The sequence below is a fragment of the Escherichia sp. MOD1-EC6300 genome, from assembly GCF_002965045.1.
Lineage (GTDB): Bacteria > Pseudomonadota > Gammaproteobacteria > Enterobacterales > Enterobacteriaceae > Escherichia > Escherichia coli_F.
In genome coordinates this window covers 1-41,532 of record NZ_PTRH01000025.1, presented here as the reverse complement: position 1 = coordinate 41,532, position 41,532 = coordinate 1, and the positions used below count along the sequence as shown (strand labels likewise).

34 protein-coding genes and 1 pseudogene are annotated in these 41,532 nt (G+C 49.0%); 28 read left to right on the top strand and 7 right to left on the bottom strand.

The annotated features are described in order from the left end of the window. The 11 genes from BGE37_RS23345 to BGE37_RS23295 all read left to right on the top strand — a co-directional run. On the top strand, window positions 1-405 hold a 405-nt coding region (locus BGE37_RS23345; RefSeq protein ID WP_001773767.1), incomplete at its 5' end, for a pyridoxal-dependent decarboxylase. Window positions 406-560: 155 nt separating this feature from the next. Further along, on the top strand, window positions 561-2,096 hold the full coding sequence (gene gadC / locus BGE37_RS23340) for an acid resistance gamma-aminobutyrate antiporter GadC (RefSeq protein ID WP_000246007.1): 1,536 nt from the start codon (window positions 561-563) through the stop codon (window positions 2,094-2,096). A 130-nt stretch (window positions 2,097-2,226) separates the two neighbouring features. Further along, window positions 2,227-3,546, top strand: coding sequence for a family 10 glycosylhydrolase (locus BGE37_RS23335; RefSeq protein WP_105277748.1), 1,320 nt, complete (start codon window positions 2,227-2,229; stop codon window positions 3,544-3,546). 363 nt (window positions 3,547-3,909) lie between these two features. Continuing rightward, window positions 3,910-5,292 (top strand): diguanylate cyclase DosC, encoded by a 1,383-nt coding sequence (dosC, locus tag BGE37_RS23330; RefSeq protein WP_105272217.1) that lies wholly within the window; start codon window positions 3,910-3,912, stop codon window positions 5,290-5,292. Between the two features lie 24 nt (window positions 5,293-5,316). Beyond that, window positions 5,317-7,716, top strand: coding sequence for an oxygen-sensing cyclic-di-GMP phosphodiesterase DosP (gene dosP / locus BGE37_RS23325; protein WP_123057352.1), 2,400 nt, complete (start codon window positions 5,317-5,319; stop codon window positions 7,714-7,716). 257 nt (window positions 7,717-7,973) lie between these two features. Continuing rightward, on the top strand, window positions 7,974-8,537 hold the full coding sequence (ddpX, locus tag BGE37_RS23320) for a D-alanyl-D-alanine dipeptidase (protein ID WP_105288503.1): 564 nt from the start codon (window positions 7,974-7,976) through the stop codon (window positions 8,535-8,537). Between the two features lie 13 nt (window positions 8,538-8,550). Further along, the gene (locus BGE37_RS23315) at window positions 8,551-10,101 is read left to right on the top strand and encodes an ABC transporter substrate-binding protein (RefSeq protein ID WP_105288502.1); all 1,551 of its coding nucleotides are present in this window, start codon (window positions 8,551-8,553) and stop codon (window positions 10,099-10,101) included. Between the two features lies 1 nt (window position 10,102). Next, window positions 10,103-11,125: an ABC transporter permease gene (locus BGE37_RS23310; protein WP_105288501.1), complete on the top strand. Its 1,023-nt coding sequence runs from the start codon at window positions 10,103-10,105 to the stop codon at window positions 11,123-11,125. After that, window positions 11,122-12,018 carry a D,D-dipeptide ABC transporter permease gene (gene ddpC, locus BGE37_RS23305; RefSeq protein ID WP_032184225.1) on the top strand — a complete coding sequence of 299 codons (897 nt, stop codon included), beginning with the start codon at window positions 11,122-11,124 and terminating at the stop codon, window positions 12,016-12,018. The genes BGE37_RS23310 and ddpC overlap by 4 nt, the downstream gene beginning before the upstream one ends. Further along, window positions 12,015-13,001 (top strand): ABC transporter ATP-binding protein, encoded by a 987-nt coding sequence (locus BGE37_RS23300; protein WP_032184224.1) that lies wholly within the window; start codon window positions 12,015-12,017, stop codon window positions 12,999-13,001. The genes ddpC and BGE37_RS23300 overlap by 4 nt, the downstream gene beginning before the upstream one ends. Beyond that, complete coding sequence (locus BGE37_RS23295; protein WP_105288500.1) at window positions 12,994-13,920, top strand: oligopeptide/dipeptide ABC transporter ATP-binding protein; 927 nt, start codon at window positions 12,994-12,996, stop codon at window positions 13,918-13,920. Before BGE37_RS23300 ends, BGE37_RS23295 begins: the two co-directional genes overlap by 8 nt. A 55-nt stretch (window positions 13,921-13,975) precedes the next feature. On the opposite strand, the gene osmC is transcribed toward BGE37_RS23295, so the two are convergent. Beyond that, complete coding sequence (osmC, locus tag BGE37_RS23290; RefSeq protein ID WP_000152305.1) at window positions 13,976-14,407, bottom strand: peroxiredoxin OsmC; 432 nt, start codon at window positions 14,405-14,407, stop codon at window positions 13,976-13,978. Window positions 14,408-14,750: 343 nt separating this feature from the next. On the opposite strand from osmC, the gene bdm reads away from it, so the two are divergent. The 6 genes from bdm (at window position 14,751) to BGE37_RS23255 (ending at window position 18,951) form a co-directional block, all read left to right on the top strand. After that, complete coding sequence (gene bdm, locus BGE37_RS23280; RefSeq protein ID WP_105279170.1) at window positions 14,751-14,966, top strand: biofilm-dependent modulation protein; 216 nt, start codon at window positions 14,751-14,753, stop codon at window positions 14,964-14,966. Window positions 14,967-15,067: 101 nt separating this feature from the next. After that, window positions 15,068-15,205 carry a stationary-phase-induced ribosome-associated protein gene (gene sra / locus BGE37_RS23275; protein ID WP_000841554.1) on the top strand — a complete coding sequence of 46 codons (138 nt, stop codon included), beginning with the start codon at window positions 15,068-15,070 and terminating at the stop codon, window positions 15,203-15,205. Window positions 15,206-15,361: 156 nt separating this feature from the next. Next, window positions 15,362-17,059 (top strand): malate dehydrogenase, encoded by a 1,698-nt coding sequence (gene maeA / locus BGE37_RS23270; RefSeq protein ID WP_000433471.1) that lies wholly within the window; start codon window positions 15,362-15,364, stop codon window positions 17,057-17,059. A gap of 133 nt (window positions 17,060-17,192) precedes the next feature. Then, the gene (adhP, locus tag BGE37_RS23265) at window positions 17,193-18,203 is read left to right on the top strand and encodes an alcohol dehydrogenase AdhP (RefSeq protein ID WP_000642407.1); all 1,011 of its coding nucleotides are present in this window, start codon (window positions 17,193-17,195) and stop codon (window positions 18,201-18,203) included. Window positions 18,204-18,388: 185 nt separating this feature from the next. Beyond that, a complete protein-coding gene (locus tag BGE37_RS23260) occupies window positions 18,389-18,667 on the top strand; it encodes a type II toxin-antitoxin system RelE/ParE family toxin (protein ID WP_032303016.1) in 279 nt (92 codons plus the stop codon). Beyond that, window positions 18,667-18,951 (top strand): HigA family addiction module antitoxin, encoded by a 285-nt coding sequence (locus tag BGE37_RS23255; RefSeq protein WP_000781370.1) that lies wholly within the window; start codon window positions 18,667-18,669, stop codon window positions 18,949-18,951. The genes BGE37_RS23260 and BGE37_RS23255 overlap by 1 nt, the downstream gene beginning before the upstream one ends. 228 nt (window positions 18,952-19,179) lie before the next feature. Here BGE37_RS23255 and fdnI read toward each other — a convergent pair whose 3' ends face one another. From fdnI to fdnG, 3 genes are read right to left on the bottom strand one after another with little or no spacing between them, the layout of a single operon-like run. Continuing rightward, window positions 19,180-19,833: a formate dehydrogenase-N subunit gamma gene (gene fdnI / locus BGE37_RS23250; protein WP_000045645.1), complete on the bottom strand. Its 654-nt coding sequence runs from the start codon at window positions 19,831-19,833 to the stop codon at window positions 19,180-19,182. Then, the gene (gene fdnH / locus BGE37_RS23245) at window positions 19,826-20,710 is read right to left on the bottom strand and encodes a formate dehydrogenase N subunit beta (RefSeq protein WP_001240580.1); all 885 of its coding nucleotides are present in this window, start codon (window positions 20,708-20,710) and stop codon (window positions 19,826-19,828) included. Before fdnH ends, fdnI begins: the two co-directional genes overlap by 8 nt. Window positions 20,711-20,722: 12 nt before the next feature. Beyond that, on the bottom strand, window positions 20,723-23,770 hold the full coding sequence (gene fdnG, locus BGE37_RS23240) for a formate dehydrogenase-N subunit alpha (RefSeq protein WP_157944756.1): 3,048 nt from the start codon (window positions 23,768-23,770) through the stop codon (window positions 20,723-20,725). Window positions 23,771-24,001: 231 nt separating this feature from the next. Between fdnG and yddG the strand changes: the two genes are divergently transcribed. The 10 genes from yddG (at window position 24,002) to BGE37_RS23180 (ending at window position 38,412) form a co-directional block, all read left to right on the top strand. Continuing rightward, entirely contained in the window at window positions 24,002-24,883 is an 882-nt protein-coding gene (yddG, locus tag BGE37_RS23230) for an aromatic amino acid efflux DMT transporter YddG (protein ID WP_072000955.1), read from the top strand. A 259-nt stretch (window positions 24,884-25,142) separates the two neighbouring features. Next, window positions 25,143-26,243 carry a porin OmpC gene (ompC, locus tag BGE37_RS23225; protein ID WP_105288498.1) on the top strand — a complete coding sequence of 367 codons (1,101 nt, stop codon included), beginning with the start codon at window positions 25,143-25,145 and terminating at the stop codon, window positions 26,241-26,243. A gap of 169 nt (window positions 26,244-26,412) precedes the next feature. Beyond that, window positions 26,413-27,666 (top strand): leucine-rich repeat domain-containing protein, encoded by a 1,254-nt coding sequence (locus BGE37_RS25270; RefSeq protein ID WP_123057351.1) that lies wholly within the window; start codon window positions 26,413-26,415, stop codon window positions 27,664-27,666. 61 nt (window positions 27,667-27,727) lie between these two features. Then, complete coding sequence (locus BGE37_RS23210) at window positions 27,728-28,978, top strand: leucine-rich repeat domain-containing protein (RefSeq protein ID WP_105288497.1); 1,251 nt, start codon at window positions 27,728-27,730, stop codon at window positions 28,976-28,978. 324 nt (window positions 28,979-29,302) lie between these two features. Next, window positions 29,303-30,691, top strand: a complete 1,389-nt coding sequence (gene narU, locus BGE37_RS23205) for a nitrate/nitrite transporter NarU (RefSeq protein WP_001207897.1) — start codon at window positions 29,303-29,305, stop codon at window positions 30,689-30,691. Window positions 30,692-30,785: 94 nt separating this feature from the next. After that, window positions 30,786-34,526, top strand: a complete 3,741-nt coding sequence (gene narZ, locus BGE37_RS23200; protein ID WP_088542337.1) for a nitrate reductase Z subunit alpha — start codon at window positions 30,786-30,788, stop codon at window positions 34,524-34,526. Continuing rightward, the gene (gene narH, locus BGE37_RS23195) at window positions 34,523-36,067 is read left to right on the top strand and encodes a nitrate reductase subunit beta (protein WP_000702558.1); all 1,545 of its coding nucleotides are present in this window, start codon (window positions 34,523-34,525) and stop codon (window positions 36,065-36,067) included. The genes narZ and narH overlap by 4 nt, the downstream gene beginning before the upstream one ends. Next, window positions 36,067-36,762, top strand: coding sequence for a nitrate reductase molybdenum cofactor assembly chaperone (gene narW, locus BGE37_RS23190; protein ID WP_001166338.1), 696 nt, complete (start codon window positions 36,067-36,069; stop codon window positions 36,760-36,762). Before narH ends, narW begins: the two co-directional genes overlap by 1 nt. Next, window positions 36,759-37,439: a respiratory nitrate reductase subunit gamma gene (gene narI, locus BGE37_RS23185; protein ID WP_088542339.1), complete on the top strand. Its 681-nt coding sequence runs from the start codon at window positions 36,759-36,761 to the stop codon at window positions 37,437-37,439. Before narW ends, narI begins: the two co-directional genes overlap by 4 nt. Before the next feature lie 79 nt (window positions 37,440-37,518). Further along, on the top strand, window positions 37,519-38,412 hold the full coding sequence (locus BGE37_RS23180; RefSeq protein ID WP_105288496.1) for a PhzF family isomerase: 894 nt from the start codon (window positions 37,519-37,521) through the stop codon (window positions 38,410-38,412). Window positions 38,413-38,507: 95 nt separating this feature from the next. Here the strand turns inward: BGE37_RS23180 and nhoA are convergent, their stop codons facing one another. Continuing rightward, window positions 38,508-39,353, bottom strand: coding sequence for an N-hydroxyarylamine O-acetyltransferase (gene nhoA, locus BGE37_RS23175; RefSeq protein WP_000187938.1), 846 nt, complete (start codon window positions 39,351-39,353; stop codon window positions 38,508-38,510). 174 nt (window positions 39,354-39,527) lie between these two features. On the opposite strand from nhoA, the gene BGE37_RS23170 reads away from it, so the two are divergent. Next, a complete protein-coding gene (locus BGE37_RS23170; RefSeq protein WP_088542341.1) occupies window positions 39,528-40,097 on the top strand; it encodes a flavin reductase family protein in 570 nt (189 codons plus the stop codon). A gap of 391 nt (window positions 40,098-40,488) precedes the next feature. Here the strand turns inward: BGE37_RS23170 and BGE37_RS23160 are convergent, their stop codons facing one another. Together BGE37_RS23160 and BGE37_RS23155 are read right to left on the bottom strand one after the other, a co-directional pair. Further along, window positions 40,489-41,124, bottom strand: coding sequence for an aminopeptidase (locus tag BGE37_RS23160; protein ID WP_105288505.1), 636 nt, complete (start codon window positions 41,122-41,124; stop codon window positions 40,489-40,491). Window positions 41,125-41,338: 214 nt separating this feature from the next. Beyond that, a pseudogene (locus BGE37_RS23155) lies at window positions 41,339-41,532 on the bottom strand (ISAs1 family transposase); the annotation flags it as partial.

Genomic DNA, 41,532 nt, shown 5'->3' with positions numbered 1-41,532 from the left:
CGCCTCGGTCGTGAAGGCTATACCAAAGTACAGAACGCTTCCTACCAGGTTGCCGCTTATCTGGCGGATGAAATCGCTAAACTGGGGCCGTATGAGTTCATCTGTACGGGTCGCCCGGACGAAGGCATCCCGGCGGTTTGCTTCAAACTGAAAGATGGTGAAGATCCGGGATACACCCTGTATGACCTCTCTGAACGTCTGCGTCTGCGCGGCTGGCAGGTTCCGGCTTTCACTCTCGGCGGTGAAGCCACTGACATCGTGGTGATGCGCATTATGTGTCGTCGCGGCTTCGAAATGGACTTTGCTGAACTGTTGCTGGAAGACTACAAAGCCTCCCTGAAATATCTCAGCGACCACCCGAAACTGCAGGGTATTGCCCAGCAGAACAGCTTTAAACACACCTGATAACGTTTAACGGTAACGGTGTCCCGAAACGAACCCGTTTCGGGACAATTTCCAAAGTCTGTTCACTGGCATTAGCAACGGAAAATATTGTTCTGAATACGCTTCAGAACAAAACAGGTGCGGTTCCGACAGGAATACCGTTTTAGGGGGATAATATGGCTACATCAGTACAGACAGGTAAAGCTAAGCAGCTCACATTACTCGGATTTTTTGCCATAACGGCATCGATGGTAATGGCTGTTTATGAATACCCTACTTTCGCAACATCGGGCTTTTCATTAGTCTTCTTCCTGCTATTAGGCGGGATTTTATGGTTTATTCCCGTGGGACTTTGTGCTGCGGAAATGGCTACCGTCGACGGCTGGGAAGAAGGTGGCGTCTTCGCCTGGGTATCAAATACTCTGGGGCCGAGATGGGGGTTTGCAGCGATCTCATTTGGCTATCTGCAAATCGCCATCGGTTTTATTCCAATGCTCTATTTCGTGTTAGGGGCACTCTCCTACATTTTGAAATGGCCAGCGTTGAATGAAGACCCCATTACCAAAACTATTGCAGCACTCATCATTCTTTGGGCGCTGGCATTAACACAGTTTGGTGGCACGAAATACACGGCGCGAATTGCTAAAGTTGGCTTCTTCGCCGGTATCCTGTTACCTGCATTTATTTTGATCGCATTAGCGGCTATTTATCTGCACTCCGGTGCTCCCGTTGCTATCGAAATGGATGCGAAAACCTTCTTCCCTGATTTCTCTAAAGTCGGCACCCTGGTTGTGTTTGTTGCCTTCATTTTGAGTTATATGGGGGTAGAAGCTTCCGCAACCCACGTCAATGAAATGCGCAACCCCGGTCGCGATTATCCGCTGGCGATGTTACTGCTGATGGTGGCGGCAATCTGCTTAAGCTCTGTTGGCGGCTTGTCTATTGCGATGGTTATTCCGGGTAATGAAATCAACCTCTCCGCAGGGGTAATGCAAACCTTTACCGTTCTGATGTCACATGTGGCACCGGAAATTGAGTGGACGGTTCGCGTAATTTCCGCTTTGCTGTTGCTGGGTGTTCTGGCGGAGATCGCTTCCTGGATTGTTGGCCCTTCTCGCGGGATGTATGTCACCGCGCAGAAAAACCTGCTGCCAGCGGCGTTCGCTAAAATGAACAAAAATGGCGTACCGGTAACGCTGGTTATTTCGCAGCTGGTGATTACTACTATCGCGTTGATCATCCTCACCAATACTGGTGGCGGTAACAATATGTCCTTCCTGATCGCCCTGGCGCTGACGGTGGTGATTTATCTGTGTGCTTATTTCATGCTGTTTATTGGCTACATTGTGTTGGTTCTTAAACATCCTGACTTAAAACGCACATTTAATATCCCTGGTGGTAAAGGGGTGAAACTGGTCGTGGCAATTGTCGGTCTGCTGACTTCAATTATGGCGTTTATTGTTTCCTTCCTGCCGCCGGATAATATCCAGGGGGACTCTACCGATATGTATGTCGAATTACTGGTCGTTAGTTTCCTGGTGGTACTTGCCCTGCCCTTTATTCTCTATGCTGTTCATGATCGTAAAGGCAAAGCGAATACCGGCGTATCTCTGGAACCAATCAACAGCCAGAACGCACCGAAAGGTCACTTCTTCCTGCACCCGCGTGCACGTTCACCGCACTATATTGTGATGAATGATAAGAAACACTAACCATGTCTGAATGGTAATAATACAAGGGAGCGATAATTCATCGCTCCCTTTTTCATGCCTGTTGTCGTATTGACTTAACCGGGATAAGTACGAGAATGAGCGCACATCTGTTTACCGGAAACCAGCATATATGGATATCTGCTCCCGAAACGTGAAATTAGCGATTAGAAGACCAGCGGCACTGGTTGCACTGGCACTTTTACTGAGTAGTTGTAAAAGCACGCCTCCAGAGTCAATGGTGACACCACCAACAGGTTTGAAGCCACCAGCTACGACGCAACAATCGTCACAACCGATGCGTGGCATCTGGCTGGCCACAGTGTCTCGCCTCGACTGGCCACCGGTTTCCTCGGTTAATATTAGTAACCCCACCAGCCGGGCACGTGTACAACAACAGGCGATGATCGACAAACTGGATCATCTGCAACGTCTCGGCATAAACACGGTCTTTTTCCAGGTCAAGCCGGACGGTACCGCACTATGGCCATCGAAAATTTTGCCGTGGTCCGATCTTATGACCGGTAAGATTGGCGAAAACCCGGGTTACGATCCGTTGCAATTTATGCTCGACGAAGCCCACAAGCGTGGGATGAAAGTACACGCCTGGTTTAACCCTTACCGCGTATCGGTTAATACAAAGCCTGGTACTATCAGGGAACTGAATAGCACCCTGTCTCAACAACCGGCCAGCGTCTATGTGCAACACCGCGACTGGATTAGAACGTCCGGCGATCGCTTTGTCCTCGACCCTGGTATTCCTGAGGTTCAGGACTGGATCACATCAATAGTCGCGGAAGTGGTTTCCCGCTATCCGGTAGATGGCGTGCAGTTTGACGACTATTTCTATACTGAGTCACCAGCTTCACGGCTAAATGATAACGAAACGTACCGCAAATACGGAGGCGCATTTGCGTCAAAAGCAGACTGGCGGCGCAACAATACTCAGCAGTTAATTGCGAAGGTATCGCACACCATTAAAAGCATTAAGCCGGAAGTCGAATTTGGCGTTAGCCCGGCAGGCGTGTGGCGTAACCGATCACACGATCCGCTCGGTTCCGATACCCGAGGCGCGGCAGCCTATGACGAATCCTACGCTGACACGCGCCGATGGGTGGAACAAGGATTGCTGGATTACATTGCTCCCCAAATTTACTGGCCGTTCTCACGGAGTGCCGCACGTTATGACGTTTTGGCAAAATGGTGGGCGGATGTCGTTAAACCGACCAGGACCCGCCTGTATATCGGTATCGCCTTCTATAAAGTGGGTGAACCTTCAAAGATAGAGCCAGACTGGATGATTAACGGTGGCGTACCGGAACTGAAAAAGCAGCTCGATCTTAACGATGCTGTACCAGAAATCAGCGGCACAATCTTGTTCCGTGAGGACTATCTGAACAAACCTCAGACTCAACAAGCGGTCAGCTATTTGCAAAGTCGTTGGGGCAGTTAAACTTGTAACATGGCCGGTGCTTTACTCACCGGCTTGTTATCCTCTTGAAATATCCCACTAATAATCATGCTTATTTAAGCCAAATTAACCACGCAATTAACCACTCTTAGTTTAATAGCCATAAAACCCCTAATAAAAATGTATGAATATGAAAACCCTACGGTATTCGCTGTTTCCGAAAAATAATTACGATGGGCTATACTCTTCTGAAGAACAGTAGCGTAGATTGAAACTGTCCTAAGTCGCTTATTTCTTTTCAGTATATCTTCATATTTCAGGAGAATATGTGCAGTTAGTCGATCTCGCACGTTGCGTTTCGTTTTTGATTCCGTCTGCTTTCCCAGCCTTATAAGGGTGTGAATTATGGAGATGTATTTTAAAAGAATGAAAGATGAGTGGACCGGGCTTGTCGAACAGGCAGATCCGCTCATTCGTGCCAAAGCCGCGGAAATTGCCGTTGCGCATGCCCATTACCTGAGCATTGAGTTTTACCGAATTGTCCGTATCGACCCGCATGCCGAAGAATTCTTGAGTAATGAACAAGTTGAGCGGCAGCTGAAAAGTGCGATGGAACGCTGGATTATTAATGTGCTTTCTGCCCAGGTTGACGATGTTGAAAGGCTAATACAAATCCAGCATACCGTCGCAGAAGTGCATGCCCGCATCGGCATTCCAGTAGAAATTGTCGAGATGGGGTTTCGGGTGCTGAAAAAAATCCTCTATCCGGTCATCTTCTCTTCGGATTATTCCGCCGCAGAAAAACTTCAGGTCTACCATTTCTCTATTAACAGTATTGATATCGCGATGGAAGTGATGACCCGCGCGTTTACCTTTAGTGACAGTAGTGCCTCAAAGGAAGATGAAAACTATCGTATCTTCTCGTTACTGGAAAACGCCGAAGAAGAAAAAGAACGGCAAATAGCCTCAATACTTTCATGGGAAATAGATATTATCTATAAAGTCTTGCTGGATTCTGATTTAGGCAGTAGTTTGCCTTTAAGCCAGGCTGATTTTGGCCTGTGGTTTAACCATAAAGGTCGACATTATTTTAGCGGCATTGCCGAAGTGGGTCATATCTCCCGCCTGATTCAGGATTTCGACGGTATTTTTAATCAAACCATACGTAATGCAAAAAATTTGAGCAACAAAACTCTACGGGTGAGATTTTTATTACAGATAAGAAATACCGTATCGCAAATTATTACCTTGCTGCGTGAATTATTTGAAGAAGTATCTCGCCACGAAGTGGGTATGGATGTACTGACAAAATTACTTAACCGCCGCTTCCTGCCGACCATCTTTAAACGCGAAATTGCCCATGCCAACCGGACCGGAACCCCCCTGTCAGTGCTGATTATTGACGTTGATAAATTCAAAGAGATCAACGATACGTGGGGCCATAACACCGGTGATGAAATTTTGCGTAAAGTTTCTCAGGCCTTTTACGACAACGTCCGCAGTAGTGATTATGTTTTTCGTTACGGGGGAGATGAATTTATCATTGTCCTGACTGAAGCTTCTGAAAACGAAACGTTACGTACCGCAGAACGTATTCGCAGTCGGGTGGAGAAAACCAAACTGAAAGCCGCAAACGGCGAAGATATTGCCCTCTCACTGTCCATCGGCGCAGCTATGTTTAATGGTCATCCTGACTATGAGCGCCTCATTCAAATAGCCGATGAAGCTCTGTATATCGCCAAAAGACGAGGTAGAAACCGTGTTGAACTCTGGAAAGCCAGTCTTTAGATGCGCCAGGATGCAGAGGTAATCATGAAGCTAACCGATGCGGATAATGCCGCCGATGGCATTTTTTTCCCCGCCCTTGAGCAAAATATGATGGGCGCGGTGTTAATTAACGAAAATGATGAAGTGATGTTTTTCAACCCCGCCGCAGAGAAGCTCTGGGGATACAAACGTGAAGAAGTCATTGGCAAAAACATTGATATGCTGATTCCGCGGGATTTGCGTCCTGCGCATCCTGAATATATCCGTCACAACCGTGAAGGCGGTAAAGCGCGCGTCGAGGGGATGAGTCGGGAGCTGCAGCTGGAGAAAAAAGACGGCAGTAAAATCTGGACCCGTTTTGCGCTATCGAAAGTGAGCGCCGAGGGTAAAATTTATTACCTGGCGCTGGTACGTGATGCCAGCGTAGAAATGGCGCAAAAAGAACAGACCCGACAATTGATTATTGCTGTTGACCATCTCGACCGACCGGTGATTGTCCTCGATCCGGAACGCCATATTGTGCAGTGCAATCGCGCATTTACCGAAATGTTTGGTTACTGCATTAGCGAAGCCAGCGGTATGCAGCCCGATACACTCCTGAACATTCCAGAATTCCCTGCTGATAACCGCATTCGTTTACAACAGTTGCTATGGAAAACCGCCCGCGATCAGGACGAATTTCTGCTGTTGACGCGCACCGGTGAAAAAATCTGGATCAAAGCCTCTATCAGCCCGGTCTATGATGTGCTCGCACATCTGCAGAACCTGGTAATGACTTTCTCGGATATCACCGAAGAACGGCAAATCCGCCAGCTTGAAGGCAATATTCTCGCCGCCATGTGCAGCAGCCCGCCATTTCATGAAATGGGGGAAATCATTTGTCGTAACATCGAATCTGTTCTCAACGAATCGCATGTTTCGCTGTTCGCGCTGCGCAACGGGATGCCGATACACTGGGCGTCATCTTCGCACGGTACAGAAGTTCAAAATGCGCAAAGCTGGTCAGCGACCATTCGTCAGCGTGATGGCGCACCGGCGGGGATCCTGCAAATTAAAACCTCGTCAGGAGCAGAAACCAGCGCCTTTATCGAACGTGTGGCAGATATCAGCCAGCATATGGCCGCGCTGGCGCTGGAACAGGAAAAAAGCCGTCAGCATATTGAACAACTCATCCAATTTGATCCGATGACCGGTCTGCCAAATCGCAATAACCTGCACAATTACCTCGATGACCTGGTCGACAAAGCCGTCTCTCCGGTGGTCTATCTCATCGGTGTTGACCATATTCAGGATGTGATTGATAGCCTTGGCTATGCGTGGGCCGATCAGGCATTGCTGGAAGTGGTCAATCGCTTTCGTGAAAAACTCAAACCGGATCAGTATCTCTGTCGTATCGAAGGTACGCAGTTTGTCCTCGTGAGCCTGGAAAACGACGTCAGTAACATTACCCAAATCGCCGATGAGCTACGGAATGTGGTCAGCAAGCCGATAATGATTGACGATAAACCATTCCCGCTCACCTTGAGCATTGGCATCAGCTACGACGTGGGTAAAAACCGCGATTACCTGCTCTCCACTGCTCACAATGCAATGGATTTTATTCGCAAAAATGGCGGTAACGGCTGGCAGTTCTTCAGCCCGGTGATGAACGAAATGGTGAAAGAACGATTGATATTAGGCGCAGCGCTGAAAGAAGCGATTAGCAATAACCAACTGAAACTGGTTTACCAACCACAAATCTTCGCAGAAACGGGTGAACTGTATGGTATCGAAGCCCTTGCTCGCTGGCACGATCCTCTGCATGGTCATGTGCCCCCTTCACGGTTTATTCCTCTCGCAGAAGAGATTGGCGAAATCGAAAATATTGGGCGCTGGGTCATCGCGGAAGCTTGCCGTCAGTTAGCAGAATGGCGTAGCCAGAATATTCATATTCCAGCGTTATCCGTTAACTTGTCTGCGCTGCACTTCCGCAGTAATCAGCTGCCTAATCAGGTGTCTGATGCAATGCAAGTCTGGGGCATTGACGGCCACCAGCTAACGGTGGAAATCACCGAAAGCATGATGATGGAACACGATACGGAAATTTTTAAGCGCATCCAGATCCTGCGCGATATGGGCGTGGGTTTATCGGTAGATGATTTTGGCACGGGCTTTTCCGGATTATCCCGCTTAGTCAGTCTTCCGGTAACGGAAATCAAAATTGACAAAAGTTTTGTTGATCGTTGTCTGACGGAAAAACGCATCCTTGCCTTACTTGAAGCCATTACCAGCATTGGGCAAAGCCTCAATTTAACCGTCGTGGCGGAAGGCGTCGAAACCAAAGAGCAATTTGAGATGCTACGTAAGATCCACTGTCGCGTTATTCAGGGATATTTCTTTTCCCGGCCCCTTCCCGCCGAAGAAATTCCAGGCTGGATGAGCAGCGTGTTACCGCTGAAAATCTGACAAATTCCTCTCGCCCGCACTCGCGGGTTTTCATTTAACGTGACACTGTCACTTAAATACTGTGATTTCAGCTACGATTCCGGGAGATTCCTTCCTTAACTTCCCCTCTTGCACCAAAACTGCACTACGCTGCACAAATGTTGATCAAAAGTTAAAAAATATAACTTTAAGCCAGCATTCTGGCGCTTATCCCGGCATGGCATGAGATCTGCATAAGCGGAAAGCGCAGCAATTTTTGTCTTATACAGGAACCGTTTATGTCGGATACCACCGAACTGGTTGATTTAGCCGTGATCTTCCCTGATCTGGAGATCGAATTGAAATACGCCTGCGCTGATAACATCACAGGTAAAGCTATTTATCAGCAAGCGCGTTGTCTGTTACACAAGGATGCGATTACCGCGCTGGCGAAAAGTATCAGTATCGCCCAGCTGTCAGGCTTACAACTGGTGATTTACGATGCGTATCGCCCACAACAAGCACAGGCGATGTTGTGGCAAACCTGCCCAGACCCGCAATATGTTGTTGATGTGACGGTCGGTTCTAATCACAGCCGTGGCACCGCGATCGACCTGACGCTTCGTGATGAGCACGGGAACATCCTCGATGAAATGCACGAACGTTCCCATGCTTACCATCCTTCCGTCCCGCCCGCCGCTCAGCGCAATCGCCTGTTGCTGAATGCGATTATGACTGGCGGTGGCTTTGTCGGTATCCCGAGCGAATGGTGGCACTTCGAATTACCCCAGGCAGCGAGTTACCCACTACTCGCTGATCAATTCACCTGTTTTATATCCCCTGGCACACAGCACGCCAGTTAATCAGGAAACTGTCATGAAGAGATCGATTTCGTTTCGTCCTACATTGCTCGCGATCGTCCTTGCCACAACAATGCCGGTTGCGCACGCCGCCGTACCGAAAGATATGCTGGTGATCGGTAAAGCTGCCGACCCACAAACCCTCGACCCGGCGGTGACAATTGATAATAACGACTGGACAGTGACCTACCCGTCTTATCAGCGACTGGTTCAGTACAAAACGGACGGTGATAAAGGCTCAACAGACGTTGAAGGCGATCTGGCGAGTAGCTGGAAAGCGTCTGACGATCAAAAAGAGTGGACGTTCACCCTGAAGGACAATGCTAAATTTGCCGATGGCACACCCGTCACTGCCGAAGCAGTAAAACTCTCTTTTGAGCGGTTACTAAAAATCGGTCAGGGGCCAGCAGAAGCATTTCCCAAAGATTTAAAGATTGATGCTCCCGACGAACATACGGTGAGGTTTACCCTTAGCCAGCCATTCGCACCGTTCCTCTACACGCTGGCGAATGACGGTGCATCCATTATCAATCCGGCGGTCTTAAAAGAACATGCGGCCGATGATGCCCGTGGTTTCCTCGCGCAAAATACCGCTGGCTCCGGACCGTTTATGCTGAAAAGCTGGCAAAAAGGTCAGCAATTAGTTCTGGTGCCAAATCCGCATTACCCCGGCAATAACCCGAACTTCAAACGGGTATCGGTAAAAATTATCGGTGAAAGTGCCTCCCGTCGCCTGCAGCTCTCCCGTGGCGACATTGACATTGCCGATGCGCTGCCGGTGGATCAACTCAACGCCCTGAAGCAGGAAAACAAAGTCAACGTGGCAGAGTATCCGTCACTGCGCGTCACCTATCTGTATCTCAATAACAGCAAAGCGCCACTTAATCAGGCGGATCTGCGTCGGGCCATTTCCTGGTCTACCGATTATCAGGGTATGGTTAACGGCATTCTGAGTGGTAACGGAAAACAAATGCGCGGCCCGATTCCGGAAGGCATGTGGGGATACGATGCGACGGCAATGCAATACAACCATGACGAAACGAAAGCCAAAGCCGAATGGGATAAAGTGACGAGCAAACCCACCAGCCTGACGTTTCTCTACTCCGATAACGACCCAAACTGGGAGCCTATTGCTCTGGCAACACAATCCAGCCTCAACAAGCTGGGCATCAATGTGAAGCTGGAAAAGCTGGCGAACGCCACCATGCGCGACAGAGTGGGTAAAGGTGATTACGACATCGCGATTGGCAACTGGAGTCCGGATTTTGCCGACCCGTATATGTTTATGAATTACTGGTTTGAGTCCGACAAAAAAGGTCTGCCGGGTAACCGCTCGTTCTATGAAAACAGTGAGGTCGATAAGTTACTGCGCAATGCGCTAGCGACCACCGACCAGACGCAGCGTACCCGGGACTACCAGCAGGCACAGAAAATCGTCATTGATGACGCTGCTTATGTGTACCTGTTCCAGAAAAACTACCAACTGGCGATGAACAAAGAGGTGAAAGGCTTTGTGTTCAATCCCATGCTGGAACAGGTCTTCAATATCAATACCATGAGTAAATAACGTGACCTTCTGGAGTATTTTACGCCAACGCTGCTGGGGGCTGGTGCTCGTGGTGGCGGGCGTCTGCGTGATTACGTTTATTATCTCGCACCTGATCCCCGGCGATCCGGCGCGGTTACTGGCGGGTGACCGCGCCAGCGATGCTATCGTGGATAATATTCGCCAGCAACTGGGACTGGACCAGCCACTGTACGTACAGTTTTACCGCTACGTCAGCGACCTGTTTCAGGGTGACCTGGGAACATCCATTCGTACCGGGCGTCCGGTGCTGGAAGAGTTGCGCATATTTTTCCCGGCGACGCTGGAACTGGCATTTTGCGCTCTGCTGCTGGCACTCCTGGTTGGTATCCCGCTGGGCATACTCTCTGCAGTCTGGCGAAATCGCTGGCTGGATCATCTGGTGCGAATAATGGCCATTACTGGAATCTCCACACCTGCGTTCTGGCTTGGGCTGGGCGTCATTGTGCTGTTTTATGGTCATCTGCAAATTCTTCCCGGCGGCGGAAGGCTTGATGACTGGCTGGATCCACCAACGCACGTTACCGGCTTTTATCTGCTCGATGCGCTGCTTGAAGGCAACGGTGAAGTCTTCCTCAATGCGCTGCAACATCTCATCTTACCGGCATTAACGCTGGCGTTCGTTCACCTGGGGATTGTCGCTCGCCAGATCCGCTCAGCTATGCTGGAACAATTGAGTGAAGACTACATTCGTACCGCCCGGGCCAGCGGCTTGCCCGGCTGGTATATCGTTTTATGTTATGCGCTACCCAATGCGTTGATCCCCTCGATTACCGTATTGGGGCTGGCGCTGGGCGATTTGTTGTATGGCGCAGTGCTCACCGAAACCGTTTTTGCCTGGCCCGGAATGGGTGCATGGGTAGTAACATCAATACAGGCGCTCGACTTCCCGGCAGTGATGGGCTTTGCCGTCGTGGTTTCATTTGCTTATGTGCTGGTCAACCTGGTGGTGGATTTGCTCTATTTGTGGATTGATCCGCGTATCGGACGTGGAGGTGATGAATGATGCTAAGCGAGGAAACGTCCGTCGTACGCCCACCAAAACAAACGCGATTTAACGGTGCAAAACTGGTATGGATGCTGAAAGGCAGTCCGCTCACCGTGACCGGCGCAGTCATCATTGTATTAATGCTACTGATGATGATTTTTTCACCGTGGCTGGCGACGCATGATCCCAACGCCATTGATTTAACTGCCCGCCTTTTGCCGCCTTCTGCGGCGCACTGGTTTGGCACCGATGAAGTGGGACGCGATCTGTTTAGCCGCGTACTGGTCGGCAGTCAGCAATCAATTCTCGCCGGATTAGTGGTGGTCGCCATTGCGGGTATGATGGGTTCGCTACTCGGGTGTCTATCCGGTGTGCTTGGCGGACGCGCAGACGCGATCATCATGCGCATCATGGACATTATGCTGTCGATTCCTTCGCTGGTGCTGACAATGGCGCTGGCTGCCGCACTTGGACCGAGTTTGTTTAACGCCATGCTGGCGATTGCTATCGTGCGAATCCCGTTTTATGTGCGCCTGGCGCGGGGGCAAACATTAGTTGTCCGCCAGTACACTTACGTTCAGGCGGCGAAAACCTTTGGTGCGTCACGCTGGCATCTGATCAACTGGCATATTTTACGTAACTCCCTGCCGCCGCTGATTGTGCAGGCATCGCTGGATATTGGTAGCGCGATTTTAATGGCCGCCACGTTGGGATTTATTGGCCTGGGTGCTCAACAACCGAGTGCTGAATGGGGGGCGATGGTGGCGAATGGTCGCAACTATGTGCTCGATCAATGGTGGTATTGCGCATTTCCGGGGGCAGCGATTTTGCTTACCGCCGTCGGGTTCAATCTCTTTGGTGATGGTATTCGCGATCTGCTTGACCCGAAAGCAGGAGGAAAGCAGTCATGACCCAACCCGTTCTGGACATTCAACAGCTGCATTTGAGTTTCTCCGGTTTTAACGGCGACGTTCACGCGCTCAACAATGTGTCATTGAAAATCAACCGCGGTGAAATTGTCGGTCTGGTGGGAGAATCCGGCTCGGGTAAATCAGTCACTGCAATGTTGATTATGCGTCTGTTACCGACGGGCAGTTATTGCGTACATCGGGGACATATTTCACTGCTGGGAGAAGATGCTCTTAACGCTCGGGAAAAACAGCTTCGTCAGTGGCGCGGCGCACGAGTGGCGATGATCTTTCAGGAACCGATGACCGCCCTAAATCCGACACGTCGAATAGGTCTTCAGATGATGGACGTGATCCGCCATCATCAACCAATAAGTCGTCGGGAAGCCAGAGCTAAAGCGATTGCCCTGCTGGAAGAGATGCAAATCCCGGATGCCGTGGAAGTTATGTCGCGCTATCCGTTTGAGCTTTCAGGTGGTATGCGCCAGCGGGTAATGATTGCGCTGGCATTCTCCTGCGAGCCGCAATTGATTATTGCCGACGAACCGACTACGGCGCTGGACGTCACGGTACAGTTGCAGGTACTGCGTCTGCTTAAACATAAAGCCCGCGCCAGTGGAACTGCGGTACTGTTCATCAGCCATGATATGGCCGTGGTGTCGCAACTGTGCGATAGCGTTTACGTGATGTATGCCGGAAGCGTGATCGAGAGCGGTATGACGGCAGACGTTATCCATCATCCCCGGCATCCGTATACCATTGGTTTGCTGCAATGCGCACCGGAACATGGAATACCACGCCAGCCATTACCCGCCATTCCAGGGACGGTACCAAACCTCACCCATTTGCCTGATGGCTGCGCTTTTCGCGATCGTTGCTATGCGGCAGGTACACAGTGTGAAAACGTCCCGGCGCTGACAGCGTGTGGTGACAACAACCACCGCTGCGCCTGTTGGTATCCTCAGCAGGAGGTCATTAGTGTCTGACACGTTATTAACGTTACGCGACGTCCATATCAATTTCCCGGCCCGAAAAAACTGGCTTGGTAAAACTACGGAACATGTTCATGCCATCAATGGTATTGATTTACAGATCCGTCGTGGTGAAACCTTAGGGATCGTCGGTGAGTCAGGCTGCGGCAAAAGCACCCTCGCACAGCTTTTAATGGGTATGCTGCAACCGAGCCACGGGCAGTACATCCGTTCAGGATCACAACGCATTATGCAGATGGTGTTTCAGGACCCGCTCTCTTCGCTTAATCCGCGCTTACCGGTGTGGCGCATCATCACGGAACCGCTCTGGATTGCTAAGCGTAGTAGTGAACAACAGCGGCGAGCGTTGGCAGAGGAGCTGTCTGTGCAGGTGGGTATTCGTCCGGAGTATCTCGACCGCTTGCTTCATGCGTTCTCAGGCGGGCAGCGGCAACGTATCGCCATTGCCAGAGCACTCTCTTCGCAGCCTGACCTGATTGTGCTTGATGAACCCACCTCGGCGCTGGATATCTCCGTGCAGGCGCAGATCCTCAATTTACTGGTAACGCTACAGGAAAATCGCGAGCTGACTTATGTGCTGATTTCACACAATGTCTCGGTGATACGTCATATGAGCGATCGGGTGGCGGTGATGTATCTCGGACAGATTGTGGAACTAGGAGACGCGCAACAGGTGCTGACAGCTCCGGCACATCCATACACCCGATTATTGCTGGATTCCCTCCCCGCCATTGATAAACCGCTGGAGGAAGAATGGGCATTGCGTAAAACGGATCTACCAGGAAACCGCACGTTGCCACAAGGCTGTTTTTTCCGTGAACGTTGCCCTCTGGCAACCCACGGATGTGAAGTCCGGCAATCATTAACAATAAGGGAGGACGGACGTGAGATCCGGTGCTGGCGGGCGCTGTAGAGACGCTAACAACGCATCAGGCAATCACGCGCCTGACGCGTCATCCGGCAACGCTTTACGATTTCAACTGGTAATCAAGCGTAATTTCAGCTTTCAGTACCTGAGAAACCGGGCATCCTGCTTTTGCTTTCTGGATAATGCCGTCAAAAGTAGAGGCATCAATACCCGGCACCGCAACTTCGCTCTTCAGTGCGATTTTAGTAATCGCAAACCCGGCATCCACTTTATCCAGCGACACATCGGCGGTGGTATCAATCGATGTGGGCGTGAATCCTGCTTCCCCCAGCATTAATGAAAGCGCCATTGAGAAACATGCTGCATGCGCCGCGCCAATTAGTTCTTCAGGGTTAGTTCCTTTTTCGCCTTCAAAACGCGTATTAAATCCATACGGCTGTTGGTTCAGTACGCCGCTCTCGGTGGAAACGGTTCCCTTCCCGCGTTTGATATCGCCTTCCCAGTGTGCCTGACCTTTCTTATGGATTGTCATTGTTGCTCTCCTGTGGGCTTAAAAAGGAAATTATAGACTACGTGAGAAACAGCATGAGGATAAGCGGGATATTCCGAATAGAATCCGGCGAAAATATTATCTATGTACTTAAATAAAATTTCCACAATAGATAACCGGGAATATATAACTCAAGAGATATTGCATCAATATCAATCAACTCACACCAATAATATTCCCATTAATATCATGGAGTTAAAATATAAAAATCATCAACCAGGACTAATCTTAACAACGAAGCGGCAAATATTTGCCATGCTGAATGTGCTTTATAAATCTGCGATCCGTAGCAGACACCATAAATACACAGACACGGAGAATCACTATGTTTACTTATTATCAGGCAGAAAATTCAACAGCAGAACCCGCTCTGGTTAATGCCATTGAGCAAGGCCTTCGGGCAGAACACGGTGTTGTCACTGAAGATGACATTCTCATGGAGCTGACCAAATGGGTGGAAGCTTCTGATAACGACATCCTCAATGATATCTACCAGCAAACGATCAATTATGTGGTCAGTGGCCAGCACCCTACGCTTTAAGGTGCTATGCTTGATCGGCAACCTAATTTAGGGGTTTAGCACGTGTTTCTTCGCTACGGCGATGTTGTCCTTAAAACTAGCAACAGGATTGAGGAGTTAAAATGAAATCGAACCGTCAGGCACGTCATATTCTTGGACTGGACCATAAAATTTCTAACCAGCGCAAAATAGTTACCGAAGGTGACAAATCCAGCGTGGTAAATAACCCAACCGGCAGAAAACGCCCCGCTGAAAAGTAATTCATAACCATCAGTCCTCAATGACGATTAAACACCATTGCCTGCGCAATGGTGTTTTTGTTTTTAACTGCTTTATACTTGGAGCCGACGCCCTGGCGGTAAAGCAAAGACGATAAAAGCACCCCAGGGATGGATATTCAAAAAAGAGTGAGTGACATGGAACCAAAAACAAAAAAACAGCGTTCGCTTTATATTCCTTACGCTGGCCCTGTACTGTTGGAATTTCCGTTGTTGAATAAAGGCAGTGCCTTCAGCATGGAAGAACGCCGTAACTTCAACCTGCTGGGGTTACTGCCGGAAGTGGTCGAAACCATCGAAGAACAAGCGGAACGCGCATGGATCCAGTATCAGGGATTCAAAACCGAAATCGACAAACACATCTACCTGCGTAACATCCAGGACACCAACGAAACCCTCTTCTACCGTCTGGTAAACAATCATCTTGATGAGATGATGCCTGTTATTTATACCCCAACCGTCGGCGCAGCCTGTGAGCGTTTTTCTGAGATCTACCGCCGTTCACGCGGCGTGTTTATCTCTTACCAGAACCGCCACAATATGGACGATATTCTGCAAAACGTGCCGAACCATAATATTAAAGTGATTGTGGTGACTGACGGCGAACGTATTCTGGGGCTTGGTGACCAGGGCATCGGCGGGATGGGCATTCCGATCGGTAAACTGTCGCTCTATACCGCTTGTGGCGGCATCAGCCCGGCGTATACCCTTCCGGTGGTGCTGGATGTCGGGACGAATAACCAACAGCTGCTTAACGATCCGCTGTATATGGGCTGGCGTAATCCACGTATTACTGACGACGAATACTATGAATTCGTTGATGAATTTATCCAGGCTGTGAAACAACGCTGGCCGGACGTGCTGTTGCAGTTTGAAGACTTCGCACAAAAAAATGCGATGCCGTTACTTAACCGCTATCGCAATGAAATTTGTTCTTTTAACGATGACATTCAGGGCACCGCGGCGGTAACGGTAGGCACGCTGATCGCAGCAAGTCGCGCGGCAGGTGGTCAGTTAAGCGAGAAAAAGATTGTCTTCCTCGGCGCAGGTTCAGCGGGATGCGGCATTGCCGAAATGATCATTGCCCAGACTCAGCGTGAAGGATTAAGCGAGGAAACGGCGCGGCAGAAAGTCTTTATGGTCGATCGCTTTGGTCTGCTCACCGACAAGATGCCGAATCTGCTGCCTTTCCAGACTAAACTGGTGCAGAAGCGCGAAAATCTCAGTGACTGGGATACTGACAGCGATGTGCTGTCACTGCTTGATGTGGTGCGCAATGTCAAACCGGATATTCTGATTGGCGTCTCAGGACAGACCGGGCTGTTTACGGAAGAGATCATCCGTGAGATGCACAAACACTGTCCGCGTCCGATCGTGATGCCGCTGTCTAACCCGACTTCACGTGTGGAAGCCACACCGCAGGACATTATCGCCTGGACCGAAGGTAACGCGCTGGTCGCCACCGGCAGTCCGTTTAATCCGGTGGTATGGAAAGATAAAATCTACCCCATCGCCCAGTGTAACAACGCCTTCATTTTCCCTGGCATCGGGCTGGGTGTTATTGCTTCCGGCGCGTCACGTATCACCGATGAGATGCTGATGTCGGCAAGTGAAACGCTTGCTCAATATTCGCCGCTGGTCCTGAACGGCGAAGGTCTGGTACTGCCGGAACTGAAAGATATTCAGAAAGTCTCCCGCGCAATTGCGTTTGCGGTTGGCAAAATGGCGCAGCAGCAAGGCGTGGCGGTGAAAACCTCCGCCGAAGCTCTGCAACAGGCCATTGATGATAACTTCTGGCAAGCCGAATACCGCGACTACCGCCGTACATCCATCTAAGCCTGCGCCCGGTAGTGACTGCTACCGGGCAATTTTCCTCTTCCTTTTTCAGATCTCATCCATACTGGGTAGTGGCGAATAAATCTCATTTGCCTCACCTGCTATGCAGAACATCATCCGAAAAGGAGGAACTATGAAGGCTGCAGTTGTTACGAAGGATCATCATGTTGACGTTACAGATAAAACACTGCGCTCACTGAAACATGGCGAAGCCCTGCTGAAAATGGAGTGTTGTGGTGTGTGTCATACCGATCTTCATGTGAAGAATGGCGATTTTGGTGACAAAACCGGCGTAATTCTGGGACACGAAGGTATTGGTGTGGTGGCAGAAGTTGGCCCCGGCGTTACCTCATTAAAACCAGGCGATCGCGCCAGCGTGGCGTGGTTTTACGAAGGTTGCGGTCATTGCGAATACTGTAACAGTGGTAACGAAACGCTCTGCCGTTCAGTTAAAAATGCCGGATACAGCGTTGATGGCGGCATGGCGGAAGAGTGCATCGTGGTCGCCGATTACGCGGTTAAAGTGCCCGATGGCCTGGACTCCGCGGCGGCCAGCAGCATTACCTGCGCGGGTGTCACCACCTACAAAGCAGTAAAACTGTCAAAAATTCGTCCAGGACAGTGGATTGCTATCTACGGTCTTGGCGGTCTGGGCAACCTCGCCCTGCAATACGCGAAAAATGTCTTTAATGCAAAAGTGATCGCCATTGATGTCAATGATGAGCAGTTGAAACTGGCAACCGAAATGGGTGCAGATTTAGCGATTAACTCACGCACCGAAGACGCCGCCAAAATTGTGCAGGAGAAAACCGGTGGCGCTCACGCAGCGGTGGTGACAGCGGTAGCTAAAGCTGCGTTTAACTCAGCGGTCGATGCCGTTCGTGCAGGCGGTCGTGTTGTGGCTGTCGGTCTGCCGCCGGAGTCTATGAGCCTGGACATCCCACGGCTGGTGCTGGATGGTATTGAAGTGGTCGGTTCGCTGGTCGGCACGCGCCAGGATCTCACCGAAGCCTTCCAGTTTGCCGCCGAAGGTAAAGTGGTGCCAAAAGTTGCCCTGCGTCCGTTAGCGGACATCAACACCATCTTTACTGAGATGGAAGAAGGCAAAATCCGTGGCCGTATGGTGATTGATTTCCGTCGCTAAGAGGCCTTTGCTGCGACTGCCATGTTTGAGTCGCAGCCTGTTTTGCGAGACGCTTTCCGCAATTTCACTCTTCTTCTTTTCCTCCCCCATCTTTCCTCTCACAATTCACGAAAACGTAGCGAAATTTGTTGCGCTGCACGGAACAACAGTGATAGTGTTCCTTTCGAAGGAACAAGGATGAAGAGATGATAATGAATTTCAGACACAAGGGATTGCGTGACTTGTTTCTTCTCGGCAAAACCTCCGGCGTTATACCGACGCAAATCAAACGATTACGCCACCGACTCGCTGTGATTGATGCAGCAAGCTGTCTTGCTGATCTCGATATGCCCGGTTACCGACTACACCCGTTAAGCGGCGATCGTGATGGAATTTGGGCGATATCTGTCTCGGGCAACTGGCGAATCACATTTGAATTCGTCAATGGCGATGCATACATACTGGATTACGAGGACTATCACTGATGAAAATGGCCAATCATCCCCGCCCGGGGGACATTATTCAGGAATCACTGGACGAACTTAATGTCAGCCTGCGCGAGTTTGCCAGAGCAATGGAAATTGCGCCCTCAACGGCAAGCCGATTGCTGACCGGAAAAGCCGCGTTGACGCCAGAAATGGCGATTAAACTTTCCGTGGTGATCGGCAGTTCGCCGCAAATGTGGCTGAATCTACAAAACGCCTGGAGTCTGGCAGAGGCAGAAAAAACGGTAGATGTGTCGCGATTACGCCGTCTGGTTACGCAATAAAAAAATGGCACCTTATAAAGCGCCATTTGAAACTGATGGCAAACGCAACATTGCCTGATGCGCTACGCTTATCTGACCTACACGTTCACTGCAATCTATTGGATTTGAACGGTTTGTAGGCCGGATAAGGCGTTCACGCCGCATCCGGCATGAATAAAGCCTACGTTGTCTACAATATGAAAATGGCGCCTTTTACAGCGCCATTTTCAGCTTAAAGTTCAAAAGAGATTATATCCCTTCTTCACTCTCTTTTTTCGCTTCTGCCTTTTCGATTTCACGATACCAGCGTGGATGGTGTTTCTTCGCCCAACGACGGCTCACCTTCCCTTCGATCATCCCTTTAATCGACCCTTTCACCCAGAATGCCATATACATATGGATCAGGATGGCGTGGATCAGGATGATACCCGCAGCCGCGTGAATAAACAGGCTATAACGGACAACCTGTATCGGGAAGTACTGCGCAAAGTACGGACGCCAGATAATCACCCCGGTTACCAGCAGCACGAAAATCATGCTCATGATCGACCAGAACATCATCTTTTGCCCGGCGTTGTACTTACCAACATCCGCCACTTTGTGTTCATTGCCTTTTAATACTTCGACAATGTTCAACAGCCACGGAATATCTTTCTTATCCGGGATGTTGTGATGCACAAAACGCACAAACATAAACATCAGCGCGACGAAAATCGCAATGCCGAAGAACGGGTGCAAAATGCGTCCCATCTGCGGCGTACCGAAGGTTTGTGTCAGCCATTGCAGCGTCGGGAAGAAGAACGAAATCCCGGACAGCGCTACCAGGAAGAAGCAAATCACCACGGTCCAGTGACAGGCGCGATCAATAAACTTGGTGCGCACAATCATTTTCGACTTACTCATGATGATCCTCCTCGTCATCGTCCACTTCCTTATTCGGGCCAATACCGATGTAGTGGAAAATTAACCCGGCAAAAGTGGCGATAAAGCCAGCCGCTGCCAGCGGTTTCAACGCGCCTTTCCACAGATTTACCGATGTATCGATCTTCGGATCTTTCGGCAGACCGTGATACAGCTCCGGCTGATCGGCGTGATGCAGCACGTACATGACGTGCGTACCACCGACCCCTTCCGGATTGTAGACACCAGCATGTTCGTAACCACGCGCTTTCAGTTTCGCCACGCGCTGTTCCGCCAGCTCCAGCATCTCCTTCTTGGTGCCGAAGTGGATAGCCCCGGTCGGACAAGTTTTCACACAAGCCGGTTCCTGACCAACGCTGACGCGATCGACGCAGAGTGTGCATTTATATACCCGGTTATCCTCTTTGTTGAGGCGTGGAATATTAAACGGACACCCGGCAATGCAGTAACCACAGCCGATGCAGTTTTCCGACTGGAAATCGACAATCCCGTTAGCGTACTGAATGATCGCACCAGCAGACGGGCACGCCTTCAGGCAGCCCGGATCTTCACAGTGCATACAACCGTCTTTACGGATCAGCCACTCCAGCTTGCCGTTCTGTTCGGTTTCGCTAAAGCGCATCACCGTCCAGGACTTGGCGCTCAGATCGGCGGGGTTATCATAAACCCCGACGCAGTGCCCCACTTCATCACGGATATCGTTCCACTCCGAACACGCCACCTGACAGGCTTTACAGCCGATACAGGTGGAAACGTCGATAAGTTTCGCGACTTCTGCTTTGTAATCACGCACCTGAGAAGGCGGCGTGATGGAGTTAGTTGCGGACCTTTTGATAATGTCCTGCGTTTCCATAGCCATCTGTTCGCCCCCTTACGCCTTCTCGATGTTGACTAAGAACGCTTTATATTCCGGCGTTTGCGAGTTTGCATCACCGACATTCGGCGTCAGAGTGTTAGCGATATAACCTTTACGCGCGACACCCTCAAAGCCCCAGTGGATTGGAATACCCACCGTTTCAACCTGCTGACCGTTTACATTCAGTGGTTTCAGACGGCGCGTTACCACAGCCACCGCGCGGATAAAGCCACGCTTGCTGGAGACAGTGACACGATCGCCATTGGCAATGCCTTTCGCCGCCGCCAGCGTTTCGCTGATTTCCACAAACTGTTCCGGCTGAGCAATTGCGTTGAGCAACGCGTGCTTGGTCCAGGTGTGGAAGTGCTCGGTCAGACGGTAGGTCGTACCCACATACGGGAACTGCTCTTTTTTACCCATCCGCAGCGCGTCTTGTTCATACAGACGAACCACCGGGTTAGACACCACGTTCGGATGCAGCGGGTTAGTGCCCAGCGGCGTTTCAATTGGCTCGTAGTGTTCCGGGAACGGACCTTCCGCCATTTTGTTGATGGCAAACAGGCGTCCCATCCCTTCCGGCTGCATGATAAACGGCCCGGTTGGCGTACCCGGTGCGGCATTGCCGAAGTCCGGAATATCGTTACCCGTCCACTTGCTGCCGTTCCACTGGATCAGCATCCGTTTCGGATCCCAAGGTTTACCGTTGATATCCGCCGAAGCACGGTTGTACAGCACGCGACGGTTGAGCGGCCACGCCCAGGCCCATCCCAGCGTATTCCCCAGACCGGACGGGTCGGAGTTATCGCGGTTGGCCATCTGGTTGCCCTGCTCTGTCCAGCTACCGGTGTAGATCCAGCAAGAAGATGCGGTTGTACCGTCATCACGCAGATGCGCAAAGCTACTCAGCAACTGCCCTTTCTTCGCAATCAGTACGCCATTAGCGTCATAGAGATCTTCCAGCGCATAGCCGTTATTCTCTTTCGCCACTTCGTCAGACTGCGGTTCGTGCGGCTGCTTGTAGTTCCAGCTCATCTTCATCAGCGGTTCTACGCCTTTACCACCTTCGGCCTGGTACAGCTCGCGCAGATGATGGTAGATACCCGCCAGAATTTCGCCGTCATTACGCGCTTCGCCCGGCGCATCCTGACCTTTCCAGTGCCACTGCAACCAGCGACCGGAGTTAGCGATAGAACCATCTTCTTCGGCAAAGCAGGTCGAAGGCAGACGGAATACTTCAGTCTGAATAGACGCCGGATCGACATCGTTCGACTCGCCGTGGTTCTGCCAGAAGGTGGAGGTTTCAGTCACCAGCGGATCGATAACCACCATGTACTTCAGCTTGCTCAGGCAGCTCACCACTTTGTTTTTGTCCGGGAAGGACGCAACCGGGTTAAAGCCCTGGCAGAAATAACCGGTGACTTTACCTTCATCCATCATGTTGAAATACTTGATGACGTCGTAGGTCTGGTTCCACTTGGGCAGCCAGTCGTAGCCCCAGTTGTTCTCTTTCTGCGCAGCATCGCCGTAGAAAGATTTCATCAGGCTAACGAAGAACTTCGGATAGTTGCTCCAGTAGTTCACCTGATCAGCCAGCGTCGCTTTCGGCGTGTTCGCTTCCAGATACGACTGCAAATCAACCTGTTTTTCTGACGGCAGCGTCAGATAACCCGGCAGGCTGGTAGAGAGCAGACCTAAGTCAGTCAGGCCCTGAATGTTGGAGTGACCACGCAATGCGTTCACGCCGCCACCAGCCATACCCATGTTACCGAGCAGCAACTGGATCATCGCCATAGTACGGATGTTCTGCGCACCCACGGTGTGTTGGGTCCAGCCCAGCGCGTACAGGAAGGTGGTTGTGCGATCCGGCGCGCTGGTGGAGGCCAGCACTTCACATACTTTCAGGAAGTCAGCTTTTGGCGTACCGCAGATGTTTTCTACTACGTCCGGCGTGTAACGGGAAACGTGCGCTTTCAGCAAGTTCCACACACAGCGCGGATGGGTCAGTGTTTCATCGCGTTTCGCATAGCCATTTTCATCGAACTGATAGTTCCAGGACGACTTATCGTACTGACGTTTTTCAGCGTCATAACCGCTGAACAGGCCGTCTTCAAAAGTAAAATCATCACGCACCAGCAGGCTGGCGTTGGTGTAATGCTTAACGTATTCGGCGTTGATCTTGTTGTTTTCGATCAGGTAGCGCAAAACGCCAGACAGGAACGTAATGTCCGTACCGGAACGAATAGGTGCGTAGATATCCGCCACAGAAGCGGTACGCGTAAAACGGGGATCGACAACGATCAAGGTTGCATCGTTGTTGTTTTTCGCTTCCATCGCCCAGCGAAAACCGACGGGATGCGCTTCAGCAGCGTTACCGCCCATCACCATTACGACGTTAGCGTTTTTGATATCCACCCAGTGGTTGGTCATTGCACCGCGACCAAATGTTGGAGCAAGACTTGCTACCGTTGGTCCGTGTCAGACGCGCGCCTGGTTGTCTACCGCCAGCATCCCGAGGGAGCGGGCAAATTTCTGTGTCAGCATCCCGGTTTCGTTGCTGGCACCGGAAGCACACAGCATACCGGTAGAAAGCCAACGGTTTACCGTTACGCCCTGCTCATTCTTTTCAATAAAGTTAGCGTCACGGTCTGCCTTCATCAGCTTCGCAATGCGGGAGAATGCTTCTTCCCAGCTAATGCGCTGCCATTTGTCAGAACCTGGCGCACGATATTCCGGGTAGCGCAGACGGTTTTCGCTGTTGACGTAATCCAGCAATCCGGCCCCTTTCGGGCACAGCGCACCACGGCTTACCGGATGATCCGGGTCACCTTCAATGTGATAAATCGCTTCTCTGGCGTTTTTCGCGCCATCACCCAGGCTATACATCAATAGCCCGCAACCTACGGAACAGTATGTACAAGTGTTACGGATCTCTTTCGCGCGTAATAATTTGTAGTTTCGCGCCTGAGCCAGTGCTTGCTTCGGGGCAAAGCCCAATGCCGCGACTGTTGTTCCCGCCATACCGCCCGCGCAGATTTTAAAAAATTGTCTGCGACTGACGTCCATTGCTTTCCTCTTTTTTCAGGGGTATTACTGCGCGAGGAAACTAACAGTAAAATTCTGAATCTTTTTGCGCGAAATCAAAAAGAACAGCTGTTTGCCACAAAATAATCCGCCTGCGCAAATTGACCTACCTCAATAGCGGTAGAAAAACGCACCACTGCCTGACAGGCCAGTTAAAAAAATGCTATAAAATTCAGCTTAATTTTTAACGGCAAGAGAGACAAAACAGCGAGCATGACACGACAAAAAGCAACGCTCATAGGGCTAATAGCGATCGTCCTGTGGAGCACAATGGTAGGATTGATTCGCGGTGTCAGTGAGGGGCTCGGCCCGGTCGGCGGCGCAGCTGCTATCTATTCATTAAGCGGGCTGCTGTTAATCTTCACGGTTGGATTTCCGCGAATTCGGCAGATCCCGAAAGGCTATTTGCTCGCCGGGAGTCTGTTATTCGTCAGCTATGAAATCTGTCTGGCGCTTTCCTTAGGGTATGCGGCGAGCCGTCATCAGGCGATTGAAGTAGGTATGGTGAACTATCTATGGCCCAGTCTGACAATTCTCTTTGCCATTCTGTTTAATGGTCAGAAAACCAACTGGCTGATTGTACCTGGATTATTATTAGCCCTGGTCGGTGTCTGTTGGGTGTTAGGCGGTGACAATGGGTTACACTATGATGAAATCATCAATAATATTACCACCAGTCCATTAAGTTATTTCCTGGCGTTCATTGGCGCTTTTATCTGGGCAGCCTATTGTACAGTAACGAATAAATACGCACGCGGATTTAACGGTATTACCGTTTTCGTCCTGCTGACAGGAGCAAGTTTGTGGGTTTACTATTTTTTAACGCCGCAACCGGAGATGGTATTTAGCACACCCGTCATGATTAAACTCATCTCTGCGGCATTTACCTTAGGATTTGCTTACGCTGCGTGGAACGTTGGCATTTTACATGGCAACGTCACCATTATGGCAGTAGGTTCGTATTTTACGCCCGTACTTTCGTCGGCGCTTGCTGCGGTACTGCTTAGTGCTCCGCTATCGTTCTCATTCTGGCAAGGCGCACTGATGGTCTGCGGCGGTTCCCTGCTCTGCTGGCTGGCGACACGTCGTGGATAAAATTATTGTCGGGTCATAGCACCCGGCAGTTAACCCGCTAAATTACGACAATAATAAAAAATAAATTTCAAATACCAGTAATTCACCTTATATCTCATTTCGACTTCGATCACATATCGACAAATAATATTATTTCATCTAGTATTCTCATTGTTTTTAATCACCATTCTATTTTAAAAACAGTATGTCATTTGTAAATGACGCCGTTTAAAATTCGTTTAGAAAATAGGTTTAACGATAATTAAAAGGATACTGTTAAATGAAATTAAAAATAGTTGCGGTGGTTGTAACTGGTTTGTTAGCTGCGAACGTAGCACATGCTGCCGAAGTATATAACAAGGATGGTAATAAACTCGACCTTTATGGCAAGGTTACCGCTCTACGTTATTTTACTGATGATAAGCGTGACGATGGTGATAAAACTTATGCCCGTCTCGGTTTTAAAGGAGAAACGCAAATCAATGATCAAATGATTGGTTTTGGTCACTGGGAATATGATTTTAAAGGCTATAACGATGAAGCCAACGGCTCGCGCGGCAACAAAACCCGTCTTGCCTATGCAGGTTTAAAAATTAGTGAATTTGGCTCTCTGGACTATGGTCGTAACTACGGTGTCGGTTATGACATTGGTTCATGGACCGATATGTTGCCAGAATTTGGTGGCGATACCTGGAGCCAGAAAGATGTCTTCATGACATATCGTACCACTGGTGTGGCAACCTATCGCAACTACGATTTCTTTGGCTTAATTGAAGGGCTGAATTTTGCTGCACAATATCAAGGCAAAAATGAACGCACTGACAACGCTCATCTTTATGGTGCTGACTATACGCGTGCCAATGGTGACGGTTTCGGTATCTCCTCAACTTATGTTTATGATGGCTTTGGGATCGGTGCTGTGTATACCAAATCTGATCGGACAAATGCGCAGGAAAGAGCAGCGGCTAATCCTCTCAATGCCTCCGGTAAGAATGCAGAACTGTGGGCAACAGGTATAAAATATGATGCCAACAACATTTACTTTGCAGCTAATTACGCTGAAACATTAAACATGACCACCTATGGTGATGGTTATATCTCTAACAAAGCACAAAGTTTCGAAGTGGTGGTCCAATATCAATTCGACTTCGGCTTGCGCCCATCACTCGCTTACCTGAAATCAAAAGGCAGAGATCTGGGGCGTTACGGCGATCAGGACATGATTGAGTATATCGACGTTGGTGCAACGTATTTCTTCAACAAAAATATGTCGACCTATGTTGATTATAAAATCAACCTGATCGATGAAAGCGACTTTACCCGTGCTGTAGATATTCGCACCGATAACATCGTCGCAACGGGCATTACCTATCAGTTCTAACATCCTCTCCTGACCAGCCCTTCTCTGGGCTGGTTTTTGATTTAAGTGCTGCTGTATGACTCCTTAAGTAAAAATGAGCAATTTTTGATATTTCTGGTCATTCACCTCAATTAATATTCTTCCATACCCTCCGGGGACATCTTAGTATAATATTTATTGATGAGTGATTATGACCAATATTAATACAGCTTGTGTAAAAAATAATGCCAGTTATCAAGTGAATAACGCATTACCTAACAGAGAAACCAACGCCAGCAATTTTTTTGAACAACTGGCACAATGGGGTGAGAAATCGCTTAATAATGGCGTAGAAAAAAGAACTATTCTAGAGCGAATTAATGAAGCTTACAACTCAAACATGGAATCTCTTAATTTGTCATATCTTGATTTGAGTGAGTTACCGCCTATCCCCCCTACAGTTAAAACATTGAATTTGGAGGGGAATTGTCTAACTTTCCTTGACTTTACCGACAATGCTAGTCTTATCAATATCAACCTCACCTTGAATAATATTGAAACGATAACCTTTCCAAATGAATCAAAACTGGAAAATATTTATATCGATTGCAACAAGCTGGAAAGTTTAGATTTAAAAAATCAGCATTCATTGGTTAATCTGGAAGCGCAAAATAATAATCTAAAAGAAATTAATATTTCTGACAGTTATAAACTGAAATTTCTTAACCTTGATAATAACCAGCTAACATCGCTGGATGTTTCTCAACAAGAATCTCTGATTGAGTTAAGTGCTTGTCACAATATGATCAATGATCTTAAATTACACTATCACCCCATGGTGAAAAAAATCGCTTTAAACGACAACCATATTGCAAATTTAAACGCTAAAAGCACTGCGATACTTGAATATTTAGACTTAAGTAACAACAATTTATTGCCAACAGATAACATTAATGAGTTAATATCATCAAAACATCTTTGGTATTTATCAGTTAACGGTATTAACAATGATCCTATTGCACAAATGCAGTACTGGAATGCAATAATGGATTTAGTTGATAATATTGATGAAGTGACCATTAAGATATCTTATGATCTAGCAATTAAAAATATCGATACCAGTAATAAGCATCTTGTAGAAGTAAGCAAAAATACTGAAGGTGATAATAAAGAAAACAATGATTCAATGTCGATTCGTTACCGTTCAAAACCTTATTTCAGCAATTTAACTTTAACAGAACAAGAAACAACACTTTCTGAAGAAGAATTAAAAGCTATTCTGCCTATGTATCGCGCGTGTCGGTTTGATAACGACACTCCCCTATCCTCATCCTCATCCTCAGAACTCAAGGACGCAACAGGTACCCCTATCTGTTATTACATTTATGATGAGAATAAAACTTCCTTAGGTTATGGACCAACATTTCATAATTGGTTAAGCCAATCCTTTACCACAGAGTTATAAAAAACATCCTGATTAATCAAGGATAATAAATCAAAAAATATATTATTGCCATGGAGTAGTTATGAAGTTTCCTTTAATCTTTTTTAAAACAAAGCAGTCCCTACAGCGACTCCCCGAACAGAATTTATATAGCTGGATGCATGAATTGAATAAATGGAAAGAAAAATGCATAGTCACAGGTGAACTTCATCGTCAAGAATGCCGAAAAGAAGCGGCAGAAAGGATAAACCGTGCTTTTTTGTCGAAGCAGAATGACATTGATTTATCTGGACTTAATTTAACTACTCAACCACCAGGGCTGCAAAACTTCACCTCTATCAATCTTGATGAGAACCAACTCAAACATTTTGATGCAACCAACTACGATAAACTCATCAACCTTAGTCTGAATAGTAATGCTCTTGAGTCTATAAATTTTCCTCAAGGCAGAAATGTAAGCATTAAACATATATCTGTGAATAATAATGCTCTCAGAAATATTGATATAGATGGGCTTTCATCAGTTACTTATTTTAGTGCGGCACATAATCAACTAGAGTTTGTGCAATTAGAATGTTGCGAAAGGCTGCAGTACCTGAATCTCAGCCACAATCAATTAACTGATATTGCTGCAGGAAATAAAGATGAACTCTTACTTCTGGATCTATCCCATAATAAACTAACAAGTTTACATAATGCCTTATTTCCCAACTTGAATACGTTACTTATCAACAACAACTTGCTTTCTGAAATTAAAATATTCTTTAGCAACTTCTGCAATGTACAGACATTAAACGCTGCGAACAATCAGTTGAAAAAAATAAACCTTCATTTCCTGACTTATCTTTCATCTATCAAAAGTTTAAGACTGGACAATAATAAAATAACCCGCATTGACACTAAGAATACATCCGATATTGGAACTTTATTCCCCATAATAAAACAGAGCAAAAACTTAAATTTTTTAAATGTTTCTGGGAAGAACAATTGCCCTACTATGCAGCTCATGTTATTTAATTTGTTTTCCCCAGCACTTAAGCTTAATACTGGCCTGGCAATTCTTTCGCCTGGTGCATTTGAAGTTCACTCTGACGGAGTAGATGTGGAAAACGAATTGTTTCACTATACTTTTAAAGAAGCATACACCCCATATAATATACACACTTATAAAACAGAAGAAGTTGTAAATCAGATGAATATAAAAATTAAAAATATGACCTTAGATGAAATAAACAATACTTACTGTAATAACGATTATTACAATGAGGCGATAAGAGAGGAACCGATAGACTTTCTGGACAGATCGTTTTCCTCCAGCTCATGGCCTTTTTAGTGAATAAATCATCACTAATTCTATAAGTGTCTGGTCTTATTAAGAATATAGTTAATATGCAACCCTTTAGATTCACGATCTGAAGGGTTGAAACATGGCATACGTTCAAAGATTAACCCCCGTTTGAAGGTTAGCCTGTTAGTTACATTTAGTAACACATATCTGTCTGCTTAATCCCCATTCTGCCCCCGCGGTTACGCTTTCTTATCTATTCTTTCAATCAGCACTTCACCTAATTCATCCTTAATTCTAATAACTGGCTATTGCGCCTTACCTCCTGTTTTGTCTTTTTTTCATTACCAATGTGTACATGTGAGGAACAATATGGCACTGCAAAATGAGAAAAATAGTCGTTATCTTTTGCGCGACTGGAAACCAGAAAACCCGGCCTTCTGGGAAAATAAAGGAAAGCATATTGCACGAAGAAACCTCTGGATATCAGTCAGTTGTCTACTTCTTGCCTTCTGTGTCTGGATGCTATTTAGCGCAGTTACTGTTAATCTCAATAAAATCGGTTTTAATTTCACTACCGATCAACTCTTTTTATTAACCGCATTACCCTCCGTTTCTGGCGCATTATTGCGTGTCCCCTACTCCTTTATGGTGCCTATATTTGGTGGACGCCGATGGACGGTTTTTAGTACTGCAATCCTGATTATTCCTTGCGTCTGGCTCGGAATTGCCGTGCAGAATCCGAATACTCCTTTTGGGATATTTATCGTTATCGCTTTGCTATGCGGTTTTGCAGGGGCGAACTTTGCTTCGAGCATGGGCAATATCAGTTTCTTCTTCCCAAAAGCCAAACAAGGGAGCGCACTTGGGATTAATGGTGGATTAGGAAACTTAGGCGTAAGCGTGATGCAGCTGGTTGCGCCGCTGGTGATTTTTATCCCCGTATTTGCCTTTCTCGGTGTCAATGGCGTACCACAGGCCGACGGTTCGGTGATGTCGCTGGCGAATGCCGCATGGATTTGGGTGCCATTACTGGCGATTGCCACTATTGCCGCCTGGTTAGGGATGAATGATATCGCCAGTTCACGCGCGTCAATCGCCGATCAATTGCCTGTATTACAACGTCTGCATCTCTGGCTGCTCAGTCTTCTCTATCTCGCCACCTTCGGTTCGTTTATCGGTTTTTCTGCGGGTTTTGCCATGCTGGCGAAAACCCAGTTCCCGGATGTGAATATTCTGCGTCTGGCGTTCTTTGGCCCATTTATCGGTGCCATCGCGCGGTCGGTTGGTGGTGCTATTTCCGATAAATTCGGCGGCGTGCGGGTGACGTTGATCAACTTCATTTTTATGGCGATTTTCAGCGCCCTGCTGTTCCTTACCTTACCGGGCACAGGCTCCGGTAATTTCATCGCATTTTACGCCGTATTTATGGGGTTGTTTCTGACCGCAGGTCTGGGAAGTGGTTCTACTTTCCAGATGATCGCCGTCATCTTTCGCCAGATAACCATTTATCGGGTGAAGATGAAAGGCGGTAGTGATGAGCAAGCTCAGAGAGAAGCCGTCACCGAAACGGCGGCGGCTCTGGGCTTTATCTCAGCCATTGGCGCAGTGGGCGGCTTTTTCATTCCGCAGGCGTTTGGCATGTCGCTCAATATGACCGGCTCGCCGGTAGGCGCGATGAAAGTGTTTTTAATCTTCTACATCGTTTGTGTGCTGCTGACCTGGCTGGTTTATGGTCGGCGGAAGTTCAGCCAAAAATAAGAAATCGATGCCTGACACGTCTTATCAGGCTACAACCGTGTCGCATCCGACAAGGCATCAGATCCCAATTCATTCCTGGAGCAGGAGTTATGTCATGAGTAAACTTTTGGATCGCTTTCGCTACTTCAAACAAAAGGGCGAAACCTTTGCCGATGGTCACGGACAGGTGATGCATAGCAACCGCGACTGGGAGGACAGCTATCGCCAGCGTTGGCAGTTCGACAAAATCGTGCGTTCCACCCACGGCGTTAACTGTACAGGCTCCTGTAGCTGGAAAATCTACGTTAAAAATGGTCTGGTGACCTGGGAAATCCAACAGACCGACTACCCGCGCACTCGCCCTGACCTGCCCAATCATGAACCTCGCGGCTGCCCGCGTGGCGCAAGTTACTCCTGGTATCTTTACAGCGCTAACCGCCTGAAATACCCGCTCATTCGTAAACGACTGATTGAACTGTGGCGCGAAGCCCTCAAGCAACACAGCGATCCGGTACTGGCGTGGGCATCGATTATGAACGATCCGCAAAAGTGCCTGAGCTACAAACAAGTGCGTGGGCGTGGCGGCTTTATCCGCTCCAACTGGCAGGAGCTAAACCAGTTGATTGCCGCCGCTAACGTCTGGACCATCAAAACTTACGGCCCGGATCGCGTTGCCGGTTTCTCGCCGATTCCGGCGATGTCGATGGTTTCTTACGCCGCCGGAACACGTTATCTGTCGCTGTTAGGTGGCACCTGTTTAAGTTTCTATGACTGGTATTGCGACCTGCCGCCTGCCTCGCCGATGACCTGGGGCGAGCAAACCGACGTGCCAGAATCTGCCGACTGGTATAACTCCAGCTATATCATCGCCTGGGGTTCTAACGTACCGCAAACGCGCACACCAGACGCCCACTTCTTTACCGAAGTACGTTACAAAGGTACCAAAACTATCGCCATTACCCCGGACTACTCTGAAGTAGCCAAATTGTGCGACCAGTGGCTGGCACCGAAACAAGGCACTGATAGCGCCCTGGCAATGGCAATGGGCCATGTGATTTTAAAAGAGTTCCATCTCGATAATCCCAGCGACTACTTTATCAATTACTGCCGCCGCTATAGCGACATGCCGATGCTGGTAATGCTTGAACCGCGCGACGATGGCAGCTACGTTCCCGGACGGATGATCCGTGCATCTGACCTGGTGGATGGGTTGGGCGAAAGCAACAATCCGCAGTGGAAAACCGTAGCAGTTAATACAGCAGGTGAACTGGTGGTGCCGAACGGTTCGATTGGTTTTCGCTGGGGAGAAAAAGGCAAATGGAATCTGGAATCCATTGCCGCCGGTACGGAAACCGAATTGTCGTTAACTCTGCTCGGTCAACATGATGCCGTTGCAGGCGTGGCCTTCCCCTACTTTGGCGGCATTGAAAATCCGCATTTTCGAAGCGTAAAACACAATCCGGTCCTGGTGCGCCAATTGCCCGTTAAAAACCTGACATTAGCCGATGGCAACACCTGTCCGGTCGTCAGCGTTTATGATTTGGTACTGGCGAATTATGGCCTCGATCGCGGGCTGGAAGATGAAAACAGCGCGAAAGATTACGCTGAAATTAAACCTTACACCCCTGCCTGGGGCGAGCAAATTACCGGCGTACCGCGCCAGTATATTGAAACCATCGCCCGTGAATTTGCCGATACCGCCCATAAAACGCATGGGCGCTCGATGATTATCCTCGGTGCTGGCGTCAACCATTGGTATCACATGGACATGAACTACCGTGGGATGATCAACATGCTAATCTTCTGCGGTTGTGTCGGGCAAAGCGGTGGCGGCTGGGCACACTATGTCGGTCAGGAAAAACTGCGCCCGCAAACCGGCTGGTTGCCGCTGGCCTTTGCGCTCGACTGGAACCGACCACCGCGCCAGATGAACAGCACCTCGTTTTTCTACAATCATTCCAGCCAATGGCGCTATGAAAAAGTCTCTGCTCAGGAGTTACTTTCACCGCTCGCCGATGCCAGTAAGTACAGCGGTCATCTGATTGATTTCAACGTTCGCGCCGAACGTATGGGCTGGCTACCTTCTGCGCCGCAGCTGGGGCGTAACCCGCTCGGGATTAAAGCTGAAGCCGACAAGGCCGGATTATCCCCCACAGAATTTACCGCCCAGGCTCTGAAATCGGGCGATTTACGTATGGCCTGCGAACAGCCAGATAGCGGTAGCAATCATCCGCGTAACTTGTTTGTCTGGCGCTCTAACCTGCTTGGCTCCTCCGGCAAAGGTCACGAGTATATGCAGAAGTATTTGCTGGGTACGGAAAGCGGGATTCAGGGTGAGGAACTCGGTGCCAGCGACGGGATCAAACCAGAAGAAGTCGAGTGGCAAACTGCGGCGATTGAAGGCAAGCTCGACCTGCTGGTGACGCTCGACTTCCGTATGTCCAGTACCTGCCTGTTCTCCGATATCGTTCTGCCCACCGCCACCTGGTACGAAAAAGACGATATGAATACCTCAGATATGCATCCGTTTATTCATCCACTTTCTGCGGCGGTCGATCCGGCCTGGGAGTCACGCAGCGACTGGGAAATCTACAAAGGTATCGCCAAAGTCTTTTCGCAAGTGTGCGTGGGCCATCTCGGCAAAGAAACTGACGTGGTACTGCAACCGCTGCTGCATGACTCTCCGGCAGAGCTTTCGCAGCCGTGTGAAGTGCTCGACTGGCGCAAAGGGGAATGCGATCTGATCCCGGGTAAAACCGCGCCCAATATTGTAGCGGTGGAACGCGACTACCCTGCTACCTATGATCGCTTTACCTCGCTCGGGCCATTGATGGACAAACTTGGCAACGGCGGTAAAGGGATTTCGTGGAATACCCAGGATGAAATCGATTTCCTCGGCAAACTCAATTACACCAAGCGTGATGGCCCGGCACAGGGGCGACCGCTGATTGACACCGCCATTGACGCATCAGAAGTGATTCTGGCGCTGGCACCGGAAACCAACGGTCATGTTGCAGTCAAAGCGTGGCATGCGCTGGGCGAGATCACCGGACGCGAACATACCCATCTGGCGCTGCACAAAGAGGACGAAAAGATTCGCTTTCGCGATATTCAGGCGCAGCCACGTAAAATTATCTCCAGCCCCACATGGTCTGGTCTGGAAAGCGATCACGTCTCCTATAACGCGGGATACACCAACGTTCATGAGTTAATTCCGTGGCGCACGCTGTCGGGACGCCAGCAGCTTTATCAGGATCATCCGTGGATGCGTGCCTTTGGTGAAAGTCTGGTGGCTTATCGCCCGCCTATCGACACCCGTAGCGTCAGTGAAATGCGCCAGATACCGCCAAACGGCTTCCCGGAAAGAGCACTTAACTTCCTGACGCCGCATCAGAAATGGGGCATTCACTCAACCTACAGTGAAAACCTGCTAATGCTAACGCTCTCTCGCGGTGGACCGATTGTCTGGATCAGCGAAACCGATGCCCGTGAATTGACCATTGTCGATAACGACTGGGTGGAAGTGTTTAACGCCAACGGCGCGCTGACTGCCCGCGCGGTGGTCAGCCAACGTGTACCGCCGGGTATGACCATGATGTATCACGCTCAGGAACGCATTATGAATATTCCTGGTTCGGAAGTAACCGGCATGCGCGGCGGCATTCATAACTCGGTCACCCGCGTTTGCCCAAAACCAACGCATATGATTGGCGGTTACGCGCAGCTGGCCTGGGGCTTTAACTACTACGGCACCGTCGGCTCGAACCGCGACGAATTTATCATGATCCGCAAGATGAAAAACGTTAACTGGCTGGATGATGAAGGTCGCGATCAGGTACAGGAGGCGAAAAAATGAAAATACGTTCGCAAGTCGGCATGGTGCTTAACCTCGATAAATGTATCGGCTGCCATACCTGTTCGGTGACCTGTAAAAACGTCTGGACCGGACGCGAAGGCATGGAGTACGCATGGTTTAACAACGTCGAAACCAAACCGGGCATTGGTTATCCGAAAAACTGGGAAGATCAGGAAGAGTGGCAAGGCGGCTGGGTGCGTGATGTGAATGGCAAGATACGCCCGCGTCTGGGCAGCAAAATGGGCGTAATAACCAAAATCTTCGCCAACCCGGTGGTGCCGCAGATTGATGATTACTACGAACCTTTCACCTTCGACTACGAACATTTGCATAGCGCACCGGAAGGCAAACATATCCCTACTGCTCGCCCGCGTTCACTGATTGACGGCAAACGGATGGACAAAGTGATCTGGGGGCCAAACTGGGAAGAATTGTTGGGCGGCGAATTCGAAAAACGCGCCCGTGACCGCAACTTCGAGGCCATGCAAAAGGAGATGTACGGGCAGTTTGAAAACACCTTCATGATGTACCTGCCGCGCCTGTGCGAACACTGCCTCAATCCCAGTTGCGTGGCGACCTGCCCAAGCGGCGCGATCTACAAACGCGAAGAAGACGGCATTGTGCTGATCGATCAGGATAAATGCCGTGGCTGGCGTTTGTGCATTAGCGGTTGTCCGTACAAAAAAATCTACTTCAACTGGAAAAGCGGCAAGTCAGAAAAATGCATCTTCTGTTACCCACGAATTGAGTCAGGCCAACCCACCGTGTGCTCAGAAACCTGCGTGGGTCGCATCCGGTATCTGGGCGTGCTGCTTTACGACGCCGACCGCATCGAGGAAGCGGCGAGCACCGAGCGCGAAGTTGACCTCTATGAACGCCAGTGCGAAGTGTTCCTCGATCCGCACGATCCCTCAGTGATCGAAGAAGCCCTGAAACAAGGTATTCCACAAAACGTGATTGAAGCTGCCCAGCGTTCGCCAGTCTACAAAATGGCGATGGACTGGAAACTGGCGTTACCGCTGCACCCTGAATACCGCACCCTGCCGATGGTCTGGTACGTTCCTCCGCTGTCACCGATTCAGTCCTATGCAGATGCGGGCGGCTTGCCAAAAAGCGAAGGCGTGCTGCCCGCCATCGAAAGCCTGCGTATTCCGGTGCAATATCTCGCCAATATGTTGAGTGCCGGTGATACCGGTCCGGTACTGCGGGCGCTGAAACGGATGATGGCGATGCGCCACTATATGCGTTCACAAACCGTGGAAGGTGTTACCGATACCCGCGCCATTGACGAAGTAGGCCTGAGCGTCGCCCAGGTCGAAGAGATGTATCGCTACCTCGCCATTGCCAACTATGAAGACCGTTTTGTCATTCCAACCAGTCATCGGGAAATGGCGGGTGATGCCTTCGCAGAACGCAACGGCTGCGGCTTCAGCTTTGGCGACGGTTGCCACGGCTCAGACAGCAAATTCAACCTGTTCAACAGTAGCCGTATCGATGCCATCAACATTACCGAAGTGCGCGATAAAGCGGAGGGAGAATAATGCAGATCCTCAAAGTGATCGGCCTGTTGATGGAGTACCCGGACGAGCTGTTGTGGGAGTGTAAGGACGACGCGCTGGCATTAATCCGCCGCGACGCGTCGATGCTCACCGATTTTGCACTCGACCTGCTCAACGCGCCGCTGCTGGATAAACAGGCCGAATGGTGTGAAGTGTTCGACCGCGGGCGCACCACGTCGCTGCTGCTGTTCGAACATGTTCATGCCGAATCCCGCGATCGAGGCCAGGCAATGGTGGACCTGCTGGCGGAGTATGAAAAGGTCGGTCTGCAACTGGATTGTCGGGAACTGCCCGATTATCTGCCGCTGTACCTGGAGTACTTAAGTGTGCTGCCGGACGATCAGGCAAAAGAAGGATTACTCAACGTTGCGCCGATCCTCGCCCTGCTTGGCGGACGCTTAAAACAACGCGAGACACCGTGGTACGCGTTATTTGACGCCCTTTTGCAACTGGCAGGAAGTCCCCTGTCAAGTGACAGTGTCACAAAACAAATTCGTAGTGAAGAGCGTGACGACACCCGCCAGGCGCTGGATGCGGTGTGGGAAGAAGAACAGGTGAAGTTTATTGAAGATAACGCCACGGCGTGTGACAGCTCGCCGCTTAATCAATATCAGCGACGTTTTAGCCAGGATGTCGCGCCGCAGTACGTCGACATCAGTGCGGGAGGTGGGAAATGATTCAGTATCTGAACGTCTTTTTTTACGATATCTACCCGTACATTTGTGCGACGGTGTTTTTCCTTGGCAGCTGGCTGCGCTATGACTACGGGCAGTATACCTGGCGCGCCTCCTCGAGCCAGATGCTCGATAAACGCGGGATGGTGATATGGTCGAATCTGTTCCATATCGGCATTCTGGGGATCTTCTTCGGTCATCTGTTCGGCATGTTAACACCGCACTGGATGTACGCGTGGTTTTTACCAGTGGCAGCGAAACAACTGATGGCAATGGTGCTCGGCGGTATTTGCGGCGTGTTGACGTTGATTGGCGGTGCAGGACTGCTGTGGCGCAGGCTGACAAATCAGCGTGTGCGTGCTACTTCCACCACGCCGGATATCATCATCATGAGCATATTGCTGATCCAATGTTTGTTGGGGCTAAGTACCATACCGTTTTCAGCACAGTATCCTGATGGTAGCGAAATGATGAAACTGGTGGGTTGGGCGCAAAGTATCGTCACTTTCCGTGGAGGATCGTCAGAAATGCTTAACGGCGTAGCGTTCGTCTTCCGCCTGCATCTGGTATTGGGAATGACCATCTTCCTGCTCTTTCCGTTCACCCGACTGGTGCACGTGTGGAGCGCGCCTTTTGAGTACTTTACTCGTCGGCACCAGATTGTGCGCTCGCGGCGATAATTCTCCCCCTGGCCGGATAGCCCTTCGCTCTCCGGCCACTTGCAGGCTATGATAGTTCTCCAGCCACAGGAGAACGTTAATGAAACCGCAGGTGTACCACGTCGATGCTTTTACCGCTCAACCGTTTCGCGGCAATTCTGCCGGTGTTGTTTTTCCCGCCGATAAACTTAGCGAAGCGCAAATGCAGCTTATCGCCCGCGAATTAGGTCATTCGGAAACTGCTTTTCTGCTGCACAGCGACGACAGCGATGTGCGCATTCGCTACTTTACGCCAAAGGTTGAAGTGCCAATTTGCGGTCACGCAACGGTGGCTGCGCACTATGTACGTTCAAAGGTATTAGGTTTGGGAAATTGCACGGTCTGGCAAACGTCGCTGGCAGGAAAACATCGCGTGACTATCGAAAAGCACAACGATGATTATCGTATTTCGCTGGAACAAGGTACGCCGGGCTTTGAGCCACCGCTGGAAGGTGAAACACGTGCGGCGATTATCAACGCATTGCATCTTACCGAAGACAATATTCTGCCGGGTTTGCCAATCCAGGTGGCAACCACAGGACACTCAAAAGTGATGATTCCGTTGAAACCAGAAGTGGATATCGATGCCCTTTCGCCTGACCTTGCTGCGCTGACCGCAATCAGCAAGCAGATTGGCTGCAATGGTTTCTTCCCGTTCCAGATCCGCCCAGGCAAAAACGAAACCGATGGTCGTATGTTCTCGCCTGCCATTGGTATTGTGGAAGATCCGGTGACCGGCAATGCCAATGGCCCGATGGGTGCATGGTTGGTACATCACAACGTATTGCCCCACGATGGCAACGTGTTGCGTGTTAAAGGCCATCAGGGGCGCGCATTGGGGCGTGACGGCGTGATTGAAGTGACGGTGACAATTCGCAATAACCAACCGGAGAAAGTCACCATTTCCGGCACGGCGGTGATTCTTTTCCATGCTGAATGGGCCATTGATTTTTGATACCGTTGCCTGATGCGCTTCGCTTATCAGGCCTACAACCGGGCTAATGTGGGCCGGTTGTAGGCGTTTACGCCGCATCCGGCCCCTGGCACAAACTATTTCCCCGCCTCCGGATGCGTATCAAACGCCGCCATCACCAACGCCAGTTCATCCACAGTAAAGCCATGCTTTGCGTCATCTACGCCCAGACCAAACTGCTCCTGCATCACGGCATATAACGACGCCACATCCGCTAGATTTCGCTGCTCCACTGCATGTCCATTTTCATAATGGGTGAAATGAAAATTGGTCAGTGTCAGTTTTCCACCGTCCGGCAAATGGCGGCACATCAGCAAATGATGGCGAAAATGCGATTGCGGCCAGTGCGCCGACCAGAAATTACCCATCACATAATCACTTTGTTGTTGTTCACAGAGATCAAAACGGTACATCGACTGCCAGTGCTGATGATGATTAAACTGCAAAATCCAGTCGTTCCCTTCCTGTAACAGCCGATATTCGCCATGTGGCGTTGTTTGCGCGATATCCGCCACTAAACGAATCGGCGCAGTCAAAGTCTGCCCACCGAAACCGACATCGGCAATCCAGTGTTCGCCTTCCAGCTCCACCAACAACAAACGATGGGTACGCGGCGGTAATGCTGGCGGATTAGATAACACTACGCGCCCTAACAGACTGCGTACCTGAAAACCCAGCTCGCGTAACACCCGCTCAAACACGCCATTCTGCTCAAAGCAGTAACCACCACGCCGGGCGAGCACCAATTTCTCTTCCAGCGATTGATCATCAAGCTGCATTTCTCTCGGCAGCAAAACATCGAGATTTTCAAATGGAATGGTGCAATTGTGTTTCAGGTGTAATGCGCGCAGCGTTTCGATATTGACCGCAGCCGCTCCCGACCAGTTAATGCGGGTAAAATAGTGATTCAGAATGGGCGTCATCAGGCGTTTCCGTTTGTGGTTTTCTCAATTTATAACCTGGAATAGACGCCGCACCGGCTATTTTGTGCGATCGCGGACATGCATCACGTTCGCAAATCGCCAATCCCGTTAATTTCGTTACTTATTGCGTTACGAGCTACGCTTTTAAAACAACCTTCTTAGCGAGGCGATACCGTGAGCCGATTCATCCCCGTCGAATTACACCATGCCAGCCGTCTGTTAAACCACGGCCCCACCGTTTTGATAACAACTTTTGATGAAAAATCACAGCGACGTAATGTGATGGCTGCGGCCTGGTCGATGCCGGTGGAGTTTGAACCGCCACGCATAGCGATTGTGGTAGATAAATCGACATGGACCAGGGAGTTGATTGAGCGTAACGGTAAATTTGGCATCGTTATCCCGGGCGTTGCGGCAACTAACTGGACGTGGGCGGTGGGAAGTGTGTCGGGTCGTGAAGAAGATAAATTTAATTGCTATGGCATTCCGGTTGTGAAAGGTCCGGTGCTTGGATTGCCGCTGGTTGAAGAGAAATGTCTGGCATGGATGGAGTGTCGATTGCTACCAGCGACTTCTGCGCAAGAAAAATACGATACGCTATTTGGCGAAGTGGTATCGGCAGCGGCAGACGCACGAGTATTTGTCGAAGGCCGCTGGCAGTTTGATGATGATAAACTCAATACGTTGCATCATTTAGGTGCTGGCACGTTTGTTACCAGCGGGAAGCGAGTTGCCGCGGGGTAAAGAATCATATGCAGCAACCAAGTTGCTTAAGCAATGTTTCCATATGAGTTAAAAGATATTTTATCTCACGATTGCATATTTTTAGTGAAGATTAATTTATCCTCACCAACATCATAGTAATTGCGTATTATCGCCTCATTGATAAAGCCCTATTTTGTATAAAATGCGCGGGCGGCACTAAAATCGATATGGCTAGAGATCTCTACTAAAAGTAGTCTTGCGTGATTGGGACAGGTCAAGAAAAAGCAGTTTTGCAGTTTTTTATTTCAGGGCGCAGTTGCGAAAATTGAATACCGTATGGACTAATGTGAGAAAATTCCGAGGTACGACTGTTTTGATATAGTGGACAATCAAGCGTCTCGAATTAACAATGAATTTCAGGTGCCAAGCCTTACAATTTGTAGCATGACGGATATAGGACAACATTAGGAAATCGGACAGAAAATTCATTATAATAAAATGACAACTTATCTCTTTCTCTCACGTTCTGTGAAATTTCACAAAAGTATAAACTGAGCCAATATGCCTTTATATATAAAAAATACTCATGTTTATTATTATCGGAAAAAGCCAAGATTTGATTAAGGCCATCAAAAATATCTTTCTCATGATCTATATGTACTCTTGATGATTTTACAATATCTTTTAATTCGCGGTAAATCTTATTAAATAGCGCAACCGATTCACTGTTATTGAATCCATAGTTGATAAAAAGACATGATTTAACATCCGATATTAGCAAGTCGTCATAATTCATCTCTATTTCAGACAATTTCACGATATACTCAGCTATAGTATTACTTTGTAAGGACTCAACAACTGACAGTAAAACAGATGGATGCAATAATATTTCAAGAAGACTTTTATCGATATTTTTATACACATTTATTGCAAATTCATCATTCGTCCCATCGATGGTGTCAGATATTGAAAAAAATACATAATCGGGGAGTTCATACCACATATTAATTTTAATAATATCACGACACATATCTTCTAATTGTTGTAATCTATTACCTTTATTCATAACAACCTTAATATTATATGGAATCTTTGGCGGAATCTTCTTAACTCTGAGGAATTTTACTAAACCTTTGTTAGAGAAAATATGCATATCACTGACAGCGTGTTATTAATTCACTCTGGTGTTATATAACAAAAATATCCCCTCCTGTTTTCACCTCTTTGTATTCATGATAGTTAAGGGGAGTGCTAACTTAATATAAACACCCAGGGCAAGATTACGAAAGCCCGCTCCCCGCAAGGACTGACGCCAGATACTTTCTGTCCATGGTTGCTTTTCGCATCTTACGTCTTAACCCTGCTTGAATACCTCATCATTCGTCAAAATATTAATAGCGATGTGCCGTATCCCTGAAAATAATTCTGCTGCATTTCCTCTTCTTATTTTGCAGTCGTCTTCATTCATTACCAC

Excerpts from the sequence above, each read along its gene's own strand:
- nhoA (WP_000187938.1), bottom strand. The coding sequence starts at position 39,353 with ATGACGCCCATTCTGAATCACTATTTTACCCGCATTAACTGGTCGGGA.
- BGE37_RS23260 (WP_032303016.1), top strand. The coding sequence starts at position 18,389 with ATGATAATGAATTTCAGACACAAGGGATTGCGTGACTTGTTTCTTCTC.
- BGE37_RS23255 (WP_000781370.1), top strand. The coding sequence starts at position 18,667 with ATGAAAATGGCCAATCATCCCCGCCCGGGGGACATTATTCAGGAATCA.
- narZ (WP_088542337.1), top strand. The coding sequence starts at position 30,786 with ATGAGTAAACTTTTGGATCGCTTTCGCTACTTCAAACAAAAGGGCGAA.
- BGE37_RS23210 (WP_105288497.1), top strand. The coding sequence starts at position 27,728 with ATGAAGTTTCCTTTAATCTTTTTTAAAACAAAGCAGTCCCTACAGCGA.
- maeA (WP_000433471.1), top strand. The coding sequence starts at position 15,362 with ATGGAACCAAAAACAAAAAAACAGCGTTCGCTTTATATTCCTTACGCT.
- BGE37_RS23160 (WP_105288505.1), bottom strand. The coding sequence starts at position 41,124 with ATGAATAAAGGTAATAGATTACAACAATTAGAAGATATGTGTCGTGAT.
- narI (WP_088542339.1), top strand. The coding sequence starts at position 36,759 with ATGATTCAGTATCTGAACGTCTTTTTTTACGATATCTACCCGTACATT.
- narW (WP_001166338.1), top strand. The coding sequence starts at position 36,067 with ATGCAGATCCTCAAAGTGATCGGCCTGTTGATGGAGTACCCGGACGAG.
- BGE37_RS23315 (WP_105288502.1), top strand. The coding sequence starts at position 8,551 with ATGAAGAGATCGATTTCGTTTCGTCCTACATTGCTCGCGATCGTCCTT.
- bdm (WP_105279170.1), top strand. The coding sequence starts at position 14,751 with ATGTTTACTTATTATCAGGCAGAAAATTCAACAGCAGAACCCGCTCTG.
- adhP (WP_000642407.1), top strand. The coding sequence starts at position 17,193 with ATGAAGGCTGCAGTTGTTACGAAGGATCATCATGTTGACGTTACAGAT.
- BGE37_RS23180 (WP_105288496.1), top strand. The coding sequence starts at position 37,519 with ATGAAACCGCAGGTGTACCACGTCGATGCTTTTACCGCTCAACCGTTT.
- ddpC (WP_032184225.1), top strand. The coding sequence starts at position 11,122 with ATGATGCTAAGCGAGGAAACGTCCGTCGTACGCCCACCAAAACAAACG.
- ompC (WP_105288498.1), top strand. The coding sequence starts at position 25,143 with ATGAAATTAAAAATAGTTGCGGTGGTTGTAACTGGTTTGTTAGCTGCG.
- ddpX (WP_105288503.1), top strand. The coding sequence starts at position 7,974 with ATGTCGGATACCACCGAACTGGTTGATTTAGCCGTGATCTTCCCTGAT.
- BGE37_RS23300 (WP_032184224.1), top strand. The coding sequence starts at position 12,015 with ATGACCCAACCCGTTCTGGACATTCAACAGCTGCATTTGAGTTTCTCC.
- yddG (WP_072000955.1), top strand. The coding sequence starts at position 24,002 with ATGACACGACAAAAAGCAACGCTCATAGGGCTAATAGCGATCGTCCTG.
- gadC (WP_000246007.1), top strand. The coding sequence starts at position 561 with ATGGCTACATCAGTACAGACAGGTAAAGCTAAGCAGCTCACATTACTC.
- fdnH (WP_001240580.1), bottom strand. The coding sequence starts at position 20,710 with ATGGCTATGGAAACGCAGGACATTATCAAAAGGTCCGCAACTAACTCC.
- osmC (WP_000152305.1), bottom strand. The coding sequence starts at position 14,407 with ATGACAATCCATAAGAAAGGTCAGGCACACTGGGAAGGCGATATCAAA.
- dosP (WP_123057352.1), top strand. The coding sequence starts at position 5,317 with ATGAAGCTAACCGATGCGGATAATGCCGCCGATGGCATTTTTTTCCCC.
- narU (WP_001207897.1), top strand. The coding sequence starts at position 29,303 with ATGGCACTGCAAAATGAGAAAAATAGTCGTTATCTTTTGCGCGACTGG.
- BGE37_RS25270 (WP_123057351.1), top strand. The coding sequence starts at position 26,413 with ATGACCAATATTAATACAGCTTGTGTAAAAAATAATGCCAGTTATCAA.
- BGE37_RS23335 (WP_105277748.1), top strand. The coding sequence starts at position 2,227 with ATGGATATCTGCTCCCGAAACGTGAAATTAGCGATTAGAAGACCAGCG.
- sra (WP_000841554.1), top strand. The coding sequence starts at position 15,068 with ATGAAATCGAACCGTCAGGCACGTCATATTCTTGGACTGGACCATAAA.
- narH (WP_000702558.1), top strand. The coding sequence starts at position 34,523 with ATGAAAATACGTTCGCAAGTCGGCATGGTGCTTAACCTCGATAAATGT.
- fdnI (WP_000045645.1), bottom strand. The coding sequence starts at position 19,833 with ATGAGTAAGTCGAAAATGATTGTGCGCACCAAGTTTATTGATCGCGCC.
- dosC (WP_105272217.1), top strand. The coding sequence starts at position 3,910 with ATGGAGATGTATTTTAAAAGAATGAAAGATGAGTGGACCGGGCTTGTC.